Source organism: Paenibacillus sp. p3-SID867, assembly GCF_025142895.1.
GTDB lineage: Bacteria > Bacillota > Bacilli > Paenibacillales > Paenibacillaceae > Paenibacillus_AQ.
This window is the reverse complement of sequence record NZ_JAMBDM010000001.1, coordinates 517,908-575,578: the sequence shown is the minus strand read 5'-3', so window position 1 is coordinate 575,578 and position 57,671 is coordinate 517,908. Positions and strand designations below refer to the sequence as shown.

Annotated in this window: 49 protein-coding genes (1 of these 49 only partly in view); 33 read left to right on the top strand and 16 right to left on the bottom strand. The window is 50.5% G+C overall.

The window, feature by feature from the left end:
• Positions 1 to 390: 390 nt before the first annotated feature.
• The 3 genes from M4D81_RS02695 (at position 391) to M4D81_RS02685 (ending at position 1,673) form a co-directional block, all read left to right on the top strand.
• Positions 391 to 663 carry a hypothetical protein gene (locus tag M4D81_RS02695; RefSeq protein ID WP_260064357.1) on the top strand — a complete coding sequence of 91 codons (273 nt, stop codon included), beginning with the start codon at positions 391 to 393 and terminating at the stop codon, positions 661 to 663.
• Positions 664 to 889: 226 nt separating this feature from the next.
• Positions 890 to 1,063 carry a hypothetical protein gene (locus tag M4D81_RS02690; protein WP_216533722.1) on the top strand — a complete coding sequence of 58 codons (174 nt, stop codon included), beginning with the start codon at positions 890 to 892 and terminating at the stop codon, positions 1,061 to 1,063.
• A 205-nt stretch (positions 1,064 to 1,268) separates the two neighbouring features.
• Positions 1,269 to 1,673, top strand: coding sequence for a DnaB-like helicase C-terminal domain-containing protein (locus tag M4D81_RS02685; protein ID WP_260064448.1), 405 nt, complete (start codon positions 1,269 to 1,271; stop codon positions 1,671 to 1,673).
• Positions 1,674 to 3,093: 1,420 nt separating this feature from the next.
• Here the strand turns inward: M4D81_RS02685 and M4D81_RS02680 are convergent.
• Positions 3,094 to 3,843 (bottom strand): hypothetical protein, encoded by a 750-nt coding sequence (locus M4D81_RS02680; RefSeq protein WP_260064354.1) that lies wholly within the window; start codon positions 3,841 to 3,843, stop codon positions 3,094 to 3,096.
• 496 nt (positions 3,844 to 4,339) lie between these two features.
• Here M4D81_RS02680 and M4D81_RS02675 point away from each other — a divergent pair, with 496 nt between their 5' ends.
• The gene (locus M4D81_RS02675) at positions 4,340 to 4,519 is read left to right on the top strand and encodes a hypothetical protein (RefSeq protein WP_260064352.1); all 180 of its coding nucleotides are present in this window, start codon (positions 4,340 to 4,342) and stop codon (positions 4,517 to 4,519) included.
• An 875-nt stretch (positions 4,520 to 5,394) separates the two neighbouring features.
• On the opposite strand, the gene M4D81_RS02670 is transcribed toward M4D81_RS02675, so the two are convergent.
• Positions 5,395 to 6,159, bottom strand: coding sequence for an aminoglycoside adenylyltransferase domain-containing protein (locus M4D81_RS02670; protein ID WP_260064350.1), 765 nt, complete (start codon positions 6,157 to 6,159; stop codon positions 5,395 to 5,397).
• Positions 6,160 to 6,353: 194 nt separating this feature from the next.
• Between M4D81_RS02670 and M4D81_RS02665 the strand changes: the two genes are divergently transcribed.
• On the top strand, positions 6,354 to 7,055 hold the full coding sequence (locus M4D81_RS02665) for a 4'-phosphopantetheinyl transferase family protein (protein ID WP_260064348.1): 702 nt from the start codon (positions 6,354 to 6,356) through the stop codon (positions 7,053 to 7,055).
• A gap of 94 nt (positions 7,056 to 7,149) precedes the next feature.
• Here the strand turns inward: M4D81_RS02665 and M4D81_RS02660 are convergent, their stop codons facing one another.
• A complete protein-coding gene (locus M4D81_RS02660) occupies positions 7,150 to 8,724 on the bottom strand; it encodes an FAD-dependent oxidoreductase (RefSeq protein ID WP_260064347.1) in 1,575 nt (524 codons plus the stop codon).
• A 150-nt stretch (positions 8,725 to 8,874) separates the two neighbouring features.
• A complete protein-coding gene (locus tag M4D81_RS02655) occupies positions 8,875 to 11,187 on the bottom strand; it encodes an AraC family transcriptional regulator (protein ID WP_260064346.1) in 2,313 nt (770 codons plus the stop codon).
• A gap of 198 nt (positions 11,188 to 11,385) precedes the next feature.
• Between M4D81_RS02655 and M4D81_RS02650 the strand changes: the two genes are divergently transcribed.
• The 8 genes from M4D81_RS02650 to M4D81_RS02615 all read left to right on the top strand — a co-directional run bounded on the left by M4D81_RS02650 (position 11,386) and on the right by M4D81_RS02615 (position 20,590).
• Complete coding sequence (locus M4D81_RS02650) at positions 11,386 to 12,924, top strand: extracellular solute-binding protein (RefSeq protein ID WP_260064345.1); 1,539 nt, start codon at positions 11,386 to 11,388, stop codon at positions 12,922 to 12,924.
• A gap of 208 nt (positions 12,925 to 13,132) precedes the next feature.
• Positions 13,133 to 14,668 carry an extracellular solute-binding protein gene (locus M4D81_RS02645; protein WP_260064344.1) on the top strand — a complete coding sequence of 512 codons (1,536 nt, stop codon included), beginning with the start codon at positions 13,133 to 13,135 and terminating at the stop codon, positions 14,666 to 14,668.
• 150 nt (positions 14,669 to 14,818) lie between these two features.
• Positions 14,819 to 15,712: an ABC transporter permease gene (locus M4D81_RS02640; protein WP_233355169.1), complete on the top strand. Its 894-nt coding sequence runs from the start codon at positions 14,819 to 14,821 to the stop codon at positions 15,710 to 15,712.
• 20 nt (positions 15,713 to 15,732) lie between these two features.
• On the top strand, positions 15,733 to 16,611 hold the full coding sequence (locus tag M4D81_RS02635; RefSeq protein ID WP_071222846.1) for a carbohydrate ABC transporter permease: 879 nt from the start codon (positions 15,733 to 15,735) through the stop codon (positions 16,609 to 16,611).
• 19 nt (positions 16,612 to 16,630) lie between these two features.
• On the top strand, positions 16,631 to 18,070 hold the full coding sequence (locus M4D81_RS02630) for a family 43 glycosylhydrolase (RefSeq protein ID WP_397376653.1): 1,440 nt from the start codon (positions 16,631 to 16,633) through the stop codon (positions 18,068 to 18,070).
• 15 nt (positions 18,071 to 18,085) lie between these two features.
• Entirely contained in the window at positions 18,086 to 19,204 is a 1,119-nt protein-coding gene (locus tag M4D81_RS02625) for a hypothetical protein (protein WP_260064342.1), read from the top strand.
• Between the two features lie 181 nt (positions 19,205 to 19,385).
• Entirely contained in the window at positions 19,386 to 19,703 is a 318-nt protein-coding gene (locus M4D81_RS02620; protein WP_260064341.1) for a cupin domain-containing protein, read from the top strand.
• 77 nt (positions 19,704 to 19,780) lie between these two features.
• A complete protein-coding gene (locus M4D81_RS02615; protein WP_071223060.1) occupies positions 19,781 to 20,590 on the top strand; it encodes an alpha/beta hydrolase in 810 nt (269 codons plus the stop codon).
• A gap of 84 nt (positions 20,591 to 20,674) precedes the next feature.
• On the opposite strand, the gene M4D81_RS02610 is transcribed toward M4D81_RS02615, so the two are convergent.
• From M4D81_RS02610 to M4D81_RS02600, 3 genes are read right to left on the bottom strand one after another with little or no spacing between them, the layout of a single operon-like run.
• Positions 20,675 to 21,778: an ABC transporter permease gene (locus M4D81_RS02610; RefSeq protein ID WP_260064340.1), complete on the bottom strand. Its 1,104-nt coding sequence runs from the start codon at positions 21,776 to 21,778 to the stop codon at positions 20,675 to 20,677.
• Positions 21,744 to 22,766 (bottom strand): ABC transporter ATP-binding protein, encoded by a 1,023-nt coding sequence (locus M4D81_RS02605; RefSeq protein ID WP_260064339.1) that lies wholly within the window; start codon positions 22,764 to 22,766, stop codon positions 21,744 to 21,746. The genes M4D81_RS02610 and M4D81_RS02605 overlap by 35 nt, the downstream gene beginning before the upstream one ends.
• Positions 22,767 to 22,771: 5 nt before the next feature.
• Complete coding sequence (locus tag M4D81_RS02600) at positions 22,772 to 23,935, bottom strand: COG1470 family protein (protein WP_260064338.1); 1,164 nt, start codon at positions 23,933 to 23,935, stop codon at positions 22,772 to 22,774.
• Positions 23,936 to 24,165: 230 nt separating this feature from the next.
• Here M4D81_RS02600 and M4D81_RS02595 point away from each other — a divergent pair, with 230 nt between their 5' ends.
• The 3 genes from M4D81_RS02595 to M4D81_RS02585 all read left to right on the top strand — a co-directional run bounded on the left by M4D81_RS02595 (position 24,166) and on the right by M4D81_RS02585 (position 26,766).
• Positions 24,166 to 24,771, top strand: coding sequence for an RNA polymerase sigma factor (locus tag M4D81_RS02595; protein WP_260064337.1), 606 nt, complete (start codon positions 24,166 to 24,168; stop codon positions 24,769 to 24,771).
• A complete protein-coding gene (locus M4D81_RS02590; protein ID WP_260064336.1) occupies positions 24,746 to 25,642 on the top strand; it encodes an anti-sigma factor in 897 nt (298 codons plus the stop codon). Before M4D81_RS02595 ends, M4D81_RS02590 begins: the two co-directional genes overlap by 26 nt.
• A gap of 89 nt (positions 25,643 to 25,731) precedes the next feature.
• Positions 25,732 to 26,766 (top strand): dienelactone hydrolase family protein, encoded by a 1,035-nt coding sequence (locus tag M4D81_RS02585; protein ID WP_260064335.1) that lies wholly within the window; start codon positions 25,732 to 25,734, stop codon positions 26,764 to 26,766.
• A 171-nt stretch (positions 26,767 to 26,937) separates the two neighbouring features.
• On the opposite strand, the gene M4D81_RS02580 is transcribed toward M4D81_RS02585, so the two are convergent.
• From M4D81_RS02580 to M4D81_RS02560, 5 genes are all read right to left on the bottom strand, one after another.
• Positions 26,938 to 30,192, bottom strand: a complete 3,255-nt coding sequence (locus M4D81_RS02580; RefSeq protein ID WP_260064333.1) for a carbohydrate-binding protein — start codon at positions 30,190 to 30,192, stop codon at positions 26,938 to 26,940.
• 125 nt (positions 30,193 to 30,317) lie between these two features.
• On the bottom strand, positions 30,318 to 31,667 hold the full coding sequence (locus M4D81_RS02575) for an ABC transporter substrate-binding protein (protein ID WP_260064332.1): 1,350 nt from the start codon (positions 31,665 to 31,667) through the stop codon (positions 30,318 to 30,320).
• A 99-nt stretch (positions 31,668 to 31,766) separates the two neighbouring features.
• The gene (locus M4D81_RS02570; protein ID WP_260064331.1) at positions 31,767 to 32,666 is read right to left on the bottom strand and encodes a carbohydrate ABC transporter permease; all 900 of its coding nucleotides are present in this window, start codon (positions 32,664 to 32,666) and stop codon (positions 31,767 to 31,769) included.
• 14 nt (positions 32,667 to 32,680) lie between these two features.
• Entirely contained in the window at positions 32,681 to 33,571 is an 891-nt protein-coding gene (locus M4D81_RS02565) for a carbohydrate ABC transporter permease (RefSeq protein WP_071222856.1), read from the bottom strand.
• Positions 33,558 to 34,889, bottom strand: coding sequence for a glycoside hydrolase family 125 protein (locus M4D81_RS02560; protein WP_260064330.1), 1,332 nt, complete (start codon positions 34,887 to 34,889; stop codon positions 33,558 to 33,560). The genes M4D81_RS02565 and M4D81_RS02560 overlap by 14 nt, the downstream gene beginning before the upstream one ends.
• Before the next feature lie 536 nt (positions 34,890 to 35,425).
• Here M4D81_RS02560 and sigK point away from each other — a divergent pair.
• From sigK to M4D81_RS02515, 9 genes are all read left to right on the top strand, one after another.
• Positions 35,426 to 36,127 carry an RNA polymerase sporulation sigma factor SigK gene (gene sigK / locus M4D81_RS02555; protein ID WP_006208952.1) on the top strand — a complete coding sequence of 234 codons (702 nt, stop codon included), beginning with the start codon at positions 35,426 to 35,428 and terminating at the stop codon, positions 36,125 to 36,127.
• 269 nt (positions 36,128 to 36,396) lie between these two features.
• On the top strand, positions 36,397 to 38,658 hold the full coding sequence (locus tag M4D81_RS02550; RefSeq protein WP_260064329.1) for a helix-turn-helix domain-containing protein: 2,262 nt from the start codon (positions 36,397 to 36,399) through the stop codon (positions 38,656 to 38,658).
• A gap of 169 nt (positions 38,659 to 38,827) precedes the next feature.
• On the top strand, positions 38,828 to 39,733 hold the full coding sequence (locus tag M4D81_RS02545) for an ABC transporter permease (protein ID WP_235613231.1): 906 nt from the start codon (positions 38,828 to 38,830) through the stop codon (positions 39,731 to 39,733).
• 17 nt (positions 39,734 to 39,750) lie between these two features.
• Positions 39,751 to 40,626 carry a carbohydrate ABC transporter permease gene (locus tag M4D81_RS02540; protein WP_071222859.1) on the top strand — a complete coding sequence of 292 codons (876 nt, stop codon included), beginning with the start codon at positions 39,751 to 39,753 and terminating at the stop codon, positions 40,624 to 40,626.
• A gap of 27 nt (positions 40,627 to 40,653) precedes the next feature.
• On the top strand, positions 40,654 to 42,255 hold the full coding sequence (locus tag M4D81_RS02535; RefSeq protein ID WP_260064328.1) for an extracellular solute-binding protein: 1,602 nt from the start codon (positions 40,654 to 40,656) through the stop codon (positions 42,253 to 42,255).
• 69 nt (positions 42,256 to 42,324) lie between these two features.
• Positions 42,325 to 43,599: a sialidase family protein gene (locus tag M4D81_RS02530; protein WP_194541589.1), complete on the top strand. Its 1,275-nt coding sequence runs from the start codon at positions 42,325 to 42,327 to the stop codon at positions 43,597 to 43,599.
• A 13-nt stretch (positions 43,600 to 43,612) separates the two neighbouring features.
• Complete coding sequence (locus M4D81_RS02525) at positions 43,613 to 44,500, top strand: dihydrodipicolinate synthase family protein (protein WP_260064327.1); 888 nt, start codon at positions 43,613 to 43,615, stop codon at positions 44,498 to 44,500.
• Between the two features lie 24 nt (positions 44,501 to 44,524).
• Entirely contained in the window at positions 44,525 to 46,639 is a 2,115-nt protein-coding gene (locus M4D81_RS02520; protein WP_260064326.1) for a glycosyl hydrolase family 28-related protein, read from the top strand.
• A 27-nt stretch (positions 46,640 to 46,666) separates the two neighbouring features.
• Positions 46,667 to 46,897 carry a twin-arginine translocase TatA/TatE family subunit gene (locus M4D81_RS02515; protein WP_071222863.1) on the top strand — a complete coding sequence of 77 codons (231 nt, stop codon included), beginning with the start codon at positions 46,667 to 46,669 and terminating at the stop codon, positions 46,895 to 46,897.
• Positions 46,898 to 46,903: 6 nt separating this feature from the next.
• Here the strand turns inward: M4D81_RS02515 and M4D81_RS02510 are convergent, their stop codons facing one another.
• From M4D81_RS02510 to M4D81_RS02500, 3 genes are all read right to left on the bottom strand, one after another.
• On the bottom strand, positions 46,904 to 47,164 hold the full coding sequence (locus M4D81_RS02510; RefSeq protein WP_235613232.1) for a hypothetical protein: 261 nt from the start codon (positions 47,162 to 47,164) through the stop codon (positions 46,904 to 46,906).
• A gap of 279 nt (positions 47,165 to 47,443) precedes the next feature.
• Positions 47,444 to 47,713 (bottom strand): hypothetical protein, encoded by a 270-nt coding sequence (locus M4D81_RS02505; protein ID WP_260064325.1) that lies wholly within the window; start codon positions 47,711 to 47,713, stop codon positions 47,444 to 47,446.
• Positions 47,714 to 47,803: 90 nt separating this feature from the next.
• The gene (locus M4D81_RS02500; protein WP_260064324.1) at positions 47,804 to 48,640 is read right to left on the bottom strand and encodes a sugar phosphate isomerase/epimerase family protein; all 837 of its coding nucleotides are present in this window, start codon (positions 48,638 to 48,640) and stop codon (positions 47,804 to 47,806) included.
• Positions 48,641 to 48,941: 301 nt separating this feature from the next.
• Between M4D81_RS02500 and M4D81_RS02495 the strand changes: the two genes are divergently transcribed.
• From M4D81_RS02495 to M4D81_RS02465, 7 genes are all read left to right on the top strand, one after another.
• Complete coding sequence (locus M4D81_RS02495) at positions 48,942 to 49,907, top strand: acetylxylan esterase (protein ID WP_260064323.1); 966 nt, start codon at positions 48,942 to 48,944, stop codon at positions 49,905 to 49,907.
• Positions 49,908 to 50,184: 277 nt separating this feature from the next.
• Positions 50,185 to 50,559 (top strand): Na-translocating system protein MpsC family protein, encoded by a 375-nt coding sequence (locus M4D81_RS02490; protein ID WP_071222867.1) that lies wholly within the window; start codon positions 50,185 to 50,187, stop codon positions 50,557 to 50,559.
• Between the two features lie 150 nt (positions 50,560 to 50,709).
• Positions 50,710 to 51,489, top strand: a complete 780-nt coding sequence (locus tag M4D81_RS02485; RefSeq protein WP_260064322.1) for an ABC transporter ATP-binding protein — start codon at positions 50,710 to 50,712, stop codon at positions 51,487 to 51,489.
• 31 nt (positions 51,490 to 51,520) lie between these two features.
• Positions 51,521 to 52,402: an ABC transporter permease gene (locus tag M4D81_RS02480; protein ID WP_071222869.1), complete on the top strand. Its 882-nt coding sequence runs from the start codon at positions 51,521 to 51,523 to the stop codon at positions 52,400 to 52,402.
• A gap of 44 nt (positions 52,403 to 52,446) precedes the next feature.
• Positions 52,447 to 53,490 carry an ABC transporter substrate-binding protein gene (locus tag M4D81_RS02475; protein WP_260064321.1) on the top strand — a complete coding sequence of 348 codons (1,044 nt, stop codon included), beginning with the start codon at positions 52,447 to 52,449 and terminating at the stop codon, positions 53,488 to 53,490.
• Positions 53,491 to 53,542: 52 nt separating this feature from the next.
• A complete protein-coding gene (locus M4D81_RS02470; protein WP_260064320.1) occupies positions 53,543 to 54,205 on the top strand; it encodes a cysteine hydrolase family protein in 663 nt (220 codons plus the stop codon).
• A gap of 100 nt (positions 54,206 to 54,305) precedes the next feature.
• The gene (locus tag M4D81_RS02465) at positions 54,306 to 55,709 is read left to right on the top strand and encodes an MFS transporter (RefSeq protein WP_260064319.1); all 1,404 of its coding nucleotides are present in this window, start codon (positions 54,306 to 54,308) and stop codon (positions 55,707 to 55,709) included.
• A gap of 72 nt (positions 55,710 to 55,781) precedes the next feature.
• Here M4D81_RS02465 and M4D81_RS02460 read toward each other — a convergent pair whose 3' ends face one another.
• The gene (locus M4D81_RS02460; protein ID WP_194541600.1) at positions 55,782 to 56,855 is read right to left on the bottom strand and encodes a M42 family metallopeptidase; all 1,074 of its coding nucleotides are present in this window, start codon (positions 56,853 to 56,855) and stop codon (positions 55,782 to 55,784) included.
• A 558-nt stretch (positions 56,856 to 57,413) separates the two neighbouring features.
• Between M4D81_RS02460 and spoVAC the strand changes: the two genes are divergently transcribed.
• On the top strand, positions 57,414 to 57,671 hold the 5' portion of the coding sequence (gene spoVAC / locus M4D81_RS02455) for a stage V sporulation protein AC (RefSeq protein WP_071222874.1). 231 nt of this gene lie beyond the right edge of the window; only the first 258 of its 489 coding nucleotides appear in the window; its start codon is at positions 57,414 to 57,416; the stop codon falls past the right edge of the window.

The window sequence follows — 57,671 nt, the reverse complement described above, 5'->3', positions numbered from 1 at the left end:
CTTTTGAAGTAACGTAGCAGTGAACTTGAAGTGCTACCTTTTTTGAAGAAGTCGCACTGGTCGCCCTGGGGTAGGGGAAATCCTCATAACAGCTTTATGATCCATCGTGGGATGTAGAGAATAACATCAAATATGAGAGTAGTGGTCATCTCCATTCGCTCCAATTTTGTTCTTCCGGGCCAGTTAATCTTTTTCATATGATGAACCTCATTTCAAGTGGATTTGTTGGACTCGTATCGAATCAAATTCTTAAAGATAAATACGCAGGGATTAAATGGAAGTTCCAGTGAATAAGAGGTAGTATATGTACAAGCCAAGTGTGAATCTTGGAATGCGGAGTTCCCAGCAAAAGCGTGAGTGAAATGAATTAGAAGTTCAGGAGGTAGCGGAATGTGTAGAGATTGGCATGAGGATATGGAGTACTGCAATAGGCTAGATGACACAGGCCAGAGTTTTATTTCGCCGGAGGTTTTAAAATACTGGCTCCAGCAAGCAGCAGAAGAGAAAAAACGTGCAGATGAACTCAGTAAAGCAGTAGAAGAAGCCATAGAAATTTGTGAGCAGGTGGAGGACTCAAATGACCCGTTAGAGCTACTTGAACAAGTGCTGATTCAATTGCAATTGGTGGCGTCCTTCCAAGGGAGGAAAAAGCATAATGCATAATAGTTAGCAATTGATAAAAACATTGACCCTATATCCTTGGTCGTGGTGGCGGTATGTGGTAATATATTCCTATAAACAGTTATATGTAAAAGGGGTTATAAGGTACGGTTTGATGAGCGGTCAGGTTGGTGCTCCTGAATCTGCATATGTAATCATCATTGGTCGGGTACCTGTCCATATCTATTGAGCGGATACATAGCTTGAACATCGGTTAAAGGAGGCTGAAATGGGACAAGAGAATGAAATTCAAGAGCTTAAAGATCGATTGAATGCAGTGGAGCAGCAGTTGGAGAAGAGATCAAAGTGGTTCAAAGCGCTTCGAACCGGCGTCATCATTATACTCGTTATTTATCTGCTTATGACACTCATTGGGATAATCCAATTTGTGAGCAATGGTTAAAGGCTGCCACAGGGTGGTCTTTTTCTTTTTCTGAAAATTAATCAAGCATGCGGATCGGGCAGCTCCTGAGCAGGATTTTTAGCCAATCAAAGACGTGTAGATGCGATTTGTCGAAGACTTTGAAAACAAATCCTACAACGTCAAAAATGGGATCATCAACGGCCTGCAGTTTGGTTTCCCTGACCTTGATGGCATCACGTAAGGACTGCAACGGAGTGATCTGATCATCGTAGCTGCGCGACCATTCGAGGGGAAGACAGCCTTCGCATTGAACGTTACTCAGAAAGTTGCCAAATCTACTGACGAAGCAGTGGCGTTGTCCAGTCTAGAGATATCAGAAGGTCAGTTCGCAAGACGGTTGGTGAGCTCCGAAGGGCAAATTATCGCCAATACAATCAACAATGGTGATATGCACGGCTCTGATTGGATCAAGATGGCTGAAGCGGTAGGAGTTCAAGGAGAAACCAATATCTTCTTGGATAACTCTTCTAGGATCAGCAGTCATGATATCTGCTCCAAATTTCGTAGACTGAAAAAGCAGCAGGGGCTCGAACTGGTTATGATTGCCCCGTTTTTTCAAAGTGGCGACTTTGCAAATCATCTACGATAACGACGGCTGACAGATAGTTAGAGGTTTTCGTGCTCCGTGGCTGGTCGAAGTCCACAAGAAAAAGGAGGGCCGAAAAAACATGGAAGTACGAAACGAAATCAAAAGGGTAATCGGAGACCTTTAAATGAAGGTAGAGTTCGTCGATAACGAAGCAACTGCTGCAGCTTACCGGTATGCCACCGAAGAGTTAAAGACGGTGGAGATATGAATCGATACGTCTGAGTTGACCACTCAACGAAAACGGGGCTAGCTATATTGGACCCGAACGGTAACGTATTTATGAGGATCGAGATACAAGCGGACGGTGCGTTAGATGCTGCATGGATCAACGATGTCGTTGTACGGACACTCCAGTTAATCAAGCTACCCGATAAAGTGGCCATCGAAGGATTCTCTCATGGGTCGACTGGTTCGTTTGTAGGACGATAGTATGCAATAGGTTGTGCAATCCCCGTATCGGACAGCATGACGAAAGCAGAATTAAGTCGAAGTAGCACCTACCCAGCTCAAAAAATTCGCTACTGGGTTGGGGAAGGATCAAAAGAGGATTAGATCTTGACTATATACAAACGTTGGATGGTATGGGAAGGAAATCTCATACATTTAATAAATGACAATGACCCCATATCCTTGGTCGGGCGGGGGTTAATCGGTAATATATTCCTCTCTATAATTATATCGTAAAGGGGATTGAGGGAAATGGCGATGGCATGGGGACAAGGAGAGCTCTTTCCAAAAGCAAATGAAGAGGTGCACAAAACTCCTGCTCGGAAAATATAAAGAGATGACGATGCTCTTAGCAGGATTTTGAAATAATCGAAGAAAATTTAAAACAATTGGCCATCGATGGTGAAGCTGCTCGCTGCAACGATCAGGAAGATCTGAATGCTGATAAGACGGCCAACGCTACGATTCTGATTGAAAAGCAGCGTTGGGTATATCAGAGATATCAGTTTTATACACATCAGCTCCGGAGGGTATTCGACTTGATCCAAGGTGATGATGAAAGGAAGGCTGTCGGCTTTTTTGATTGTGACTACATATTTTAAATTCTATTGAATAAAAAAACTTTAGAATTTTGTAGTTATAAAGTGAAAGCCTCTTCAGAGAACAAACGGCTTTGCTTATTTTTTTCGGTTTTTAAAATAAATCATGAAAGAAATTATAATTAGCAATATTCCTATTCCTATGGTGATATTACTTATATTCCAGATAAAATTAGGAGTGCTCAAAATTAAATATTTTAATTCGTTAGTATTAGTATCTAGTTTTAGGTAAAGTAGTATTTTTTCAAATAAGCCAATAACAACGATGAATATACCTGATAAAAAGATATTTGAGATATCTTTCAATTATAACTGACCTCCTTAGTAATTAAGATAAACCCAACCTAGTAACAGGTTGGGTTATTTATACTATTTTACTTTAAGACTATACCCCATATTCCATCTGCTTCACCAGAAGAAAGTTTAATAGGTGATTGCCCCCATACATCCTTAGTTCCTAATCTTTCATAGACACCATTGAAAATTCCAGCATATGTTATTGTTCCAACAGATACTTTATATCTAGGAGTGAATTGAAGATATCCTATTTCCCCTTTTGGAATGCTCCAACCATATGAATAGGTAACGGTAGCAGATGTAGACCAAGTAAAAGAAGCACCCATCTTAATATAATTCTTGTCTCCACCTGTTACGTTACTACTATAGGATTCAGTAGTTGTTTTACCATCTGCCTTATTTATTGTACAGTGAGTAGCGCTGTATTTACAGTCAATATCTGGAGTCATCTTTAATGGAGTTCCTAAGGAATTATAATTATTGGATTCTGTATAAAAGTCCATATTAATATAAGATAATGGGGTAACAGATTGATCTTGAAATGGTGATGATCCCGCAAGAATATTTTTTTTAGAATAATCGAGTGAATCGTTCAATAAATTTCTGTATTCCTCTAGGCTAACCTCAGATCCATCAAGATTGAATGCTTCGACGATGAAGGTATCATCTGTTTTATTATAAATAGCTGGTTTTCCATCTTTATCGACCAAGATATAATTTTCAGAATTATCATTAACGGCGTCGGCGTATGTGACATTATTAGATGCCACTCCAGAGAACAAGAATGTAAAACAGAGAGTTAGAACTAGTGTGATTTTAGACTTCATTTAGTAGACCTCCGAAATATAGATTTATTATTTGAAAGCTGCGCAGCAATTCAAAATAACCGCCCAAATTATACTAATAATTTGAAATCATTACCATTAATATATTTGAATTAAAGCAATTAAATGTTAAAATATTAAAAAATATTATAAAAAAGTAAAATATATTCTTTTTACTTTATGTTATTTTTTATGAAGTAAATTAAGAAAGGTTATCAGTTAATAAGGCATCGTATTTTTGAAAAGTTATTGGAATTGAGTGGAAAATGAACACAATATAAATAAGTATGACTCTACTATAAACACCGCTACGAATTTCTGTGATGGGATGTAAGCATAGAAAAAGACGAGAATGACACGCACGGCTGCATGAAGGCGGTATTTGACCGTTGCGTCGATTCTCCACAAGTTATTTCTAAGTGTGCAATTAAAAATATAACTCCCCGATTAGCAGAAAACATAGATCTAACACCGAAGAATTGGACCTTTGAAGGTTGGAATGACCAATCAAGCATGGGGCATTCTTGATACTTGGGAAAATGAAAGTAATTGGGTTTCTGGTGAGAAAAGAGAGTATGTTTTTGTTTATACCACTCATTACAAAAAATATCGTATTAATGTGACGGCTAACAACGGTGGTATATATGTAAGCATTGACGAATTAGAAATGATGAGTTAGATCACTGAACAAACTGAACCATCCACAGAGCCTACCGAACCTCTGACAGAGCCAGATAACAATCGCGCACTGCTTGAAACTACATTGCATAACGGGGCTATAAAATTTGATCTTTCAATGAGTGAAGTAAACGCTTTATCAATTGGTATGAAGATAAAGCATCAGGAAGTGGCTCAATATCATTCGCTATTGATAAACATTGGAACAACGAGGGGCAATTTAAGTCCATGACGGCAAGATGGTCGCCATGTCGCTCAGCTACCGGTTAAGGGAATCATTATCGCCCCTTCGGCGGCTTCTTTTATTGCGGCCATCAAGAAGCGTGGTATCCTGCGTGTCATTAAGGCGGCAAATGAGGTTGTGAATGGGATCCGTCACGTAGCTTAAGCATTAGTTGAAGGACTCATGAAATACAATGACTGCTGTAAAGAGACATTCCGGGAGTTTAGCTCCTATGTTTGGGATGAGAAGGCAGTTGCTTGCGGCTAAGATAAGCCGGTCAAAGAGAACGATCACAACAAAATGGACGGTCATCGTTATTTTGTTCATACCATCGTGAAGCGTCGGGGTGGAGTGTTCTTCCCGGGGCAAGCGTGAAAGGAGGAAAACCGTGTCATTACTGTCTCCGACAAATGAATATCAAAAGGAAGTTGAAGACATTATCATCCGGGTGCTCTAACTGCCGCATCACTGGAGGAAATGGAGCCGCTACGAATGAAACATCAGGCTGGCTAAACAGTGTCATAACTCTTATTGTAGACTGGCGGAGCGAAAAGTTATGACCTCAGCCATGTCGCTCCAGATATATGTCTGGAGCTGGAGACAATAAATGCCGAGCAGTGTAGATTGCGATAGACCCGGGATCTCTGCACTTCCTATTCCAGAACCCTTCGGATTTGATCCAGCATATCACCGGCAAACGCGATGAGTTCATCCGGTTCGGAATCCGCAGGATTCTGTGCTCCGCCGCTATATTGATGCAAGGCACGTTCGATAATCCGATGATACTTCGGAGGAAGCGTGCGCAGACCCCATTCACCGCCTTCTTGTTTGGAGGAAACCACGCCTTCCTTCAGATAGTACAGCACTCGGCACAGGTTTAGCGTGTAGTACATAGGAGAGTCAGTGATGTCTTGTACCGCACCCTCCACGTCATGGAGAATGGCTTGTATGTAATGCTGCCGGTCAACGTGGGTAAAGATCTCTTGAACGGGTTTGCCGTATAGGGCAATGCCCCGATGCAAAATCACGGTGTAATGGGCGGCCAGGTCGGCGTCTTGGAATCCGCCGCACAGGTAATCGTCATCGGTCAGGTACTTCTCGCGATGAAAGGCGGAATAGTGGAATTCAAATGGAGGTGGATAGACGAGCTCCTGCAGACTGGATTCCAGGACAAGGCTCAGCTCCAACCCCTGCCGATTGGGCATACCATCGTGGAACTTTATGATTTTTTTGGCCAGCCGTCTCATATGATCCCGGGTCAGTTTGTCCGCTACCACGAGCAGCAGATCGATATCGCTTGTGTCCGGATTGAAGCAGCCCATAGCTAACGAGCCATGTAAGTAAATACCGACCAGATTGTCGCCGAGCTCCTCCTTAAACAAGTCGACCGCTTGATCCAAAACCCATTGCGTGTTCAATCGAACCCCCACCTTTCCCCCTGTAAGATATTCATCCATTATGTTCGGGAATTCTTTCCTTTGTCAATCTATTGATCCGTTCGTCCGTTTACAGTTGGAATTGGGGAGAGGGAGTCTAATAAAGCAAGCAGGGGATCTGAACGTACATATCGAAGTGAACACGTGACTATGTTTTATATTGAAAGGACGGAGTTATGAATATTTTTCATGCTGACCAACCAAGTCATATTGAAGTATATGCAATCAAGAATTCGGACCAAATTCGCGATGAGACGTTCCGTGCCTTGTTCAAGACGTTATCGCCCGATCGACAGGATTATGTATCCAAATTCAGAAGAGCGAGCGATTATCAGCGATCAGTACTTGGTGATGCCATGGTCCATCGAATCCTTCGGGATAAGCTGGGACTTGACCCGATGCATATGGAAATCATAAGAAACACATATGGCAAGCCGTTCTTAAAGGAGCATGACAACCTGCATTTTAATGTCTCCCATTCCGGGCATTGGATTGTATGCGCCGTTAGCAGCACGCCGGTCGGGATTGACGTGGAGAAAATGGAAGCCATCGATATGGATATCGCCAAACGGTATTTCCATATAACCGAGTTTAACGCACTGCTAAGCTGTCATTCTTCCGTCCGACTTTCCCGCTTCTTTGATCTATGGACGTTAAAGGAAAGCTATATCAAGGCTGTTGGCAAAGGCCTGCATTTGCCGTTGGATTCTTTTGCGCTGGAGCTGCAAGGCAGCGAGTGGGCACCTGTGCTTGGCGAGAACGGAGAGACCTACTATTTTAAACAGTATGCGGTGGAAGAAGGTTACAAGCTGTCGGTGTGCGGCATTAGCCGTCATTTCCCTGAGGATGTCCAATTCATAACCGCTGAGGAGTTATGAGTTACGAGATATAAGTTATGAACGGGACCGGGAAAAACCAGCCCAAGGACGGTGCCCTTGAGCTGGTTTCTTGGCGTTCTATAATAGAGGTGGATCAGACAGGGCGCAGTGCCGGCCATGCCAGCTCGATGCCTTCACTGACGAGTTTTTGCTGGAAGCTGGCGAGTCTTTCTTCGTCGTTCCGGACTTCCGTCGGCAGAATATCATGGTCCAGGCAGTAGCTGACGCAATATCCCGCGGCCTCACCGATGTTCCATTCTACGGGATGCAGCCGGTAGCAGCCGTTCGTAATGTGGGTGACCCCGATGTTTTTGCTGGCAGCCAGCACATTCTTCATCCGTTTCGGAATTAAGCTGCCGAGGGGGATTTGGAACGGCAGGGACGAGATATCAATGTATGGGCGCTCGCCCGTGCTCGGATGCAGATCGATCCGGTAACAGCCGATGCCGACGGAATCGTGGAACGTTTCGGTAACGCCGTCTGGTCGCGATTCGGTTGCCACATGCTGCTCCAGCACCGTAAACTCGGCCTGAATTCTTCTCGACTCGCGGATGTAAGGATACATGGCCATCCCGTCTTCCGTTCCGACCACATCGGGACGCAGGCGCAGTCCGGGATAACCCTTCCCGCCATCCGGCCGAGGCACCTCGGTCTGCAGCCAATACAGCAGGGACAAGCTAAGCTGTTTGGCTTGATAGATATGATGGGCAGCGTCTTCCTTCGGCACATCGATAATGGAGCCCAGCCAGTAGTCGTTTTGCGGCCAGTTCACAAGCGATACCGAGCTTTCGAACGTACCTTCCGCGAAATGTTTCGGGTCCAGGATTTGCCGGTATTGATAGAGCGGAAACTTGCCGTGTCCCGGAAAGATCTCATACTCGACCGGCTCATTCGTGGACGGCTTGACGGCGGTCAGGCTTAACAGCTTATCCGGCCAGAAATCGGGTTTATACTCCCGCCAAAAATCGTAAAGGGCAGGCTTCTCGATCGTGTGGTCCTCCCCCTCCAGATAATCCACGGCAAAACAATACGTAAAGCCCTGCATATCCTGCGGCAGCGGATCGCCGTCAACGGCATGCGGTTCCCCTGTTTGGGATTTGGACTCGGCGCCGGTAACATATTCGATGCCCGCCAGCGGAAGCAAATCGCCGAGCTCGGTGGCATCCACGAAGAACGGAGCGTGAAGTGCAATTTGATCCTGCGTCTTAAGATGACGAATGGTTACGCTGTTCACACGATCCCCTGAAACGTCGGCAGACTCTGGCGCATATTGGTAGAGGATCTTAAGCCGACCGCTGTGAATGTACGGGGCCAGCATTTGTTGCAGGACGGCGAGGGCCGTGCGCGGCTCATGGCACAGCCGGCTCACGATACCGCTGCCGGGGTTTAATTGCACATTGGATTTGGCCTTGGGAGTCATAGGGAAAAAATCGCGGTAGTACTGGCGGACGCCTTCGCGGAACTGCCGGTAACTGCGCGTGCAGCCAAAGGATTCAATCCACGGGTGCTCGTCGGGCGGAACCGCCTGGCTGGTTAGCTGTCCCCCGATCCAAGTGGTCTCCTCGGTCATGATGACCGTCTTTCCTGATTTAGCGGCGGCAAGCGCAGCGGCTGTTCCCCCTGTCCCGCCGCCGAGAATGACGATATCGGCCTGCATTTCTCGTATCATTGACAGATTCTCCTTTTGGGATAGTTTCATACATGATCCACAAGATCAGCACAACAAACAAGTGACTATTCTAATTGTAGATTCTCTCCAGCAGGAAAAGTACGGGACACAGGTGACCTTTTTTGGTAATCTGATGCCGTTTTTTAAGGCTTATTGTCCGGTTTTGTATTTGCTGCGATATTGACCGGGCGTCATCCCCTCCAGCTTGCGGAAGGAGCGGATAAAGTTCTGCGAATTATTGTAACTTAGCCTCTCCGCAATATCCTTAATGGGCATGTCGGTTTCGACAAGCCATTTCTTGGACATTTTGAAGCGGTACTGGGACAGGTATTCGCTGAAGGACATATTGGTTTCTTTTTTGAACACGCTGCTAAGATAAAAATTGTTGTAATGGAGGCGGGAAGCACACTCCTCGAGTGTAATATTGCGATCAAACTCATTGCGGATAATCTCGATCATCTGCTCGGAAAGATTCTGGTATTGAGAGTCCTGGCGATCCCGGAATACACTAACCATCGGCCGGATGATGCGGGATTTAAACCAGCTTTCGATATCGTGATTGGTGTAGAGCCGAAGAAGCTCCTCCACGAGAGAGCTGTCCCGGATGTCGAGCTGCTCGAGCATGATCCCGTTCTCCTGCATTACGATCATCAGATCATTTAACAGCCGGATGAGCGAGATTTGATAATCATGCGGGGTCCGATCCTTCCGAAACACTTCGAGCAGCCACTGCTTTAGAAGCTCCACTGCTCGATCTTCATCAGCCAGCTTGATGGCATCAATCAGCTCGTTCTCCACCTGCATCGGGTAGAAATAGACCCGTGTGTGCTTGCCCGAGTTCAGGCTGAAATAAGGGATAATGACACCGGTTCCCAGCTTGATGCGGTGTTTAAGGGCTTCGAGCCCTTCCTGGTAAGCGCGTGCCGTTTTGGATAGGTTCTCGTAAGGCAGGCTGATGCCGATGCTGACCTCCAGATCGAGAACACTGCGCGTCGTCTTCTGGATCTCCTCCGATAATGTATAGATATAGTCATTGAATTCTTCCAGCGTGATGCCGCCTCGTCCGATGAGCGTAACCTGTGTGAGATCGATAATGACAGAGGGGAGGCGATGGGAGGAGGGGATCATCTCCTCGATGATATTGTTGATGGCAAACAGCAGCAGGTCACTATCCTTGCGCTCATACCGGGTTTCGTCCAGCATATCGATCTGGAGGGTAAACACCGCCAGGTGCTCCCAAGCGGATATCTGCTCCTTGAAGCCAAACAGCTCGATCTGCTCCATGACTTCGGGCGGACTGCTCTTGCCCAGAAACAGCTTATGGAGAAAAAAGGTGCGCACCTGCTGGCTGGTCTGCCGAAGCTCGCTGCGGAGCTTTGTGTTTGAATTGAACATATCCCGGATATGCTCATCGATGATTTGCAGCTCGCTCTTTTTGTTGGCTTGGATTTCCGGCAGACGCTCCACGATATTTTCAAAAATGTGCCGGATGGGCGTGTACATCTTCCGCGTTCCAAGCCAAACCAGCAGAATGCTGAAACCGATCATCAGCATGCAGATATACAGCGTAAACCAGCCGATGGAGCGGGACTCCTTGGTAATGGCGGACATTTCGGTAAAGGAGGCATACAACCAGCCGTTAAAATCGGACCGGACGAACGTTACGGACACCGGCTTGTTGTCAATCTTCGTCTCGAACTGCCCCGATTTACTGTCAAAATGGTCCAGCTCCGTCTCTGCATACCCGGTATCGGTCAGATATTGCCCGAGCTTTCCTTGCTCGGGATGTACAACGATCCGGTAATTATGGTCCAGAACCATCACCTCCCGGGTTTCGGAAGGGGTATCCATCATAGCCGCAAGACTGCAGCTGGGAATGGTGGCGAGTGCGACACCCCGGGCGCTGGAGGAGGAGAGCGGCATTTTCTTCACCAGCGCAATCGTGTAGGGGCAGGCATAACTGAGCGTATCGCTGGACCCGAGAGATTCCGTCTCGAGCATCACCCAATTGGAGTTCCCTTGAAGCTCCATGAGTGTCAGCAGCGTATCCTTGGAAGCGTATTCATTAAATTTGTACATGCCCCGGTTATTGATCAGCCAGTTGGTTGTCGTGTTCGCAAGGATGACGTCCGTAACCTTGGTCTCGGGTGATTGCAGCAGACTCATCTCTTCTCTCAGTTTGTTATACAATTGGAAGTCATAATAGGACAGGGGCCGATACAACGCGCTTTGCAGAATATTGGAATTAATGACGTAATTCAGTGTATAATCCACAGTCCGCAGCACCTGTTCGAGATTGCTGTTCGTTTGATTCATAATCTGGATATTGCTGCTGTTGACGTGGTTTTGCACGGAGGTGGATGATTTCATGAACGAGAAGAAGCCGAGGGCCACGAGAGGAATGATGCTGATGAAACAGCCGAACAGGACCATTTTAGAATAAAAGCTACTTTTTGGATGCAATAGGTACACCTTCCTGTTTAACAAAGTGTATAATCATTGTATGGGCAACCCGGGTTACATTCAATAATCATTTCAAAAAGAATAATCACTGTATTTGATCATCATGGTTTGTCATGAAAAAAGATGTACATATGTTAGGATCATCCCAAACACACGGGATCCGCAAGAAACATGGGGGAACGGAGGTAGAACGGATTGATGACCCGTCTGTCAAACTATGTCATTCTTACGCTTGCTATCCTGATGGTGTCGGCCGCGTGCATCAGCATGGCACGATCATCGGGAGCGGATGGCGGAAGTACGTCTTCTGATCGCAAAACCAGCATTTCGATTATGGCCAACCTGCACACCACCGAGGTTCCCTCCGATCGGATCGAGAAATGGATCGAGGAAAAAACGGGCGTTCAGCTTAATATTCAGTGGGTACCCGACGGGAGTTACGATGAGAAGGTGTTTGCTTCGCTTGCAACAGGGACTTTGCCGCAAGCGCTGTATCTGAAGAATGCCGCATCCTTATCCTATTTCAGGGATGAGATTCGGAGCGGGCTATTCTGGGAAATCGGCCCGTATCTTAAGGACTATCCGAATTTGCAGAGATTGAAGCCCGAGGTTTTGAAGAATACGGCCATCGACGGTAAACTCTACAGCCTGTACCAGGAGCGAGCCTTAGCCCGTTCAGGCATCATTTACCGTAAGGACTGGGCAGATCGCCTGGGGCTATCGGCACCGGAAACGCTTGATGATTTATATGAAATGTTGAAAGGGTTTACATATAACGATCCGGACAATAACGGTATCGATGACACCATCGGTTTGACGGATCGCAATGATCTAATCTACGGGGCTTTCAAGACGATCAGCTCCTATTATGGAACACCGAACAATTGGGGATGGTATAACGATTCATTGCAGCCGGAATTCGTCTTTCCGAAATATATGGAAACGATGAAGTTCTTCAAGAAGCTTCATAACGAAGGACTGATCAATGAAGACTTCCCGATTACCAGCAAGACCGACCAGCTGGAGCTGTTCGTAACGGGAAAAGCCGGGGTTTATATCGGCGCGATGGGAGATGTCCTGTCCCTGGAGTCAAGGCTGCTGGCGAATGATCCCAAGGCTTTGCTGGACGTTCACAATCGGGTTCTCGGGCCGGAAGGGTACGGGATATGGGCTTCGCAGGGGTACGGAACGGTGATCCTGTTTCCGAAGTCCGCGATTGCTACGGAAGAGGAGTTGAAAAGCGTGCTCTCCTTCTATGACGCGCTGATGAGTCCCGAGCTTGCAAACCTGATGTATTGGGGAATCGAAGGGATCCATTATACCGTTCAGAATGGCAAAGCGATGGCCGTGGATGCCTTTGAGTTAAGGGAAAAGGATGTAAAGCCCTATCAGGCTTTGATGGTCGGAGGATTCAGCACCATACCGGGCATGCAGCAGCCGGTTAACACGAATCAGGTTAAGGATAAGGCCGAGCGGCTGATTTACGATAATGAGAGTTTCCTCATTTACGATCCCACCGCACCGCTGGAGTCTCCGATGTATAACGAAATCGGCGTCAGATTGAATGAACGCATACGGGATGCCACCTATCAATTTATGTTAGGGATGATCGATGAGCAGGGTTTCGAGGCCGAGATCGACCGTTGGCTGGAAGAAGGGGGCAGGCAGATTATCGAGGAATATAATGCTTCCTACCGAAGCACGGTCGGACCCTATTTACATGATAAATACCGCTAGGGGATTGATATCCCCGGCGGTATTTTTGTTTTGCACTGCGTGAGCGATCTCATTGACAACATAATCATTAGATTTGATTCCGCGGCAATAAATGCCGGGCGTGACCGAACTATCCATATCCAATCTCAGGATTATATACGTACCGGGCTTCCCTCAACTAAGCTGTTTCTTGTCAGTTCCTATTCAAATTTAAAACGGAGGTCAGAAGATGAAGAAGAAAAAAGCCAGTACCATTCTGGCAATTGTAACCGCTTTATCCGTGTTGGCGGGCTGTGGCGGCAACTCCGCCCCTGCAGCAACCAGCAGCTCAAACGGAAGTCCTGCCCAAGGCGAGAACAAGAACGAACCGGTATCCATCTCGATTATGGCCAACCTCCATACCCCTGAAGTTCCCTCCGACATGATTGAGAAGCTGCTGGAAGAGAAAACGGGCACCAAGCTTGACATTCAGTGGGTGCCGGACGGCACTTATGATGAAAAGGTCAATGCCTCCTTTGCAACCGGAACGCTGCCGCAGGTGACGTATCTGAAGAATGCCGCTTCGCTTGTGAATATGCGTGATGCGATCCGTAACGGGCAATTTTGGGAAATCGGGCCATTGCTGGATCAGTATCCGAACCTCAGCAAGCTGAAACCTGAAGTGTTAAAGAACACGGCGGTGGACGGCAAAATCTATGCGCTTTACCGTGAAGTGCCTTTGTCACGCCAGGGCATCATTTACCGCAAGGATTGGGCCGACAAGCTTGGGCTCAGCGCCCCGACCAATGTGGACGAATTCTATAATATGCTGAAGCAGTTCAAGGAGAAGGATCCTGACGGCAACGGCAAAGATGACACCATCCCGCTGACGGATCGAAATGATCTGATTTATGGCGCATTCAAAACGATCAGCTCGTGGCTCGGCACGCCGAATAACTGGGGCGAGAAGGACGGCAAGCTGGCTCCCGAATTTATGTTCCCCGAATATATGGAGACGATGAAATTCTTCAAGAAACTTCACCAGGAAGGCCTGATCAATCAGGATTTCCCGGTTACCAGCAAAACCGATCAACAAAATCTGTTCATTACCGGAAAGTCGGGCGTTTATATCGGAGCGATGGGGGACGTATCCAGCCTTCATCCCAAGGTCGTCGAAGTGAATCCGGATGCGGAGCTCGATGTTCAGAATAAAATCGAAGGTGGCCCGAATGGCTTCGGAATCTGGTCGGTTCCCGGCTATGGCTCGGTGATTCTCTTTCCGAAATCAGCTATCAAATCGGAAGAAGAGCTAAAGGATGTGCTTGCCTTCATGGATCAGTTGATGAGTCCGGAACTTGGCAACCTCATCTATTGGGGGGTTGAAGGACAGCATCACAAGCTGGAGGAAGGCAAGGTCATCCCTTCGGAAGACACGAAGCTGACTGATCGCGAAGTGAAGCCTTATCAAGCCATGCAGGTCGGCGGACCGTTAACGATTGAAGGATTTTATGAGGCGAAGCATATGCTCCCGGTCAAAGCGAAATCCGAGGAAATGATTATGGAGAACAATGAATACCTCATAGAGGATCCTTCGGCTTCACTGGATTCCAAGACATTTAACGAAAAGGGCGTACAGCTGCAGGAGATGATTAAAGACGGCACGTATCGATTTATGCTTGGCGATATCGATGAGGCCGGATTCCAGGCTGTGGTGGATAACTGGCTTAAGAGCGGCGGTCAGCAAATCATCGATGAGTTTAACGTTTCCTACGAATCTTCCAAATAATGAACAAGCCAGCATCCCGAACGGCCGGAGACTGCCATGCTGCAGTCTCCGGCAGGCTTCGGGACAGAAAGGAAGTCTGAGATCATGAGCGAAACCGCAGTGAAGACCGGGTTGAGCAAGAGCGCCCGTAAAATACCGGAGACCGGTCGAATGAGAAGAATAATAAAAAACCGGGCGATCTACCTCATGATTCTGCCGGGATTTTTATACTTCCTGATCTTTAAATATATCCCGATGTCGGGATTGATCATAGCCTTCCAGGATTATCAGGCTTATCTCGGCGTTACGGGAAGCCCCTGGGTGGGGCTCAAGCATTTTGAACGGCTGTTTACCGAGCCGATGTTCTTCACGATTTTGGGCAACACGCTGCTGCTGTTTTTCTTGAACCTGGCATTCTATTTTCCGGTGCCGATCATTCTTGCCTTAATGCTCAACGAGGTCCGGCGCGAAGTGTTTAAACGATTTATCCAGACGCTGGTGTACATTCCCCACTTCATGTCTTGGGTTATCATCGTATCCATCTCGTTTGTCATGCTTTCGATGGATCGCGGCATCATTAATGAATTGCTGGTTATGGCCGGATTCGAAAAAATCAATTTTCTGATGAGCAGCGAATGGTTCCGGCCGATGTATGTCCTGCAGATTATCTGGCGGGAGGCAGGCTGGGGAACAATCATCTATTTGGCTGCCATGGCGGCGATTGATCCCGGTCTATACGAAGCGTCCCGGATTGACGGGGCGAGCCGCTTTCGGCAAATGTGGCATATTACGCTTCCTTCGATTCGAAGCGTGATCGTCGTTTTGTTGATTTTGAAAATCGGCGACGTGCTGGAACTTGGGTTCGAACATATCTATCTCCTCTTAAACTCGATGAACCGGGATGTGGCGGAGATATTCGATACGTATGTTTATACCGCAGGTCTTAAGCAAGGTCAGTTCAGCTTCAGTACGGCGGTCGGGTTCTTTAAATCGCTGATCGGTCTCATTCTGGTAATGCTGGCCAATTGGCTGGCCAAAAAAGCCGGAGAAGAAGGCATCTATTAACTACAGAAAGGTGGACCGCTATGGTACAAGATAAAACGATATCGAGCCGAATCTTCGATATCGTGAATTATACGCTGCTGTTGATCATTGGCCTGGTTACCATCCTGCCTTTCCTTCACGTCATCGCCGGATCCTTCACAACGGTGACGGAGCTGGCGCAGAAGCAGTTTGTCCTGTTTCCGACCGTTTGGTCCCTTGATGCTTACAAATATGTGTTTTCAACCAATACGGTATTTCGCTCGCTTGGCGTTTCCGTTGGAGTCACCTTCTTAGGCACCTTGTTCAGCATGCTGTTAACCTGCTTGATGGCCTACGGGCTGTCGCGCAGGGATCTGGATGGCCGAAATTTCATCATGTTCATGGTCTTGTTCACGATGCTGTTCAGCGGCGGAATGATCCCCACGTTTCTCGTGGTGAAGGAGATGGGGCTGATCGATACGTATGCGGCGCTGATTGTCCCTACAGCGATCAATGCCTTCAATCTTATCATCATGCGAAACTTCTTTCAGAACCTGCCTGAGGGACTGGAGGAATCCGCAAAGATCGACGGGGCCGGTGACTGGGGAATCCTGTTCCGAATCGTGATTCCGCTGTCGATGCCTGCCATTGCGACCATATCGCTCTTTTATGCGGTTACCTACTGGAACACGTATATGTCGGCGATTTTGTACCTGAATGATGCGGCCAAATGGCCCGTTCAGGTCATCCTGCGGCAGATCGTTATACTTGCCAGCGGCTTGGCGGCAGACACCTCCGGCATGGACGAATTTGTCCGGCCGCCGGAGCAGACGGTGAAGATGGCTGTCATCGTCATCGCTACGCTGCCGATTCTGTGCGTGTATCCGTTCCTGCAGAAGCATTTTGCGAAGGGTGCGCTGCTGGGATCCATCAAGGGATAGAGAGGAGCGAAGGTTGGTGTTGGAAAAGAAACGATATGCGCCAATCATTGCCGGCAATTATGCGGACCCGTCGATCATCCGGGTCGGCGAGGATTATTACATGACGCATTCCTCCTACAAGCTGACGCCCGGGCTCGTTATCTGGCATTCGCGCGATTTGCTCAATTGGAGCCGAGTTGGGGCTGCGCTGCCCCACTACGAGGGGAATGTGTGGGCGCCGGATTTCGTAGCGCATAACGGGATGTATTATATTTATTATCCGGCTGGGCGGACGAACTGGGTCGTTACCGCATCCAGTCCGGCGGGACCGTGGAGCAAACCGATCAATCTGGGGATCAAGGGAATTGATCCAGGGCATACGGCAGGACCGGACGGGAAGCGTTATTTGCATATGTCAGGCGGTGATTTTGTAGAGCTTACGGCGGACGGACTCGCGATCGCGGGTGAAGTCAGACATGTGTATAACGGCTGGCGGTATCCGGACGATTGGGTCGTGGAGGCGTACAGCCTGGAGGGGCCGAAAATTACCGTTCATGATGGTTATTACTATCTGACGGCAGCCGTCGGAGGGACGGCCGGTCCGCCTACAAGCCATATGGCCGTATCGTCAAGATCCAGAACGCCATGGGGGCCCTGGGAACACTCTCCGTACAACCCGATTATCCATACGGAATCCAGGGATGAACGCTGGTGGTCCAAAGGACACGCCTCGTTGATCGACTCGCCGGATGGCCAGTGGTGGATGGTCTACCATGCTTATGCCAATGGGTTCCATTCACTGGGCAGACAGACCTTGCTTGAACCGATCGAATGGACTTCCGATGGATGGTTTCGTGCTGCAGGAGGCCGTGAGAGTCTTATTGACCAGTACGATCGGCCGCATGATGAAGGAGAAACCAATGCTGGGAATCAAGGAGCCTCATTCAGGGATCCCTTTGACGGTCCTGAGCTGGGGTTGCACTGGCAGTGCGAAGGCGTGGAGCCTTCTGCACGGTTCCGTTCGGGGAATCATGAATTGGTAGCCGAGGCCGCCTCCGAGGAGGAAAAATCTTCTCCGCTGCTCTATATGGCGGGCCATAAGCGTTATTCAGCAGAGGTTGAGATCATCGTGGAGGGTCCGGCAGAAGGCCGCCTGCTCCTCTATTATAACGATGCGGCATATCTTGGTATGGGAGTCAACGAGCATGGAGTGAGGCATTTCCGGTCATTCAAGGGCTACGGCACGATGCAGAACCATACTCGCAGGGCTTTTTTGCGGTTGGTTAACGATGCGCATATCGTTTCATTCTATTACAGCTTCGATGGGGTGGAATGGATCCGGTATGACAAAGTGGCAGATGTTTCAGGATTCCATCACAACACGTTTGGCGGGTTTCAGAGCCTCCGCATCGGACTGGATGCCGTCGGCAAAGGCACGGTGATTTTTCGGGAGTTTTCATATAACGTCATCATCAGCTGAAAGAAGGGATAGGCCATGACAAAGGGATTAGAGAACATTCTGGAGGGGGGCGACAGGCTGTTTGAAGGTTTCTTCGAATGGCTCGAAGGACAGTATGACGCTGCTTCCGGCGGTTTTTATTACGCCCGCAGTTCCAGGGATGCCGATGCGTTCACGACGGACATCGAATCGACGGCACAAGCGTTGGGCATTATCGAGCGCTGCGGACTTCAGCAAAGGCTGACCGATGACATCAAGGCGGATCTTGTGCGTTTTTTCCAGTCCAAGCAAGACCCTGGGACGGGGTATTTCTATGATGCTGATCCCAAGATGAGAAAAGACGATGTGATGGTGGGCCGTGCACTTGGCTACAGCGTAGGAGCACTCCGAACGTTGGGCGCAGCCCCATTGCATCCGCTGCCGGGTAATCGGAATATGGCTCCGGCATACTGCCGCGCTCCTGAGGCTTATGCGGAGTGGCTGCGTTCCATCAGTCTTGCGAACAGCTGGCGCGGCTGCGACCGGCTGTGTAACTCAGCACCCTATTTATCCCAAATGCCGCAGGATGAGAGGGAGCCGTTTTTACGTGAGGCGCTGTCGTATTTTGAGAGCATACAAGATCCGGAGACGGGGCTGTGGGGCGAAGGCACGCCTTATGTCCGAATATCGGGAACCTTCAAGCTGTTGACGTTCTATAACCGGTTTCAGGCTCCACTGCCGCGGACGCCGGAAATATACCGGTCCCTGCTGCACGCTTTGCGGAGCGAGAAGGCCGTTGACATGTGTTATATTCGGAACCCGATCAGCCTTCTGACCTCGATGAAGCTGCGGATTCCGGAAGAGGACGTTCTGGAGATCGCGGAAATCACCTTGCGGAATATGGCGCGGCTCAAGCGGGCGGACGGCGGCTATTCCAGGGAAATCGATCACTCCCCGCCGGCACCGAATGTGGCTCAAGTGAAGCAAGGTGAGTATTATCCTGACATGCCGGAGGCGGTTCCACTGGGCAAGGGTGAGATTGAAGGGGATATGAATGCGGGAACACAGGCGATTCTTATCCGCTATACGCTGCATGAGCTCGGGGGGCTGCAGGGACGAAAGCTGGATATTGCGGATTCTGTGTTCTCATCTCTACGAGCAGGTACGGGCAGATGATCTATGAGCCAGGACCTCTAGATGTATTGGATCAGTCAGCCGGGATGACGCTCTGAATTTTTATGACTTGGATAATAGGAATACATAGGCCCTTCGGCGAAGAAGTATGAAGGTTTTTTTATTTAATGAATCGATGAACACGTAAATTCGGTACTTGGATTAGCAGAGGAGGAGGAGGAGCATGGCGCAAATCGGCGTTTGGGAACAAGCGGAGCCTGGGGTGACAAGGAAGGTGTTTCAACCCGGAACGGGGCTGATGATGATGGAGGTGCTTTTTGAAGAAGGGGCGGAAGGTGCACTGCATAGTCATCCCCATGAGCAGATGAGCTACTGCCTGAAGGGTGCCATCGAATTTTATATCAACGGTGAGACGACCCTGGTGCGGCAGGGAGATACCATCGTCATTCCCGGCGGGGCGGAGCATGGGGTAAAAGCTCTGGAACCTTCCGCTCTTTTGGATACGTTTACACCGCTGAGACTGGATTTGCTTGGTCTCTGAGTGCCTAAAGCTGAAAGAAATGTTGAAGAAATGAATGGATAGACGACTGGATATGAAGACAGAAAGGAATGGATATGATGAAACTTTGGGAACAGGATATTCCAGGACATGAATCGGTGGAAGAGAAGTTCATACCCTACATGACACCTTATCTATTACAAAATGAAACCCCTCACGGAGCCGTGCTTGTGCTTCCGGGGGGCGGGTACGAGCGGCGCGCGGATCATGAGGGTGATCCGATTGCCATGTGGCTGAATTCAATTGGGCTATCCGCCTTTGTCGTTCATTACCGTGTGGCCCCTTATCGCCATCCCTATCCGCTGGGCGATGCCCAGCGTGCAGTCCGGCTTGTAAGGCATCACGCCAAGGAGTGGAACGTCGATCCGGATCGTATCGGAATCCTTGGGTTCTCAGCAGGCGGACATCTCGCGGCGAGCGCCAGCACTCATTTCGACGAAGGAAACCCGGAGGCCGTGGATGCTGTGGACCGGCAGAGCTCCCGCCCGAACGCTTCCATCCTGTGTTACCCGGTCATTTCTTTTAAGGATTATTACCATGAGGGCTCCATGACCAGGCTGTTGGGAGAGAACCCGCCGGAAGAGTTGAGAAATGCGTTGTCGCTTGAGCTTGCGGTGAAACCGGAGACCCCTCCTTCCTTTCTATGGCATACCGCTGACGACGGCGCGGTTCCCGTTGAGAACAGCCTTATGTATGCCAAAGCGTTAAGCAAGCAGCGCATCCCGTTTGAGCTTCATGTTTTTCCGGAGGGCCGGCATGGTCTTGGTCTTGCGGAAGAAGATGCCAGTGTTTCGCAATGGACGGGCCTGTGCGCGGGCTGGCTGCAGAAGATCGGATTCCTGTCGCAAGCGGTCGTGCAGGGAAGGTAGGACTGAGCAGCATAACTTGAGAACTCATGCAAAAAACAAGCTCATCTGAAAAATTCAGATGAGCTTGTTCGCATAACCTAAAGATCAGGACCGGCCTCTAATCTCCTGTCGGAGGAACAGGACGTAAGAGATGGCGAAGCAGATCAGCGTGGCTGCGGTCAGTCCGGTAATTTGCGGCCAGACGAGCAGCAGGCTTTGACCAAACGGCAGCGGACTAGCAATGGCACCGTACACCTGCTCCTGCGTGAGCGGTCCGAGATTGCGGATGGACGGCATCAGCAGAGTGCTCGTTGCCTCATTAAACAGGGTATATGGCGACAGCCGGCCAAGCCAGAGCATCAGATTCTGATAGTTCATGACATCATGGGCCGTGGCTGAGGCGGAGTCCGGAGCCAATCCCCGTGCCAGCAATTGCAGGATCATATCAAAAAAGAAGCTGAAGAACAGCCAGACCGCAATGCTTGACAGGGCGGAAGTCGCCGGCTGGCGGAATCTTACGGAGAACATAATGGACAGATTCAGCCAGAAGCCAACGTAAAAAATGGTCACGACCAGAAAGCTGATGGTTCTCAAAAATTCCTCGAAGGTTGGCGGTATGCCGATAATCAGGGTGCCCAGCGCCATGGTCAGCAGCCCGAGCGTGATAAACATGATGCTGATCACGATCAGGGAAGCGGCGAACTTCGCATTGAGCAGGTCGTCGCGGTGAATCGGCTGGGCCATGATTCGGCTGAGCGTCCCTTTGTTCCGTTCACTGTTGATGGCATCAAAGCCCATGCCGATTCCGAGCAATGGACCTAAGAAACCAACAAATCCGATGAAGGTCGGAAGGGTTCCGTCCGAGAGGGTGAACAGCTTCAGGATGACAAAATCATCAACCCCGTTCTCCGAGCCGAGAGCTTCCCGGATGCTGTTCATAGCCGTATAAAGCGAAGCCACGCAGGTTAAGGCAATGATGCCCAGCAGTAATATGAAGCGCCAGCTCCGGATATGGTCCGCGATCTCTTTGCGGACCAGCACGCCGAAAGCTGAAGGCGTGGTCGATTTGACTGATTCTCCTGTCGCTGATTGACCGGGCGTGTTGGTTCGGTTGGAAAATGTTTTTTTGATGTTTTCAGAGTAGGACTGCAGCCGGCGGCCAATGTCAGCCAGCTTATCCTGTACGCTCGGCGCTCTTCGCTCTGCCATGCTCATCACCTCCTGCAAAATAACGGTGGTAGATTTCATCCAAACCGTACTGCTGGCGGTTCAGCGAGAACAGCTGGACACCTGCATTCACAACCGCTCGGGCAATTTCAGGGCTGCAATCCCTATCGGCCCGGATCAGAACCTTAGCTGGAAGGTCTCTGATCCGGGTGACCGCATGCTCAGCCGGATCGCTTTCGACAGCCGGAACCTCGATCAGGTGAACCCCTTCGATGGCGCTGATCTCATCACGCAATTCGGGCCGCAGCTCATCCAGCTCCACCGTGATCATAATCGGATCATCGGCGAACAGGGTCCGGGACAGCCCCTCGACATCCCCTTCGGCGAGAAGCCGTCCCCGCACAAACAGGCCGACGCGGTCGCAAATCTGCTGAACCTGGTGCAGCTGGTGGGACGATAGCAGTACGGTAAGGCCCTGCTCACGGCTTAGCTTCCGTATCAAACGCAGCAGCTCCTCCATTCCTGTTGGATCGATGCCCAAGGTCGGTTCATCGAGGATGATAATCTCCGGGGATTTCATCAAGACGTCCGCGAGTCCGAGCCGCTGTCGCATCCCGCGGGAATAGGCTCCTGTCTTCTTATGGGCTGCCTGCGTGAGCCCGACTTGCTCCAACAGCTCCAGTGCCCTTTCCCGGGCTTGGGAATCGGGGATTCGATTCAGCCGGGCCGTTAGCATCAGGTTCTCCAATCCGGTTCGGTCCTCGTAAAAGCCGACGTCATCAGGCAGGTATCCGACCCGCCGCTTGACCGGGATCGGTTCTCTTGTCGGATTGAGGCCGAGCACGTTAATGGTTCCTGAATCCGGTTCGCTGAGTCCGAGCAGCATCAGGATCGTGGTGGACTTGCCCGCACCGTTCGGGCCGAGCAGACCGAAGATCTCGCCGCGTTTAATTTGGAGGGATAAACGGTCTACCGCCTTCGTTTCGCTGTAACTCTTCGTTAATTCGTGAATGTCAATGACCGTATCCATCAAGGTTATCTCCTTCCGTATTTACGAATGAGAACATAGATGCCTCCCAGAATAGCAACAATGACAAGCACGCCGATCCAGCCCCACAGCATGGAGCCTTTGACGGCAACGCGGAATTGGGCGTCGGAACTTGCTTCAGCCGCGGCGGCCTTCAGGTTGGTGACATAATCACCCGCAATGGCTTTGTCGCTTGACGTCAGTTTGGCCTCAACCGTTGTGGATTTGCCTGCGGGCAGATTTTCGATCGTTTTCGGGTTGAAGCTTACTTCCCAGTCCACCGGCGTATCGGAGCTAAGATTAATATCCGAGAGAGGTGCGGTCCCCGTATTCTTGACCAGCAGCTCAATGGTTTTGCTGCCGCCCGCATTGACGTTTGTACTGAGCAATCCGCTTGGTGTTGTAAGCTCCAGCCCATAAGATCCCGTAATGACGGCTTCCAGCGCAAGCTCGGAGGATGTCGATGAATTGGAGGCGCGGATCGGAATAGAGAAGGAGCCTTCCGTCACTTCGGCAGGCGGTTTGATATCGACGGTGATAGATTGGCTTGCACCCGCTTCGATTTCGACGGAGGATACCTGCTTGCCGCCTGAGGTGAATGTAACGTTCCAACCCGCCTGGGCATCGGCCTGGAGGGCATAGTTTTGCTTATTGGCGGTTCGGTTTTGCAGATTCACCGTGTAGGTAAACGTGGAGTCGGCATGCCCCTCCAGGTTGGCCTGATCGGTTGTGAGCTCGGTTTGATAGGTTCCTTTTTCCGTGATATCCACGGTTAATGGCAGACTGGCCATGGATCCCGCCGTTACTTGAAACCGGTAGGAGCCTTTATCTACTTTGAGCGGTACGGTAACCTCCAAGGACACCGATTCCGATTCGCCCGGCTTCACGGACACTTCTTTCAGCTGCCAGCCTCCGCCGTTAAGCTTGGTGCTCCAGCCGCTCGGCAGGCTGTTGATTTGGAGCGGGACCGTAATGACGCCGCTCGTATTGTTTTTGACTTCAAGGGGATAATTGATGACTTCCCCCGGTGGAACGGAAATCGAGGTGTAAGGTGTATACAAGGTGATTTCCCCGGCGGCGAACGCGGTATTTCCTCCACTTAACAAGTAAGTACCCAGGATGAACAAGAGCAGCAGGTTCAGCTGCTTGGCTCTCTTTCTAAGCATTTTCATGACACTACCCCTCCTAATTTTATGGATTCATAATGAGTACGTTGGAAGCACCGGGTTTGGATTTATCGGAAAGATTAAAATTACCTAAAAAATTCATTAAAGGAAGCTGAAAAGTGCCTCGGTTTATTCAAAAGACAAGGAGCGTTTGCTAAAATATTGATCGAAAATGGCCGTGCGCAGGCAGGCCATCATGATGTATGAGAGGAGAACAGGTTAGGGGGAGTTCGGGGATGAACGATCATTCTGCGATGTGGCTGGAGGAGATTGCAGAAGGTTCGGCCACAGCGTTCCGGCGCTTCTATGATACCCATGCCCGCCTGGTTTACCGGCTGGCTTTGCAGATGACCAAGGATCCGGCCGAGGCGGAGGAACTATGCCAGGATATCTTTATGGAAGTGCTGCATAAGGCGGATCAGTATGATCCTGCACGCGGAAGCGTTGAGGCTTGGCTGGCCGTGAGAACACGGTGCAGGGCGATGGATCGGCTGCGCAAACGGCAGCGTATGGCTGAAGCCGAATGGATGGAAGAGGCTCTGCCGGAAACGACATGGGGCGAAGGTCAGGAATCGGTAGAGCTGGCCGCCTTGCGCCGGGTGGAGCTGGAGCAGGTAAAGGAGGCGCTTCAGGGGATTCCGCCCCTTCAGAGGATGGCGGTTTACGGGAGTTATGTCGAGCAGCGCTCCCACCGGGAAATGGCGGAATTGTTAAACCGGCCTGTCGGAACCGTTAAATCTTTAATCCGGTACGGCATTCACAATGTCAGGCGGCGGCTGGATGCGATGAGCGGGAAGGAAGGGGGGAGCTCGCAGCATGAAACATTCAAAGCAAGACCATGAGTTTCTCGCGCAAGACAACGTTGACTGCTCGTTATACCCCGAGGAAAAGCTTGTTGATTACGTTATGAAGCGATTGCCGTACGCGGAGAGCATGAATATCGAGCGACATCTTAAAGAATGTGAGATATGTTCCGGGACAGCGGCGGAATGGGCGAAGCTAATGGGGGCTGTAGAGCTATTCATGCCTTCTTATCCTGTCGATGAACATGGGTCACAGCTGGATCGAGGTTGTGATCATGGAGAACCGCTCGTCAGATCGACACAGCCGGCAGGCGCGGGAATGGCCATTGGTGAGTCAACGAATAAGAATAAATTCTCTGATGAACCTATGCCTCAAAGCCGGGTGCGCAGCAGGCTCATGCGTGCGGCTTATATACGGTCAATCCAAGGCCGACTCCGAATCAAAAAGCACGTTGTCCTGCAGGCGTTGTCGGGAGCGCTGCTCATTCTGTTGATTGCGGGTTTATTCATCATGAAGGGAAACGAGGGGCAGACTCATGCGGCCTTCGAACATGCGGTAAGCCAGCGCATTGCCGATATGCAAAGCGAGGATACCGAGCGGTATGTCATACAGCCGATTGAACCTTTCTACGGCAGCGGCTCAGTATGGTTGAAACGCGGCTCGGGAGAAATGCTGATCGTTGTCAATGGCCTGCATTCCTTGGAGGAGAAAGACTATCAGGTGTGGCTTCAGGATGAGGATCGGCTGTCGAGTGCGGGTTTTATGCTAGTACAGGGCCCGCAGGGAAAGAGCTATTATTACGGTTACGGAGCAGAGAAAGCGAAGCGGATTGTCGTCAGCATGGAGCCCAAAGGGGGTAGCCGGAGACCGACCGGGCCCGAAGCCGTTCTGGTGAATATGGGGCCTTGATGCCCAGATATACAGGTGAAATGCATGATCTGATCCAGGGGAACACCTTGTCTAAAAACAGGGAGTAAATGGAAGGCGGTGAATATGGGATGTGGCGCGCAGATGCTTTGCTGGAATCCATGTATAACGAAACAATGGGACGAACGAAAGACAGCCAGGTTTCCATGAGTGCTGAAGAGCGCAAAGGGCATTTGAAGCAGACGCTTCGGCAATTGATCGGCGAATTCGAAGCCAATGAAGGGCACAAACCTGTACTGCTTGAGCAGGAGCGATGTGACGGATATATTCGGGAGAGGGTAGAGCTATCCGCCATACCTGGCCTGTCCTTTGCGGCATATGTATTAATTCCGGAAGGGAATCAGATGAAGCCGATGCCGGCAGCCGTCGCTGTTCATGGTCATGGCTATGGAAGCAGGGAGATTGTTGGGCTGAGGCAGGACGGATCAAGCGATCCTGATACATCTGGTATACATCGGCATTTTGCTGTCCAGTTGGTACGACGAGGCATGGTGGTGATCGCTCCGGATGTTGCCGGTTTCGGTGAGCGGCGCCTTGATGCGGATCTCGCGCGGAATCCGGATGCCCCGAACTCCTGCCACCGACTGTCCACCGGGCTCATGATGCATGGCAAGACACTCGCCGGTCTCCGCGTAGCCGAGACGCTAAAGGCATTGGAGTACGTGGCCGAGCGTCCTGAGGTTCAGGCTGACCAAATCGGCATCATGGGCTTTTCGGGAGGCGGGCTAATCTCGTTCTTGAGCGCGGCGCTGGATGAACGAATACGGGCTGCCGTGCTTGCCGGGTACCCTAATACTTTCAAGGACAGCATTATGGCGATGCAGCACTGTGTATGCAATTACATCCCCGGCATCCTGAACCATGCCGAGCTGCCGGAATGGTTGGGACTGATCTGTCCCAGGCCCTTGTTTCTGGAGTCTGGAACCCATGATCGGATATTTCCTGCTGCCGGCTTTGAAGCAGCAGCTCATGAGCTCAGGGAAATATATCGGCGCACCGGTGCCGAGGAGAGGCTGCGAACTGATCTGTTCCCCGGAGCACACGAAATTAGCGGCCGGTATTCGTACGACTGGTTGTTTGAACGGCTAAGCAGCCCGGACTTGTGAAGGCTATCTAGTTTACCTAGCCTCTGCTTATCAGTACTACGTGTGACAGGCCTTGCGCGTATGGACCGCAAGATTCATTAGTACAGGTAAATAAAAGAAAAAAGTGACTCCCAAATCATCAGGAGTCACTTTTTTATATGTTAGCATGGTTGCCGCTTTATCGTATTTTGTTTACTTCAAGCCAGCCTGCCAATCTTGGATCAGGGAGTCAGCATCGGTATTCAATGCCGTTTTGGCTTGGTCACTGACGTTACGCCCCATCGCCTCCTTGTTCAGGTGCTTGGTGAAATTCAGCATATGCTTGACGGTCTGATCCTGTCTTCCCCTATCCAGATGATGTTGTACCTGGTTAAGTGCGTTGGTCAGCTGAGGAATGATCGCCCCGCGAACATCTCCTGAATCCACGAATCGGGCGATTAATTGTTTCATAGAATGCACGCTCGTGATGACTTGGAACTGGATTGTTTTCTGAAGCTTGTTACCGGAGCGGTCTTCAGTCGTAACGGTTGCCGTTATGTCGCCCAAATTCCCGGCCAGATCGATGTCGATGGCATCCTTGGTCAATGGATCCAGCGTATAAGCTTTGCCGTTGATGGTTATTTCGGCAAATCGAATGGCGGAAGTGTCCATGATTTTGAAGCTGAGGACCATGTAATCCTCCAAAGAATCGCCATCTTCCAAGCTCTTTCCATTGGCGGTCAGAGAGAAGGAGGGAGAATCGGTAACCTCGATGGTGACTCCCTGCGAAACATTCCCGGACCGATCAACGGACCTGATGAAGAGCGAGTAATCCTTGCCCGCCTCGATTCCCCGTATCACTGCTGTTTGAATTCCCCGATTCACCTCGATGACGTCGCCGACCTGCTGTCCATCGCTCCGCAGCGTAATTTGCACTTTTTGAGCATCGATATCATAGGGACCATCCCAAGACAGTGTAATGCTGCCCTCGCCGCGCTTCGCCTGAACATTCTCTACCTCCCCGGGAGCAATATGGTCCTCTTCAGGTATAGGAGGAGGAGGAGTCTCTGTAAATACGGCCGGATCGCCAAATGTGAATTTATCAAAGTTATATAACCAGTCTCCGCCTTTAAAAGACAGGAATACAATATGTTTTCCCGTTACAGGGGCAGTTACATCCGTCGAGAAAACTTTGAAATTCTGCCAACCTCCGGTCCCTGAGACGGTGGCTGTTGCAATGACCGGACCGCCCAGACTGTCCAGTCTGACCTCGACCGTCCCGCCAGCAGTGGCGCTGGCTGCGTTGACATGGAATTGCGTAGGGCTTTCGCTGCCAAAATCGATATAGTTGTACATGGCATAAGGGTTATTCGGACCAAACATCCCGGCCAGGTAAGTTTCCCCGCCGCCGGTTTCTCTGCCGAAGCCTACCCCGTTCGTATAGTTTTCAGCTTCCAGCTTGTCGGAAGCATCCCTTGTTTTTCCTTTCATGGTGGTAAAGGTGAACCACTCCAGATTGAGAGGATAGTCGCTGCCGTTTGCTCCCTTGAAAACCAGGTATACGTCATGAACGCCTACAGCCAAGCTGTCATCGATATTCGCCATGATATCGACCCAGTTATCCCAGCTTCCCAGCGCCGGAATTGGAACGACACCTGCGGTAGGTCCATCCAGACTGTCCAATTTAACCTCGATCGTGCCGCCTTGATTTCCGCTCGCCACATGAACAGTGATACCAGCCGCGCCGGATCCAAAATCAATTCCTTCATAAGAGGCATAGGCATTGTGATGGATTCCGTCCAAATATCCGAACTCGGCATGTTTGCTAAGTCCTTCGCTGCTGTCATAATTTCCGGCCTTCAGTTTGGCATAGGCGTCAGTTTCCGTCGGATCCGTGGTCGTAAATTGAATCCAGTTTAAATTGAATAGATAATCGTCATTCGTCTTGGTGAAGACAAGATACAGATCATGGACGCCAGTAATGGTGCTTGGCGCTCCTTGGTCATCCTTAAGGAGGGTGACGGCATCGATATAATGATTCCAGTCGCCCGTTCCCTCTACGTTCAACGTCCCGACTTTGGGGCCGTCCTTGGAATCAAGCCGGATCTCGATGTTACCTCCGCCCGTTCCGCTGGACGCTCTGGCAATGAAGCCGATCGCGCCTTCTGATCCGAAATCCACATTTTTGTAAGCGGCATAAGAGCCATGCTGGATCCCGCCTAATTGCAGCGAGCCTTCGAATGCCCCTTCCAGAACGAATCCGGTCCCGATATTGTAGCGTTCCGCTTCGATTTTCTCGAAGGGGTTTTTAACGGCATAACGAAGCTCCGCTTCCATCGGCTTGATCACGTTTAAAGCTTGAACGGCAGCGGCTGAAGACCAGGATTCATAAGTTCCGGACAGCAGCTGTCCCGCCCAGTTTCCATCCACGATATGATCCGCATTGCGGTGGCTCCAGGCCATCTCGACATTGAATGCAAGCCATTCGTCGAATTCAGCGCTGAATTCCGGGTATTGGCCGGTTTCATCCAGCGTCTTTTGCAGATGGGCCAGATTTCGCATCAGGATCGTTTTGCCGCCTTTCAGATCTCCGTTAGGTCCTTCGTAATTCAACACCCCGTTTGAATCCACCAGATGGTTTTTGGTGAATTTAGCGGCCTTGACCGCGTCATCGAGGTAAACGGCATTTCCGGTCGCTTTATACAATCCAACGGCCGACCCGATGTATGTACCCTGGTTGTAGTGGGTAGCATCCGGAACCGCGCCATGCTCAATTTCGATCCGGTCGAACACTTTTCCATTTCCGTCCGTCAGCATCGTTTTGCCCCATCTGAATATTTTGGTTGCCGCGTTCAGATAATGTTCATCTTTCGTAATATCATAAAGATAAAGTGCAGCTTGCGCCGCCGGGAAATTAATGCATGCATTTTTGGTATTATGCTCGCTGTTCAGCCACCAAATGCCGCCGCTTGCGAACTCTTCATCCCACTGCGTATCGTACACGAAATCAAAATGATCTCTTGCGGCCTCCAAATATCTTGGATTCCCGGTGATTTGATAGGCTCTGGCGCTTCCCATCGCCCACCACATAATATCGTCATTGAACGGGTTATTCGTCCAATCTTGGCCGTACTTCGCAACGGTACCGTCATACACATCGTCGATCTGCGTTTTAAGCTCGGCTTTCAAGGCGGGATCGGATGTATGCTGATACGCATCCATGACCAATTCCCACAGCTCTGCTTCCACCCAGAAGTCCTGATGTTTTTCGCGCTTGGAGTCCTTCCAGAACATCTTGGCGTTTGAATCCCAGAATGTATCGTTAAATGCTCTCATCGCTGTATCCCCATCCGATGCGGTATAGGCGTAGGCCTTGGACGACCCGATGCCGGGCATGGAGCCGAGCATGAGCGCGATAGCCAGAGGCACCGCCAGAAACTTGAATAGTTGACCTGATCTGAGTGACATGAATGTTCCTCCTTTATTTTCAAATCGAAGCCGATCCATTCCATTCATGATCGGCTTCATGAGTTTAGAGCCGATCCATTCCATTCATGATCGGCTTCATGAGTTTAGCGATACCCGGTTACTATCTACTTGCCGGTCGTAATCACTTTATTGATTTTTTCGGCCATCACATCCAGTTCGGTGATCGGGGCTTTGCCCATCAGAATGTTTTTCCATGATGCTTCGATGAACGGGTACGCTTTGCCTGCCCATGTTGACAGGAAGCGAACCGGCTGCGTATTCTGGGATTTCAGGATATGATCAAGGCCTTCGCCCACTTCAGGATGTCCGGCCGTTTTCAGCGCTTCGTAATAAGCAGCGGAAGAGGCTTGATAGGCTGCAGGAGCCACCGGAGTTGAAGGGAGGACTTCCTCGTACATTTTGGAATCCAGGTACTTGAGCACTTTCCAGACCGCTTCCGGATTTTTGAGCGTTGCCGGACTGGACCAGCCTACGGCGTCATAAATCTCGGTCTGGCTGTTTACGACCGGCATCGGGACGTAGCCCCATTCCAATTCTTTCGGAGCCGTACGGATCAAATCATCCGCTACCCACTGCCCCTGCAGGGTCATCGGGACTTTACCTTGTTTGAATGAACTCATAGCATTGGTTAAGTCAAAGGTCGGGGGATTCATATAACCATTTGCAATGGCTGACTTATATTTCTCGACGCCTTCCGTGAACGGGTCGCTGATTTCCACCTTCGTTGGATTGATGATGGCATCAGCGAAGGGAGCGCCGCCGGCGGAAACCGAATAGAGAGAGACGTGGAAAGGGTCAAGGGGGGCGTAATAACCGAATTGCTGCACACCGCCCTGATTGCTCGAAAGTTTCTCCATCGCCGTGAAGAATTCATCGTAGGTCCAGCCGATTTTCGGTTCCGGGAGGCCTGCATCCTGGAATGATTTTTTATTGTAAAAAATGCCGTAGGTGTTCAAGAGTCCAGGCAATCCGACCAACTTGCCTTCATAGTACCAGCTGTCTACCACGCCGTCGTAAAAGCCCTCCATGAACGCTTTGTCCTGTGTTGCAAGCTCCGTCCAGTCATAGAGAAGTCCTTTGCCGGCATTATCGAGCAGCATGTCGTTTCCGGTCATGAAGATGTCAGGCGCTTTCTTCGCCGTGATCATTCCGTTAATCTTGACACCGTAATTGTCCAATGGAGTAGGGATGAGTTTCACTTTGATGTCGGGGTTTTCCTCTTCGAATTTTTTCATGGAGGCCATGATTTTTTCGTTCATGGCCGCCGACTCCCAGGTAATCATCGTGACTTCGACGGGTTTCTTGGACCCGGCGTTATCTTCCCCGGATGGCGTGTTCCCGGGGCTCGCCGTACCGGAACCTCCGCCGCTGTTGCCGCCGCAAGCGGCCAGCAGACTTGAAAATAGCAGTAAAGCGATGATTCCGCTGGCCCACCTTCTAACACCCTGTCTCATTGAAAGACCTCCCCAATGGTAATTTAATGAACTGAACATCCCATGTTTTTTACTTCAGTCAAGCAAGAATCGGCATCACCTCCCATACGGTCGGAAGTTTTACTTTAAACCCGCGGAATTCATGGAGCCCAGCCCCTGCATAAAAAACTTCTGGCCAAAGAAGAAGAGCAGCAGCATCGGCAGAATATAAATTAAATCCGCGGCCATAAACAGATTCCAGGCTGTCGCATAGGTGCCCGTATAGGTAGCCATCGCCAGTGACAACGTCCATTTGCTTGGATCGATAATATAGAGCAGGGGCTCCAAATATTGATTCCACGCCCCTTGGAATGCAAAGATCACCATGGTCATGATGACCGGCATGGACATAGGCACCAGCACCTTGAGCAGCACATAAAGGTCAGATGCCCCGTCGATTTTGGCAGCCTCGTCAAATGAAACGGAGATCGTTCTGATATACTGCACAAACAGGAACGAGAACGTGGCGTTTCCAAAAAAGGCGGGCACGATGATCGGCAGCCAGGAATCGTACCATCCGATGCTGGTGTACAGGTTAAACATCGGGATCATGCCAACGAATCCGGGAAGCATGAGGCTCCCTACAAAAAGCGAGAACCACAGTTTACGTCCCGGGAACTTCAGCCGTGCGAGACCGTAGCCCACCAGCACCGAGCTTATAATCTGCCCGATCGTGCAGGTAATCGCGATAAACAGGGAGTTGCCAAACGTTTGCCAAAAGTTGATTTCCTTCGTACCGGTTACAAAATTGGACCAATGAAATTCCCGAGGAAACCATTCGGGCGGAATCTTGAACACATCATTGTTACTCTTCAGCGCAATCGTAACCATCCAGAAGAGGGGAAACAGCATCGCAATGGCGCCGATAGCCAATAAGACAAAACGAAAGGCGTCTGTCCAGTTCAACCGTACTCTTCGCTTAACGCGTATGTCCGCTGCATTCAGATTTCCTCGTTGTTTGGGCCGTACTTCCGCTTGCATCACTTCTTACCCCCTTATTTATCGCTTTCGTAATAAACGAACCGGTTGGAGTACCGGTAGGATATAACGGTAAAAATCATGATGATGACGAACAGCACCCACACCTCCGCAATGGCATAGCCAAACATTCTTCCATTGAAGGCGTCGGTATAGATTTTGTAATTCAGCAGGGAGGTGGAAAAGTTCGGGCCGCCCCCGGTCAGCACCTGAACCTGGTTAAACGCCTGGAATGCGCCGATGATGCCGAGGATAAGCTGCAGGAACAGGATCGGAGTGATCATGGGCAGCGTAATGTTTAGCGACATCCGCCACCGGGAGGCTCCGTCGACTTCCGCCGCTTCATACATTTCCTGGGGCACCGACTGCAGACCGCTCAGAAAAATGATGACACTGGATCCGACCTGCCATAAACCGATTAACACGATGGATGGAAGCGCTGTCGTTTCGCTGGTTAACCAAGTGCCAGGCGGCAGACCGAACTCTCTTAGCAGTGAATTTGCCAGACCGTATTGCGGCTCATAAATAAATTGCCACAACGTAAGCGTGGCGATGGAGGGAACGACGACGGGCAGATAAAAGATCGTCCGGAACCATTTGATGCCAGTTAAGTTTTTGTTCAGCATCATGGCCAACAACAAGCCTAGGATCAGCGATAAAGGAACACTCAGGATTACGAAGTAAAACGTCGCCCGGATCGAAGGCCAAAAAGCAGGATCCTCGGTGAACAGGTATCTAAAGTTCTCAAAGCCGACAAAACGGGGAGAATCGTACCCGCTCCATTCTGTTAAGGCGTAATACATGGACGACAACAGGGGGTAGGCGACAAAAACGCTGAAGCCGATAATGGATGGTAAAATGAACAAATATCCGATGACCCAGCCGCGAAGCTTCCTATTGGTTCCCATGGTGATCCCGACGACCTCCTCCGATACCATTTGCTTTGACCCGAATGCCGCAGTAATCCATCATCAGCTCGCAAAACATCATGTTAGCCCAGGAAAACCATGGGCGGGTATAACGGGTTGGGTCATCGACCAGAAATCCTTCATGCATCATGCCGGTGCCTGCATCGGTCTCCGCCATCAGCCGTAACAGTCGAAGTTTCTCTTCCCGATCGGTAGTCGTCAAGCCTTGAATCGCCAGCGCAATCGGCCAGATATAACGATCAGGCGTATGGGGGCTTCCAACACCCGCAGCAGCAGTGCCCTGATAATAGTACGGATTGGCGTGGCTCAGCACGAATCTGCGGGTATTCTGATAGACCGGGTCATCAGCGCTTGTATAGCCCAAATACGGAATGGACAAAAGGCTGGGAACATTGGCATCATCCATCAGCAGATGGTTTCCCTTCCCGTCCGTTTCATAGGCATAAATGTTGCCGTATTCGGGATGATGGACCACGCCGTACGACTCGATGCCATGACGGATCTCATCGGCTAGTTTCTCCGCCTCCGCTTCCAATTCGGAATCGCGCAGGACATCACGGCAAATCTCCGCCAGATAACCAAGCACAACGACAGCGAACATATTGGACGGTATGAGGTATCCGTAGGCGCAGGCGTCGTCGCTCGGGCGGAAGCCGGACCAAGTCATTCCCGTGTAAGCCACCTCCGCACCTTTGCCGCCGCGCGGCAGCGTGTCGCTTGGAGGACAATCGAAGCGTTCGAAGAAATAAGGCGAGTCGGTTTCATGATGCTGCTCGGTTCGCCAGATGTCCAGAATGACCCTGGCGGCTGAATGGAACGTTTGATCCAGATGCGAGGTCCTGCCGGTTTCTTTCCATAACAGGTAAGCTAGCTGGAGGGGATAACATAACGAATCGATCTCATATTTGCGCTCCCATAGCCATGGATTCATGGCGGTACGGTCGTTCTGATGGCCTTGACCGGAAGGCGAATCATTGAATGCATTGGCGTATGGATCAAGCAGGATGAATGCCGTTTGCCTGCGAACGAGCCCCTCGATCAAATCGGCCAGCTTGTCGTCTTCACCCGCCGGAACGAGGAAGGGGCGGATTTGGGCAGCCGAATCCCTCAGCCACATGGCCGGAATATCGCCGGTGATGACAAAGGTGGTACCGTCGGGCTGTCGTTGAATGGTCGAACTCAGCGTATTGTCCAGCATGTTTCTAAACATATGTCCGAGCTTCGGGTAAGCTGAGGTGCCTTCGATGATCGTGCGGTTCAAATCATGCAATACAGAAAAATAGTCCAACGTGTACATGGTAAGCTCTGCTCCCTTCATTCTTCAGGGTTGGGAATAACTTTGTAAGGTTATTATATAAAACGCTTACATTCAATATAATTACATACCAATTTAATGTCAATATATTATATTGATAAAAATTATGGCTGTTATATTATACGGGTGCAATGAATATCTTGTCGGTCATTCTGCCGGTTCTTAATTGTATATTTGCCAGAAGTCAACTTTCCTCGTTTTGATGTGGACATGCCGGATATTGAATGATTGATTTGAGATAAAAGCATGAATTTAAATTAGAAACATCCCGTGGCGGCAAAAGCAATTCATGGGTCGTTATGGACTATTTTTATAACATGATATATTGGTATGTATTGAAAGAGATGACTCTTTTCCGCTGTTGTTTGCTGCTTGTTTGAGGAATCGGCAAACGTTTTTACGAATCACTTTCCCGCGTACAGGCACTTCTGGGCCGTTGCCTACATACAATGAGAAGACCGAGAGACCGAGCGCGATAAGGGCCGGTTGCATTGTAACTTCGCAGGAGGTGTCCCAAAGTGCCTGGATTGTTTACCGCAATTGCTTTGTTCATAAAAGAGTTGACCCTGCTCGTTTCGTACGTGAAAAACAACGCGTTTCCCCAGCCTCTGACCGAGGAAGAGGAAGCTAAACATCTGCAGCGAATGGCCGAAGGCGATCCTCAGTCGCGGAATAAACTGATTGAGCATAATCTTCGGCTGGTCGCACACATCGTAAAAAAGTTTGATAACACCGGCGAGGATTTGGAAGATTTGATTTCCATCGGGACGATAGGACTCATCAAGGCGATTGAAAGCTTTCGGCCGAACAAAGGTACGAAGCTGGCGACATTTGCTGCCCGTTGTATAGAAAATGAAATACTGATGCATTTGCGTTCACTCAAGAAAACCCGCAAGGACGTATCCCTCCATGATCCGATAGGAACGGACAAAGAAGGAAATGAAATTACATTAATTGACATTTTAGGGACGGAAGCGGATGATATAGTGGATGCCGTGCAGTTAAAGATTGAGAAGAGTAAGATCTATCGGAACCTCGATATATTGGACGACCGGGAGAAGGAAGTCGTTATTGGTCGTTTTGGGCTGGAAGCGGGCGGAGAAGAACGGACGCAGCGTGAGATCGCCAAGGAACTCGGCATATCGCGCAGCTATGTGTCACGGATCGAGAAGCGGGCATTGATGAAGCTGTATCATGAGTTTTACAAGCAGAAACGGTAGGAAGAAGCGGTGTTGAAATATTTTCAAGAACGGATAAGCCATGATGGCTCGTTGCATCTATCTAAAGCTTGGCTCTTCACGAGTTGTGCAGAGGATAGGTGCATTTTGTTAAGGCGTAATGGACAAGCGGTTTTCTTCCGCGGAGAGCATCATTTCAAACCTGCCCCAATCATTATCGCCGTTTTATGGACAGCGCCGGAGCATTTACATATGCGATAATTCACTTACAATGAAAATAAATCCTATAGATGAAAAAAGGGGGAATGCAAATGGGCTTAAGCCGGTTCAATTCCAAACTGTTGTACAAATACGTCGTTACGTATGTGGTCATCTTACTGCTTCCGGTCATGATGGTCGGTTTTTTTGTATACCAGTACTTCATTCAGCTGCTGGAAGACGAAGTAACCCGGAGCAATTTGAATCTGCTCTCCCAGGTGAAAGAGAATGTGGATGTCAAGATGACCGAGCTTCACAACATCGCCTTCCATATTTCGGGCAACACCCGCCTCACCCCCTACCAGGTGACAAAAAATCCGTTTACCGAGCTTGACACCATCTCCCAGCTGCGAAATTATGTCAGCGCCAACACCTTCATCTCCAATTTCCTGTTATATTTCCATGGACATCATAAAGTATATTCACCTTACAGCACGTACGACGCAGCCGAATTCACAGACAAAATCTACACCTTCGAAAACTGGGAGCCGGAGCAATTCTATCGGGACATTAACGAAGCGACCATTCCCTACGTACGGAAATCCGAAGATGTACGAACAGCGGTTGGTGGCCGCGAACGCTATATTACCTACGTGATGCCGATCGGCCCGAATCCATCCGATTCGTTCGGTACGGTCATATATTTGATCAACGAAAACCGTTTTAAGGAATTAATTAAAAAGAAGTTTGAGGATGCATGGAGCAACACGCTCATTTTGGACGAGAAGGGGGAGCTGATCACCTCTTCCCAGAGCATGGATCCGGGCAAAACCGAAATCCTGCTAGAACGTTTGCAAGCAAACAGCGAGGGTCAAGGCACGCTGAATGTTGAAGAGCGTGAATATTTCGTGTTTCAGGATGAATCTGCCAAGTTCGGCTGGACCTATATCACGCTGGTGGACAAGGATACGGTCATGCTAAAGGTGGAGCAGGCCAAAAGCAGGACATTTTACGGGTTGCTGCTGCTTGTGCTGGTGGGAAGCATTTTTATTTTCTTTGCCACCCATATGAATTATAAGCCGATCCGGATGCTAAAGCGGCTTGCCGACAGTAAAGTGAACATTCCCCCGGGGAGTAGGCTTGGCGAGATTGAATCGATTCGATCAGCGCTGGATGTGATGTCCGAGAACAACGATGAATTGAACCGGAAGATTGAAAGAAGCCGTCCAGCGCTCAAGTATTACCTGATCCTGAACCTGCTTAAAGGCGAATACAAAAGCAAAGATGATCTGCGCGGAAAAGGAGAGCTGGCAGGGCTCCGATTAGAGAGCGTGTTTTATACCGTCATGGTGCTTCTTTTTCCGAAAAATCACGGACACCTGTCGGTTGCGGGACTGCCGGACGGATGGTGTGAAGCCCTCCCTCAGGGCACGGAGGTTTTCGGTATCGAGGGGCTCGAGGCCGAGCAGCTCGTATTGGTAATGGGAACAGACGAAGCTGTTGAAACGATGGAGATGCTGCTGAAGATGACCCATGAGACCCTTAGCCGTTCACTCGGCATGGACGTTACCATCGGGGTCGGTAACTCTTACGTAAAGCTGGAGGAGCTGGGCAAATCTTATATCGAAGCCTGCGGAGCGCTTAATTACAGACTGATTAAGGGGAAGGGAAGCCTGATTTTTTTCCGCGAAGCCGTTTCTGAAGCCGAGACGAACCGGAACGGTTATTCGAAAAGCCAATGGAACCGGCTGAAGCAGTTCATCTACCAAAGCGACACCAGCGGCATAGAAGCGTTTCTCCGTCAGCTGATCGACCGGATTCGTAAAGAGCAGCTTCCGTTATTTATGGTCAAGTGCATTTGTTTTGATCTGATCAACGTGATCCTGGCTATTCTGGAGGAGATGGAACTTGATGAAGAGGCGCTGGCTGAGAGATATCCGGATGTGGTGAAATTGACGGAATTTGAAACCGTGGATGACCTGATCGAACTGGTAAAGGATATCTCCGCGGATATCCGCCGAATTTTAAGCGAACGCAAGGAGAGCGGAAACAGAGAGCCGGTGGAGAAAATGAAGTTGTATATCGGGGAGCATTTCGGATCCACGCAGTTCTCGGTGCAAAATCTGGCGGGTGAGCTGGGGATGTCCGCCTCGTATCTGAGCCGTTATTTCAAGGAGCAGACAGGCTTCACCATTTCTCATTACGTGAACCGGCTGCGCATGGAAAAGGCGAAGGAGCTGTTAAAGCATGGGGAAGGGAACCTGCAGGAAGTGGTGGACCGAATCGGATACGGAAGCGTCTCCGGATTTATTAGAAAGTTCAAGGAGCAGGAAGGCATGACGCCCGGCGATTACCGTACCATGAAGCACAAGTGATTGTAAACGCTTGCATATCCAGGTCATATTTGATCAATGCCGTTCGTCAATCGGCGGCAGAAGCCGTCAACTCCGTTGTCACATCCCGTTTATCCTGTACATAAACGGTAAATTTACACCTCCCGCCGTTCCCTTTATGTTGGTGTACAGAGAGGGGGTGATACGACGGATGAAGCTGTTTCTGCGAAAAATCAGAGTGCATTACCAGCTGTACCTATTGTTTTTACCTACGCTTGCGTACTTCGTGATTTTTCAATATATACCGATGTACGGCGTGCAGATCGCGTTTAAAGACTTTTTGGCGACAAGGGGAATTATCGGAAGTCCTTGGGTCGGTTTGGAACACTTCGAGCGTTTTTTTAATTCCTTCCAGTTCTGGACTTTAATCAAAAATACACTGGGCTTGAGTTTATACGGGTTGGCTCTAGGATTTCCGATACCAATCCTGCTTGCGCTTCTGCTCAACCAACTGTCCAGTCACCGTTTTAAACGGTTTGTCCAGACCGTAACCTATGCGCCTCACTTTGTATCGACGGTTGTCATTGTGGGGATGCTGACGATTTTCCTGTCCCCGGGCAGCGGATTGATCAATCATCTTATCGTTGGTTTGGGAGGGGATCCTGTCTTTTTTCTCGGCTCGCCGGAATGGTTCAAGACACTGCATGTTCTTTCTGGCGTATGGCAGGGGGCAGGCTGGGGGGCGATCATCTATTTGGCTGCATTGGCAGGGGTGGATCCGGGGCTTCATGAAGCCGCCATCATCGATGGGGCGACTAAACTGCAGCGAATACGCTACATCGACATCCCCTCGATCCTGCCGACAATCATCATTGTACTCATCCTGCAGCTGGGTTCGATCATGACGGTCGGTTTCGAGAAGACCTTCTTGATGCAGAACTCCTTGAATCTGGACTCGTCGGAAGTGATATCGACCTATGTGTATAAGACAGGGCTGCTGGGTACCCAATACAGCTTCTCGGCGGCGGTAGGCTTGTTCGATTCCATCGTGAATTTTATCCTGCTCGTCACCGTCAACCGGATCGCCAAAAAACAGACCGAAACGAGTCTTTGGTAGAAAGGAGGAGCTCCGACATGCATTCCAGATCAAGGGCGGATAGAGTGTTCGATTTATTCAACTATGCGTTTCTTACGCTGCTGCTCATTGTGATCCTATATCCATTGTATTTTATTATCATCGCATCTGTAAGTGATCCGATTAGCGTAAGCGGGGGCAAGGTATGGCTGTTTCCTGTCGATTTTACCCTTGAGGGGTATCAGAGGATAATGGAGAACCAGACGATATGGGTCGGATACAAAAATACGCTCGTTTACATGACGGTCGGGACTGCGGTCAATGTAGCCATAACCGTTACGGGGGCTTATCCCCTGTCCCGCAAAGACATGTACGGCCGGAATCTGTTCATGTTTCTCATTACGTTCACCATGTTTTTCAGCGGAGGGCTTATTCCGACCTACCTGCTGGTTAAATCTTTGGGCTTGATGAATTCCATGTGGGCTTTGATATTACCAGGGGCCGTCAGTGTCTGGAATCTGATTATTACCCGTACCTTCTTCCAACACAACATTCCGGATGAACTCCGGGAGGCGGCAGCCATGGACGGCTGCTCGGATTTCAAGTTTTTTCTGCAAGTGGCGCTTCCATTATCAAAATCCATTCTGGCCGTTCTAGTCCTGTTTTACGGGGTAAGCCATTGGAATTCGTTCTTCAGCGCGCTGATCTATTTAAGGGATGAAGCTCAGTACCCGCTTCAGCTGGTCCTGCGGAACATACTCATCCAGAACGAGGTGCAGGAACTAATGAACCTGGATCTCGGTGCCAGCAACAGCCTGTCGGAATCCATCAAATACGGGGTCATCATCGTAGCCAGCATTCCTGTGCTCATCCTGTATCCGATGGTTCAGAAGTATTTTGTGAAAGGTGTCATGATTGGTTCTTTGAAAGGCTAATCCAAAGATCACGAAAGGGTGGTTATCTTGAAACGATGGATGGCGAGGTCTACGGCATACGCGGTGGGGGCGGCTCTTCTTCTGGCGGGCTGCAGCAGCGGAAATGAAGCAAAGGAAGGTGCACAGGCGCCAAGCACCGAAGCGAATTTCAACGAAACGGGACTTCCGGTCGTAAATGAAGAGATCCGCATCCGGATTCCGGTTGTCAAACAGCATTATCACAAGGATTATAACGAAATGGTGCTGGTGCAGGACCTGGAGGAAAAAACGAATATCGATGTCGAGTGGGAACAGATCCCGTCTGAGAGCTGGACCGAGAAGAAAAATTTAATTCTGGCCAGCGGAGAATTCCCGGACGCATTTTTCAACGGGCTGACGACACAGGATGTGGTGGATTACGGAACGGAGGGCGTTCTGATTCCGCTGGAGGATTTGATCGACAAATACGCGCCGAACATCAAGAAAATTTTGGATGAGAATCCGCAAGTACGGCGGATGGCTACGGCGCCGGACGGACACATATATTCCATCCCGTGGTTTGAAGATCAGGCCCATTTTCAATATCGGAACACATTTCTGTTGAATAAAACGTGGCTGGATAAACTCGGCCTTGAAGTGCCGACAACGCCGGATGAATTGATTGCAGTGCTAAAGGCGTTCAAAGAGCAAGATCCGAACGGGAACGGCGAAGCGGATGAAATCCCGTCAACCTTCCGCCACAACACGACGACGAATGGGTACTATGAGCTGTTTGGGGCGTTTGGGCTTGCCGATGCGCTTACCGGCTTCTCCGTCAAGGATAAGAAGGTGGTGTTCGAGCCGGCCATTCCCGAGTACAAGATGGCAATCGCGTTCCTGAACCGCTTATACGAGGAAGGGCTGTTGGATCAGGAATCCTTTACCCAGGATGCCAAACAGATGCTATCCAAGACGAAGGACGAGACGCCGAAGGTCGGGTTGATCGCCTCTTTTAACGGAACGTATGAGCTGGGGGACAGAGTTCATGAATACGTGGCGATGCCTCCGCTGAAAGGACCGGAGGGTCACCAACTGTGGAGAAGGCAGGACAACCGGATCATTCTCAACTTCTTCTCGATTACGAAGAACAACCCGTACCCCGAAGCGACGATGCGTTTGGTGGACACATTGAACGATCCAAAATCGGCGATGCAGTTTAAATATGGTCCCTTCGGCAGCCATCTGAAGGAGAAGTCGGACGGCAAGATTGAAATCGTGCCGCCTCAGGACGGAATGGATATCTCCACTTGGATCGGCAGCACGACGCCTTCGACGGCCTTCCCGCTTCTGGTCTCCAGCGAATGGCTGCAAAAGCTGGAGAAGAGCGAAAGCGATAAACTGCGCAACGGATTTTATGAAATTTATAAGCCTTATATCGTTCCGGAGGATCGGACATACCCTAATTTGTATATGACGGCGGAAGAGAACAAACGTCTTGGCGTACTGGCAACCGACATCATGACGTATGTCCGCAAGATGGAAGCCAAATGGATCGTGGAAGGCGGCATTGAAGCTGAATGGGACAAATACGTAGAAGATTTAAAGCGAATGGGATTGGATGAAATGATCGAAATCAAGCAGCAGGCTTATGACCGTTATATCCGTAGTTGACATCAGAGGGGGCGGCAGCGTGCGTTAGGCTACTGCCCCATATAACAACCGAATCGGGAGGGTAACCGCATGAACATGGAAGAAACCGCGCACAGGATTAGGCCGTGTGCCGATGATTATGTCACCGTATTCGAGTCGCCGGATCCACAGTCCGTTTATTGTTACTCGCCTGCCATTATTAATCTGCCAGGCGGGCGACTCGTATTAACAATGGATCTCGGAGGAAAGGGAGTCCCCGATCTTCCGGGGCCGAAAGGTTCACGCAAAGGGTTTATTACACAAGGGAAAGTGTTTGTGTCGGACGACAAAGGCCGTACTTGGCAGCATACGCATGACTTCCCCTTTATGCATGCACGCCCCTTTCTGGCCGGAGGAGCACTTTACATTCTAGGGCACTGCGTCAATCTGATGATCATCCGATCCGATAACGGGGGGCTTACCTGGTCCGAGCCGGTCCAGCTGACCGATGAAGGGGATTGGCACCAGGCTCCTTGCAATGTCCATTATGCCAAGGGGAATGTATACCTGGTTATGGAGGATATTCGGCAGCATGACATGACGGTGTGGCCGGTTAGCGAAATCCAGCCGGTCCTCATGCGGGCACGGGAAGACGCTGACCTGCTGGAGCCGGTCAGCTGGACTTACGCTTCCCGCTTAACAGCCGTCGATGCCTTTCCGTCGGATCGTCTCGATTATTTTGGCGTCCCCTTTTTCACCGAAAATTCGGATTACCTCAAGGGTCAGTTGAATTGCCCGCCCGTCGGCTGGCTGGAAACGAACGTCGTTCAATTCACCGATCCTGACCATTACTGGTATGATCCCGAGGGCAGGACGTTTCATCTGTGGGCGAGAGCTCATACGGGAGGTACCGGTTTTGCCGCCATCGCCAAAGTAGTGGAGAACGACGACGGCACAATGACAACGATGCTGGAGACGACGCCTTCCGGCAAACGAGCAGTGTTTGTCCCGTGCCCGGGAGGGCAAATGAAGTTTCATCTGTTATTTGACGAGGTGAGCAGGTTGTATTGGCTGCTCAGCTCGCAGTCCACAGACAGCATGACGCGCAAGGAGCGCCTGCCGGCGGAGCGCTTCGATCTGCCGAACAACGAGCGGCACCGTCTTCAGCTCCATTACTCAACGAATTGCATCGACTGGTGTTTTGCGGCTATCGTGTCGATCGGAGCCTCGCCGAAGCAGTCGCGGCATTATGCCAGCATGGCCATCGACGGGGAAGATCTGCTCATTGCCAGCCGATCGGGCGATGCCAGAGCCAAGGATGCGCATAATGGGAACTTGATTACGTTCCACAACATTCGGAATTTTCGATCTCTCGTATATGGATAGGAGGGTATGGGCTTTGACCAAAAAAGCGGAGTTAACCAAGAAGTTCGAGGGCGTCTTTTCCCTACTGCTAACCCCGTTTCACGAGGACGGAAGCATCGATTGGGAGGCTTATGAACGCTACGTGGAGTGGCAGCTGTCCTTCCGGCCCCAAGGCTTGTTTGCCGTATGCGGCAGCAGCGAAATGAAATGGCTGACTTTAACGGAACGGTTGGAGCTGATGAGAAGGGCTGTGAAGCTGGCGGGGAACACACCGGTTGTGGCTACGGGCAATCTTGAGGCTCCGAAGCTGCAGCAGGAAGAGCTGAAGCAAGTGATGGATACGGGGCTTGCGGGCGTCGTTCTTGTCCCCTCGGCCGGCATGGGGGTCGACCAAGGCAAGCTCGCGGATCACTTCGCGGGGCTGGCCGATATAGCGGAATGTCCGGTCATACTCTATGAGTGGCCCTTGGTGGAGCCCTATGCAATAGAACCCTGGGTCTATTCCAGGTTAACGGATACTGGCAGCGTGATCGGGATCAAGGACACAACCTGTACGATGGAAGGCATAATGGGTAAGATCGAGGCGGCTCAAGGTACGATTGTTTACCAGGCGAACACCCCGTTCATGCTGGAAGCCATTCGTCAAGGAGCTAAGGGAATCATGGCCATCGTTTCGGCTGCCGGAGCAGGCTCTGTTTTAGACTTCTGGAGGGCGGCTTCGCAAGGATCGGCCCATGCGGAGAAGCTTCACCGGGAGCTTGTATATCTCGACGCGCTGCTCCGATTCGGTTACCCCTCCTCGGCGAAAATGCTGGCCGCTCTTCAAGGCGTGCCCATGGGATCGACAGTGAGATCCGGCGGCGTTACCACACTCGAGGCTAAAAAGGCGATGGAGGTTTGGCTGCAAACCGTCAAGGTTTAAGAAGATGAATGATGGGGGGGATCGATGATGAGCAGTCGACATGAAAGTGATGACGTCCAAGGTGAACGTACGCAGCAGCCGCTGATGGAGCGTCCAATGAGCAGGCGCAGTATGCTGTCCGCCCTCGGATTTGCGGGGGCGGCATTGGCAGCTGAGCATTTTCTGAAAGGTCCATTGGCGAGAACGGCTTTTGGTCAAGGCGCTCCGGCTGTAACCGATGCCGTTTATGGAGACGATGACAAAATCAAACCACCATTGTTAATGAACATGAGTTATATCATTGCCGTTACCTTGGCTGAACTCCGGGGTATGGAGGAGCCGAGAGAGGATTTGATTTATTTCGTTACGGACCCGGGACAGGAGGGGCATTTCATATATGATCCTGCAGATAACACTTCTCCCGATAATACCGGAACGATTGTTGCATCCGCTGCCGGAGCCCGCTTTAAGCGACTGCATGACGGAAGCGTTAACGCTGCATGGTTTGGTGCAGTAGGCGACGGAATGTCCGACGATACGGAAGCGGTTCGTTCGGCTCTGGAAGCAGCCAGAGGAAAGAGTTTGTTTTTCCCGCCGGGGGTTTTTCGATTGACCGATACGCTGATCATCCCCCGTAATACGTTTGTCCGCGGAAGCGGTGCTTCCTCGTGGTATGCTTTTGGCCAAAGGCGCAATGAGGTCCCGGATAGCATCCTGGATATGGAGAACGGCACCGTCCTTATGTTTACGGGAAACGGTTCCCGGACGTATTCCAGCAACCGGAACGATTTTCGGGACTTTACCTGCGCCGTGAAGCTGGATGCCGATGCAGACGGTACCCAGCTGTCCGACCTCAAGATCCTGTCCCACTTCAAGATTCGCGACGCGCTAGGGAATATTACGACCCAGCATACGGATGAACATGCCATGTTCGATGTTGGGCTGTGGATTGATAATGCTACTCATGTGAAGCTGGATCGCGTCTCTGTTGTCGGCTACTGGCAGAAAGCGGGGGTGTTTCTGGATGCATCGGGGCGGTTATCGGCAACCGCCGAATACGGCTCCATTGAATATGCCACCATTAAAGATTGCCTGTTTCAGGGCAAAATCGGGCTCGCCGTTCTGGGCGGTGACGAAGGGAATCCGCCGGATGCCGCAGGCTTTACCCCTCCCGTTGACGATGCCCGGACCGAGGGACAGTTCGGATTATCGCATTTGCTTGTGTCCGACTCCTTTTTTTCCGGTACGGATCATCATTCCAACGGGTTCGCCCCAGGCTGGGAGAGCCGGATCGAACCGGACAGCACACCGATTAAAATTGACGGCTTCATCGGAAGCGGTGTTCCTTACCGGATCAACCATCCGAGATTCGTGAACTGCTCCATCCAGACGCGGGAAAGTGCTTCCATCGTGCTGGATCGGGTCATCAGGCCGACTTTCATCAATTGCCGGGCGGAAAGCGGACCGGTAAGGGCAAGCCCATACACGGTTCTCCCCCGGCTCATTAACTGTGAATTTCCATACAATCGCTCAAAAACGGAGTTTCAGGAAATGGAGCACTGCCAGGGTGCATGGATCGTTCCGGGAATGCGGAGGCTCGGGCATATCCATCTTAGGGAATACCATTTTCAGGTGGAGCTCCGAAATAATAACGGAGTCATTGAACATCGGCTGACGAAGACGGGTGCGATGCAGCCTTCGACGGCACGCTCCTTCGATGTAGAGGCGCTCTTCCGCTACGCTGTTCAGGAGGCTTCATGGGATTACCGGTCCTGGACGCCCCTTCCGCTTCCCGGCGGAACGGGAAGCGATGATTTCTCCAAAGGGATGTTCCTGGGGGAGAAAGCATTCCAGAGCAAATATGCCTTGTTTACGGCTGCGGCCATCGACAATCACCCGGATTATCAGGAGGCGGAAGCCGCAGTGACCTTGAACAGGACCTCGGATACCGCGCTTTGGATTCGGCCAGCCGCCTACGCGTCCCAGAATGTTCCTTACCGGATGAAAAACTATTCCAATGTCCTCAAGCTGGAGCTTCGGAGCGGGGACGGGCCAGCCGCGAGTTTGCTTACCGCGCTTCCCAAGGAAAGCGGCGGATCGGCAAGCCTTGTCATTTCCGTCAGGGGCAAATTTTATGAACAGGCCTATGGGCTAGTGTGAAAAAAGAGGCGAAAGGAGACTGGATTCATGCCGTTGAATATCGGATTTACAGGTCTAGCTGTATTGGTACTGATCGGTCTGTTGTTGTTCGGCCCGTCCAAGCTGCCCCGATTGGCAAGGGCGCTCGGAACAACGATCAAGGAGTTCCGGAGAGGCAGCAAAGAAATGCTGGAAGAAGAGACGGCTGGTTCCGATGCTGATCCCAAGGCAGGCGCTGATGCCGTAGGGGGAGATGGCAAGCTGCAGCAGAACTTGTAAAGCGTGTTAATGTAGAAGGAACAAAAGTGCGAGCCTCTTCCGGGAAGAGGCTCGCTTCGGTTTAGGTGCCTGCCATTGGAGCACGGCCCGGATAGCCATGGGTGCCGCCATGCTGCCGAGCATACCGAAGATGTCGGAATGCAGTCCCCTTTGACCGATGATGTACCCGCATGTCCCCCCAATGAATTCAATCGAGATGTACCGTTTCATATTGGACAATGTTACCACATAAACGACAAAGTCATCTTTACGCTTCAGGCTAGGCATTCAGATCCCCTCCTACAAGGTGTCCACCTCGCCTTCCTTATTTGGTAATTAGGCAAACGGCCAAGTGTGAACGATATGTTGAGTGCAAACCTGATGCTGATGTGAACCCGCCGTCATGACGGAACCTCTTCCATCAAGGCGCGTCGAATCAGGTTTTCTCATGCCATTTTATGTATGCTGAAGAGGCGGTATGCTTTCTTGCAGCGGCTGTTTTTAGCAAAAAATCCCCCTCCTTGTCCTATTAAAGGATAAAGAGGGGGATTTAGCGACATGAGCGGGTCAGTCCTCGTCCAACTCGGTTTGCAAGATCTGGTCTTCCGAAGGATAATCTCGCCTCATCTCTTTGTGGAGACCTCTGTTTTCGTAATCGAAGGAGTTCGGTGGTCTTTGATCCGCTCTCCATGGACTGCTTTTACCAAGCGTTTCGGTCCGCAGGCTGGATCCGTAAGGACCCTCCGGGAATTCCTCCGCGGTTAAATCGTTCCGCTGTGACTCCACGGTGGATAGATCCGTAAATTTATCCCGTTCTTCTTTCTCAAATCCGTTCATACCTGAAACCTCCCGAAAAGGTACTTAATCTACCGTTTCAGTGTGCCCTGAACAAGAGGAATCATTCCGTTATATGGCCTGGATCCTCTACTACAGTCCAGCAGCACCGAATACGCTGTCAAAGGCTCGCCGTGATTTAGCAACCAATTCTTCAGGGGTCCCGGTCGGCGTGGAAGGCGTCAATATTTCTTGTGTCACCGGGCCTGCATAGCCGATATAATTCAGAGCCTGAAGGAACCCAGGCAGATTAATTACGCCTTCACCCGGATAAAGCCGATCGTTATCAAGCACATCTCCCACGGGTATGTTCTTGGCATCGTTGATATGGACATGAACGATTTGTTCGGGGCGCAGCTGCCGGATATCCGCAACCGTCATCTCATTGGTGTACCAGTGATATGCATCATACAGCAGCCCGACATTCGGCTCCCCGATGGCATCAATCCAATCCAAAGTTTCTTGTACCGTCCAGATGAACGGGTTCTTCCATTGGGTGCGCAGATGATGCGGTCCTACGAACTCCAAGGCCAATCGAATTCCGTATGCCCCCAAAATGTTGGCACATGCCCGCAGTCTGGTGGTGCCCAGCGCCATGAAATGAGCAGCGGGTGCATCGGTGGAAGGAAGAATGTATGTACAGCACCGTGTGCAGCCGAGAGCCTTGGCGGCTGCCGCAGCTGCCGGGAGTTTCTCGAGGCCGCTTAGAAACTGCTCGTCCGTTCCTCTCCATTCTACGGGAAGGCCGATGGCCCCGATCTCCAGTTGGCGGGACTTCAGCATATCGGCTGCCGCCTCCACGCCAAGGCGGTCTACAAGACCTTTGGCATCGATATCGATGCATTGGAATTCGTATTTGGCCGCGAGTTCGATAAACTGTAAATCGCTTTCAAGTTTTCCGAGTCCTGCGCTTGTTAAACCTTGCAGCATATTCATCGTCTCCATTCGCTATTAGATGTCGTTTTGCTAGAGGCGGGCCTTCGTTTATATCAACCCATTGGTTTCATAGTTTCTATTATGATATGTTCCACTCTATAAATCTATGATCGCTTTTTATTTTTTTTTGAGAAAGATAGCGATTGGAGCCACTGCCGATTTGTTATTGTGAGAAGGATTCGTAATAAACCGGCATGAATTCCTAGCGTTTCGAAGGGGATTGCATATGTTTTGCCGAAATAACCATGTCATATGAACTTCCACTTTACTCGCGAAAAGGAGATTAAAACTCAGAATGAATACCATTGAACAGCGGAAGAAAGAGCTTGGTAACTTGTATCCGGAGCCCACGATCGACGAGCAGGTTTTGAATCGATTTTGGGAGGAAGCATTGAAGTCGTACGGTAATAAGCCGCTCCACATGGTTAGTCAACCGGAAACGACGCCATATCCCTACATGGAAGTATCCAAGGTCACTTATCATGGTTATGATGATACGCCCATCCATGCTTGGTATATAACTCCCGCTAAATCTTCTACGGACGAGAAGCCTCGGGCGTGTATCGTAACCTTCCCGGGTTATTCCGGAGACCGTGGATTTCCGGAACGGTATGCCCATTGGCTGATGCTCGGTTATGCGGTGTTTGCCGTGGACGTAAGGGGACAGGCCGGAGAGACGGGGAATCTGCTTCCATTGGACAGCGGCGTGGTTAAGGGCTGGGTGACGCAGGGGATTACGGATATTCGTCGCTCCTATTACATGGCAGTTGTAATGGATGCTGTGAGGGCAGTGGATGCGGCATCGGAGCAGCCTGGAGTGGATCCGAACAAAATTGCCGTGGTAGGCGGCAGTCAGGGCGGCGGACTGGCTTTGCTTGCAGGGGCTCTGAATCCGAAGGTTGCGGCCATTGTGGCCGACATTCCCAACATGTGCAGGATGGACTACGGGATTCTTCATTCGGCTAGCTCGCTGAACGAAATCGCCCAATACATAAAGCGCTACCCGGAGCAATTGAATCAAATCCTGGAGCATCTCTCGTATTTCGACATGCTGAATCTTGCGCCGCGAATCCAGGTGCCGGTCATGGTATCCGTTGGTTGGAAGGATACGGTCTGCATGCCCGAAACGATATATGCTGCATACAACCGAATGAAAGCGGCAAAAGAAATAAGAGACTATCCGTTCTCTGGCCATGAAGTCAATGAGTACCAGAAGAGGGAGGGCGTCTTGTTCCTGGAACGGATTTTTAACGGGAGATAGAACACGGAGACAGAAAGGGGCAGGCACGACGATTGCTCAGGACTGCTCTTTATATAGCATCATTGGACAGAAGCAAACGAATCACATTTAAATTTGTGTTATATCTATGTTATATAAAATAACATAAATTATATATTTGTTATATTTTTTAACGTATATGTATTGACAAATACCCGAATTCGCCTATAATTATACCCAAGGACAGAAAAAACTCGATAAACACCCTATACCTACCCCGGTCAATGTAATATTAATTTACACAAAGGGATGTTGAACCATGATGACAGCAGGCGAACTCAAACAGGATCTTTTGAGGGTTTACAACGCGATAAATAAGAAAATATTTAACGTGGGTGTAAAGCAGCAAAAAGTCGATTTCGTTGGCAATAAAATCATCATTGTATCGAGAAATAGTAGAGTCCCCGTCCTCAAACTGCTGGATGAGAATTACCCCCTCTCTACCCGGCAGTTGGACCACCTTTTATTCCAGGTGTTCAAGCAGGAGATTAAAGCTTCCCTGGAACAGCAGTTTCAATTTAAAATCATCTCCATTCTTAAAGACTATGATGCAGAGACCGAGTTTTCCGGTACCATCGTATTCTTGGAGAAGGAGGTCGAAGCATATCTGAACGACATGCCGGAACTCTTGTAGAGAGCGGGCCGATCGTCAGTTTGGTACCAAGGCACATACATGTGTGCGTCTTGGGGCTGGACTGGCGATTTTTTGTTACATCCGCTTTTGAAAATAAATGTCTGTTGTTTCTGAAAAAACATGAAACTCAAAGGAGAGGGAGGAAGGGGCATGACTCACAAAATTGAAATTTCGGGTGTCAGCAAATGGTTTCGCCGAAACGGGGAAGAAATTGCAGCTATGCGGGAGACGAGTCTGGCGATTGAGGAGGGACGTTTTGTCAGCATTATCGGTCCCAGCGGCTGCGGCAAGTCAACGTTGTTTAACATTATTGCCGGTTTGATGCCGCCCTCCACGGGCAAAGTGACGGCTGACGGAAAGGATATCGTCGGCACAACCGGTTATGTTGGCTATATGCTGCAAAAGGACATGCTTCTGCCTTGGCGCACCATCCTCGACAACATCATTCTGGGTATGGAGGTCCGTGGCGTACCCTACAACGAAGCCGTGGGGAGGGCGCTGCCCCTGATGGAAAAATACGGTCTGAAGGGCTTTGACAAGCATTATCCGAAGGAGCTTTCAGGAGGGATGAAACAGCGTGCCGCGCTGCTGCGGACGCTGCTCTACGACAGGGACATCATTTTGCTGGACGAGCCCTTCGGCGCATTGGATGCCCAGACTCGGCTGACCATGCAGAATTGGCTGCTGCAGATCTGGGAGGATTTTGGCAAGACGGTGCTGTTTGTCACCCACGACATTGACGAAGCGATTTATTTATCGGATGACATCTATGTATTCTCGTCCAGACCCGGGCGGATCAAGTCCAAAATTACCGTAACGATGGAGCGTCCGCGGAAAACGGAAGACATGACGTCTCCGGCCTTCATGGACCTGAAGCATCATCTCATGGATTTGCTGTCCGCTGGACAAGATGAAGAACAAATCTCTTAGGGGATAAGAACAAAATGAGGAGGGAACTGGAATGGAAAGTGCACGCAAAGAGGCTTTTATCGTACATGCCGTGACGTCTGCGGAGCCTGCAGCGGGTTCGTCCAAAAGGCCGGAGGTTATGCCGTACATCTTGGATGAAGAGGCGCTGGAGCGACGCAGAAGCCGGCGAATCGTTTGGGGGCGGGCCGCTGTGGCTGTACTTGTTTTTCTGGTATGGGAGGTGTTCACCCGGATCGGCCTGCTGGATTCTTACTATTGGAGCAGCCCCAGTGCGATTCTTCGCACGACTTGGACCCAGATGACCGAGGGAACCCTTCTCCGGGACATTACGTATACATCCGGCTCGACGATTCTCGGTTTTGTGTTCGGAACCTTTCTCGGCGCACTGCTCGGACTGTCGTTCTGGTGGTCAAGATCGTATGCCGGCATCAGCGAGCCGTATCTGATCATTTTAAATGCGATGCCCAAGCTCGCACTAGCACCTGTACTCGTCATACTGCTGGGAATCGGATTTTTTTCCAAGGTGGCGCTGGCTTTCTCTATGACGGTTGTCGTTTCGGCGCTTTCCGCATACAGCGGCGTGAAGAGTGTGGATCCGGATATGGAGAAGCTGATGTATTCCTTGGGTGCCAAGCGGCATCAGGTTTTTACCAAGGTTGTCATACCATGGTCCATGCCCTGGATCATCAGCAGCTTGCGGATTAATATTGCCCTTGCGCTGGCAGGTGCCATCGTGGGCGAGTTCATCGCTTCAAGCCAGGGCGTCGGCCGGATGATTATGTATGCAGGAACGATACTGGATATCAACCTCGTGTGGGTAGGTGTCGTCGTCCTGTCGCTGCTGTCCATGGTGATGTACTGGGGCGTGGTGGTGCTGGAGAAGTGGTTATCCAAGGGATTGACCAAACAATAGACAGAATAACCGAACTCATTATTTCTATTAAAAGGGGAATTCATATGAACCAAAACATGAAGAAACGTTCACTGCTGTTCGCACTGCTCATGGTCACCGGTCTGCTTGGAGCCTGCGGCAATGAAAAAAACGATAACAGCACCGCGTCCGCTTCCGGTGACGGGAAGTTGAAGAAAATCGTGATCGCCGAGCCGCTTCACTCCACGGGATATCTGCCGCTGTACGTCGCGCAGCGGGAAGGCTTCTTTGAGAAAAGAGGGCTCGACGTTGAGGTCATCCAAGCGGCCGGAGGAGCGCACGTAACCGCCGTGGTCAGCGGGGATGCCTGGGGCGTCATCGGCGGGACGGAGTCCAATGCCTTGGCTAACAACAACAATTCCGATCCGATCATTTCGGTCGTGAATGTTGTCAACCGGGCGAACGTGTATTTAATGGCCAAGAAAGGCGCCGCACCTGCGAGCAGTTCCCCCGAAGACCTGAAGGCATTTTTACAAGGGAAAAAGATTAACGCCGGTCGCCACGGCGGTACGCCCAACCTTCTAACCCGCTATCTCCTGATTCAGCTCGGACTCGATCCGGAGAAGGATGTGCAGCTGCTGGAACCGGCAGACGGCTCCACGGTGGTGACGATGGTCCAACAGGGCGCGGCCGACATTGCGAACGGAGCCGAGCCGCAGATCAGTGACGGGATATCGAAGAATGTATGGGAAGAGCCGTTTTACAAGTTTCATGACCTGGGGGATTTCTCGTACTCGGTTCTCAGCGTGAAGAAGTCAACCATCGAGAAGGACCCGGAAGCTGTTCAAAGTTTCACGGACGCCATGATCGAAGCGCTTGCAGTTGTGCAAACGGATAAGGAACTAGCCAAGAAAAATCTGATAGCCGAATTCCCGACGTTGTCCGATGATGCGATCCAAGCTGCCTTGGACCGGGCCTATGCCGACAATCTCTGGAGCTTGGACGGGATGATTTCGGAAGAGGCGTTGAAGCACGATATGGATGTCATGATCGAGACGGGGATATTTAAAGGGGACTATACCTATGATGCGCTGGTAGATATGCAGTTTGTAAACAATTCCAAGAAGTGATCGGCAGGTGCATGATGTCTTAAATCCACGACCTGAAAGGGAGAGAGTCACGATGAAATCTTTAAATCAGCTGATGCTTGGCAGCAAAACGGCGATTATTGTGGTCGATGTGCAAAATGATTATTGTCATCCAGCGGGAGCACTGTCTCAAGCGGGCTGCGATGTTAGCGGGGTAGCGGAGATGGTGCCGCAGCTCCATAAGCTGCTTCAGAGGGCCAGGGAGCTGAAGGTGCCCATCATTTTCATTCAGACGCTTCATGAGAAAGCGACGGACTCCGACGCTTGGACCACCAGGTCCTCGGGACGATCGGCGAACGTATGCCGAAGGGGGAGCTGGGGCGCGGAATTTTACGAGGTATTGCCGGAGGAGAATGATATCATTGTCAATAAACACCGATACAGCGCTTTTGTAAATACTAGGCTGGATTCGGTATTAAAGACGCTGAAGATCGAGACCCTCATCATGACGGGAGTCAGCACTAATGTGTGCGTGGAATCGACGGCAAGGGACGGTTTTATGCTAGATTATCATATCGTGCTTGCAGCGGACGCTTGCGCATCGTATTCTTCAGCGGCGCATGACATGACCCTTCAGAATATTGAAGGCTATTTCGGGAAAGTTAGTGAAGTGGCGGAGCTTATCGATATTTGGATGGATCAAATGCCTGAGGAACCGCTGCGATCGATATCGACCGCCCAGCCGGCTATCGGCTAGCTTGTCAGAACGTGGTTCAACCCATTGGGAAGCTCTCCGCATGCGGGAGCTTTTTCTATGAGCGGCACAGAAATTCATGAATAAAGCTGGTGAGTCCTGCATGAATAACAGATCAAGGATGATCGTCCAATATACCATTTGTTTAGGGGCATTTCTGTCCAACTTGTCAGCCGGCATGTTCAACATTGCGCTTGTTGATATCGCCAGAACGTTCGATTCCACCATCCCTACGGCCCAGTGGATCGTCACCGCTTATTTGCTTGTCATCTCCATATTGCTTCCGGTCATGGGAAAGCTGGGGGATATGCTGGGCCGGCGGAAAGTCCACAATATCGGCTATTTTGTGTTTATGGCCGGGGCGCTCTGCTGCGCCTTGTCACCTTCATTAAACGGACTGATCTCTTCTCGGATTCTGCAAGGCATAGGAGCGGCCATGTATCAAGCTACCAATATGGCGCTGATCGTCTCCGTATTTCCGAAGGAGCAGCGCGGAAAAGCGCTTGGGCTCATCAGCACGTTTGTTGCCGCAGGCTCGATGGTCGGACCGAGCCTTGGCGGAATACTGATTCAGTGGTTTTCGTGGCGGAGCAATTTCTGGCTGCTGACGGCCATATCCTTGATTGCATGGTTGTTCGCCCAGCGCTTTATTCCCAAGGACGAACCGGAAAAAGTCGTAAGCCGGTTGGATGTGCCGGGGGCTGCCTTTTTTGCGATATCTCTAACCGGACTGGTTACGGCCGTGAATTTGGGGGCTCAGTGGGGCTGGAGTTCATGGCAGGTTTTGGTGCTGTTCATTGTGTTCGGTGCGGGAGCTGTCGCGTTCATCGGGTGGTGCCTATCGTCGCGGTGGAAACGAGCAGGGGAAGGGAAACTCCCGTTTATGAAGCTGGATCTGTTCCGGGATGCAGGCGTTAGCGTGGGAATCATCGTCACCATCATAACCTACATGGCGGCTTTCTCGGCTCAGCTTGTGCTGCCTGTATTTCTGCTGAGCGAGCTGGGCGTTGAACCTGCCACGGCAGGCCTGATCATGATGGGATATCCGTTGTCACTGATCATATTCTCGCCTCTGAGCGGGAGCCTGTCGGACAAGCTGGGGACATTCCCGTTATTGTCAGCCGGGCTGCTGCTCATGACAGCAGCGTTAATCGTGCTCGGTTTTGTATCGCCGGCATATCCGATCTTTTTTCTGATTCTGCTTATCGTCCTGCTCGGAGGTTCCATGGGCATCATTACGCCTCCAAACAATTCTCTGGTGATGGGCAGGACATCCAACACGGACCTCGGCCTGATCAGCAGCATTTTGGCACTGTCGCGAAATCTGGGGATGATGTTTGGCACGGCGGCGGGAGGTGCCATGCTGGCGCTTCCAGCCCAAGGGGCAGGGGGGCTTACCGGATTTCGGATGATATTCGTATTGAATACGGCGCTGGTTGTCATCGTTTATGTAACGATGCTCATATCGTTTCGCTTTGGCAGGCATAAGGAGACGCTATCTTCTTAGAGGAAGGGAAAATGAGAAAAAGGGTATCCCGTGGTCTATTCAAGACCTGCAGGATGCCCTTTTTCATTTAGCTTACGCGCGGTCCAGAATCGTCTGTAGTGTCGTACGATCCAAACCTTTCACAAGCTTAATCAGAAGTTCTTTAGCTGCTTCGTAGTCGTCCGTGTGGATGATGGACGAAGATGTATGAATATAGCGGGAGCATATGCCGATGATGGTGGACGGAACGCCGATGCCGCTAAGATGCACTTGGCCTGCGTCCGTGCCGCCCGGCGAGACGAAGTATTGGTATTTGATTTTGTTGGTCTCCGCCGTATCCTGAACGTACTCTACCATGCCGCGGTGAGTCAGCATTGTCGGATCGAAGATGCGAAGCAGTGCGCCTTGACCCAATTGGCCGAACTGGCTCTTGTCACCCATCATGTCGTTCGCCGCGCTGGCATCCAGTCCGAAGAAAATATCCGGCTGAATCAGATTGGCTGAAGTCCGTGCTCCGCGCAGTCCGAGCTCTTCTTGGACGGTTGCGCCGGCGTAAACGGTGTTAGGCAGCTTCTCGCCATGGAGCGCCTGGACAAGCTCGATCGCGAGACCAACGCCATAACGGTTATCCCACGCTTTAGCCATGATTTTTTTTGGATTAGCGAGCGGCGTGAATTCACAGATCGGAACTACTTGCAATCCGGGACGAATGCCGAACGACTCCGCTTCCGCCTTGTTATCGGCGCCGATATCGATATACATGGTCTTGATGTCGACCGGCTTGCTGCGCTGCGCTTCATCCAGCAGGTGCGTCGGGATGGAGCCTACAACTCCAACGACAGGACCGTTGTCGGTGATGATTTGCAGGCGCTGAGCAAGCACGGCTTGGCTCCACCAACCGCCAAGCGGCTGGAAACGGACCATCCCCGCTTCGGTTATGCCGGTTACCATGAACCCGACTTCATCCATGTGACCGGCCACCATGACTTTTGGACCTTCATCGTTACCGCGAAGAACGGCGAACAGACTGCCCAGCCGATCCTGCACGAACTCATCTGTATATGGCGAAAGGGCATTCTTCAACCAGGAACGAAGCTCCCTCTCAAAGCCCGGTGCAGCCGGGAATTCAGTCAAAGTACGAAATAATTCCAGTGTTGATTCATTCATTACGAATTCGCTCCTTTAGAAAAGGTATGTAAGAGTGTTTTCTTTTCTAGTATGCCCCTATACATCTGAAAAGTCTACAAAACCCGTGCCGCTTAGGAGCACGTCATTTTAAAATAAATGAAACAAGCACCCTGCATCCGGGATAGGAATACGATATAGAAACGAAGTGGAATTTTTGTCGTCCGAGGGAAGGGGCAGAGTATGAAGCACCATGGGATTGAGCTAAACGTCTATCATGCCGAAGTCAGAGAACTTCTGCTCATTATGGTCCTGTTCATCCTCCTCGTCATTTTGCTGAAATACATTCTTATATAATGACCGGCTCCAGCAACGATGGCAGGCGAGTCTTACTTCAGCTTTCAGGGATTCCTGGAGGCTGATTTTCGTGTTGGGGCCACTTAATATGTTAGGACAAGCCGTGGTTGCCAAGTGAGAAGGATGATTTTCCAAACATAAAGGGAGTTCATTCAAAGCATAATGATATCGAGTGATATCCATAATGGCTCTTTAGCGTTTTTAAAGGATTCCATACTTAAATGAAAGCGGAGGTGTATTGAAATGTCAGGCTCTAACCAAAAGCCTAAGTCTGATATCACCACAATGAGCTCGGCAGAATATCAGGCGATTGCCAAAAAGCATGAACCTCCTCGCGCCGTACTTAAAAATTGTCTGCGCGCTTTTTTGATTGGAGGTCTCATCTGTGTGATCGGCCAATGCATTCAGCAGTTTTTTATGACCGTATTCGATATGAGCACCACCGAAGCGAGCAACCCGACAGTCGCCGTGCTGATTATACTCTCCGTCATTCTGACCTCC

Bases quoted from the DNA above. Each gene is read 5' to 3' on its own strand.
- M4D81_RS02645 (WP_260064344.1), top strand. From the start codon at position 13,133: ATGAAGAAGAAAAAAGCCAGTACCATTCTGGCAATTGTAACCGCTTTA.
- M4D81_RS02465 (WP_260064319.1), top strand. From the start codon at position 54,306: ATGAATAACAGATCAAGGATGATCGTCCAATATACCATTTGTTTAGGG.
- M4D81_RS02635 (WP_071222846.1), top strand. From the start codon at position 15,733: ATGGTACAAGATAAAACGATATCGAGCCGAATCTTCGATATCGTGAAT.
- M4D81_RS02560 (WP_260064330.1), bottom strand. From the start codon at position 34,889: ATGTACACGTTGGACTATTTTTCTGTATTGCATGATTTGAACCGCACG.
- M4D81_RS02695 (WP_260064357.1), top strand. From the start codon at position 391: ATGTGTAGAGATTGGCATGAGGATATGGAGTACTGCAATAGGCTAGAT.
- M4D81_RS02570 (WP_260064331.1), bottom strand. From the start codon at position 32,666: ATGCAAGCGGAAGTACGGCCCAAACAACGAGGAAATCTGAATGCAGCG.
- M4D81_RS02595 (WP_260064337.1), top strand. From the start codon at position 24,166: ATGAACGATCATTCTGCGATGTGGCTGGAGGAGATTGCAGAAGGTTCG.
- M4D81_RS02505 (WP_260064325.1), bottom strand. From the start codon at position 47,713: ATGAACGGATTTGAGAAAGAAGAACGGGATAAATTTACGGATCTATCC.
- M4D81_RS02650 (WP_260064345.1), top strand. From the start codon at position 11,386: ATGACCCGTCTGTCAAACTATGTCATTCTTACGCTTGCTATCCTGATG.
- M4D81_RS02575 (WP_260064332.1), bottom strand. From the start codon at position 31,667: ATGAGACAGGGTGTTAGAAGGTGGGCCAGCGGAATCATCGCTTTACTG.
- M4D81_RS02530 (WP_194541589.1), top strand. From the start codon at position 42,325: ATGAACATGGAAGAAACCGCGCACAGGATTAGGCCGTGTGCCGATGAT.
- M4D81_RS02495 (WP_260064323.1), top strand. From the start codon at position 48,942: ATGAATACCATTGAACAGCGGAAGAAAGAGCTTGGTAACTTGTATCCG.
- M4D81_RS02675 (WP_260064352.1), top strand. From the start codon at position 4,340: ATGACCAATCAAGCATGGGGCATTCTTGATACTTGGGAAAATGAAAGT.
- M4D81_RS02640 (WP_233355169.1), top strand. From the start codon at position 14,819: ATGAGAAGAATAATAAAAAACCGGGCGATCTACCTCATGATTCTGCCG.
- M4D81_RS02540 (WP_071222859.1), top strand. From the start codon at position 39,751: ATGCATTCCAGATCAAGGGCGGATAGAGTGTTCGATTTATTCAACTAT.
- M4D81_RS02665 (WP_260064348.1), top strand. From the start codon at position 6,354: ATGAATATTTTTCATGCTGACCAACCAAGTCATATTGAAGTATATGCA.
- M4D81_RS02600 (WP_260064338.1), bottom strand. From the start codon at position 23,935: ATGAAAATGCTTAGAAAGAGAGCCAAGCAGCTGAACCTGCTGCTCTTG.
- M4D81_RS02565 (WP_071222856.1), bottom strand. From the start codon at position 33,571: ATGGGAACCAATAGGAAGCTTCGCGGCTGGGTCATCGGATATTTGTTC.
- M4D81_RS02510 (WP_235613232.1), bottom strand. From the start codon at position 47,164: ATGCCTAGCCTGAAGCGTAAAGATGACTTTGTCGTTTATGTGGTAACA.
- M4D81_RS02605 (WP_260064339.1), bottom strand. From the start codon at position 22,766: ATGGATACGGTCATTGACATTCACGAATTAACGAAGAGTTACAGCGAA.
- M4D81_RS02515 (WP_071222863.1), top strand. From the start codon at position 46,667: ATGCCGTTGAATATCGGATTTACAGGTCTAGCTGTATTGGTACTGATC.
- M4D81_RS02585 (WP_260064335.1), top strand. From the start codon at position 25,732: ATGTGGCGCGCAGATGCTTTGCTGGAATCCATGTATAACGAAACAATG.
- M4D81_RS02620 (WP_260064341.1), top strand. From the start codon at position 19,386: ATGGCGCAAATCGGCGTTTGGGAACAAGCGGAGCCTGGGGTGACAAGG.
- M4D81_RS02485 (WP_260064322.1), top strand. From the start codon at position 50,710: ATGACTCACAAAATTGAAATTTCGGGTGTCAGCAAATGGTTTCGCCGA.
- M4D81_RS02545 (WP_235613231.1), top strand. From the start codon at position 38,828: ATGAAGCTGTTTCTGCGAAAAATCAGAGTGCATTACCAGCTGTACCTA.
- M4D81_RS02500 (WP_260064324.1), bottom strand. From the start codon at position 48,640: ATGCTGCAAGGTTTAACAAGCGCAGGACTCGGAAAACTTGAAAGCGAT.
- M4D81_RS02460 (WP_194541600.1), bottom strand. From the start codon at position 56,855: ATGAATGAATCAACACTGGAATTATTTCGTACTTTGACTGAATTCCCG.
- M4D81_RS02520 (WP_260064326.1), top strand. From the start codon at position 44,525: ATGATGAGCAGTCGACATGAAAGTGATGACGTCCAAGGTGAACGTACG.
- M4D81_RS02690 (WP_216533722.1), top strand. From the start codon at position 890: ATGGGACAAGAGAATGAAATTCAAGAGCTTAAAGATCGATTGAATGCA.
- M4D81_RS02470 (WP_260064320.1), top strand. From the start codon at position 53,543: ATGAAATCTTTAAATCAGCTGATGCTTGGCAGCAAAACGGCGATTATT.
- M4D81_RS02490 (WP_071222867.1), top strand. From the start codon at position 50,185: ATGATGACAGCAGGCGAACTCAAACAGGATCTTTTGAGGGTTTACAAC.
- M4D81_RS02625 (WP_260064342.1), top strand. From the start codon at position 18,086: ATGACAAAGGGATTAGAGAACATTCTGGAGGGGGGCGACAGGCTGTTT.
- M4D81_RS02480 (WP_071222869.1), top strand. From the start codon at position 51,521: ATGGAAAGTGCACGCAAAGAGGCTTTTATCGTACATGCCGTGACGTCT.
- M4D81_RS02550 (WP_260064329.1), top strand. From the start codon at position 36,397: ATGGGCTTAAGCCGGTTCAATTCCAAACTGTTGTACAAATACGTCGTT.
- M4D81_RS02590 (WP_260064336.1), top strand. From the start codon at position 24,746: ATGAAACATTCAAAGCAAGACCATGAGTTTCTCGCGCAAGACAACGTT.
- M4D81_RS02615 (WP_071223060.1), top strand. From the start codon at position 19,781: ATGAAACTTTGGGAACAGGATATTCCAGGACATGAATCGGTGGAAGAG.
- M4D81_RS02580 (WP_260064333.1), bottom strand. From the start codon at position 30,192: ATGTCACTCAGATCAGGTCAACTATTCAAGTTTCTGGCGGTGCCTCTG.
- M4D81_RS02475 (WP_260064321.1), top strand. From the start codon at position 52,447: ATGAACCAAAACATGAAGAAACGTTCACTGCTGTTCGCACTGCTCATG.
- M4D81_RS02660 (WP_260064347.1), bottom strand. From the start codon at position 8,724: ATGATACGAGAAATGCAGGCCGATATCGTCATTCTCGGCGGCGGGACA.
- M4D81_RS02680 (WP_260064354.1), bottom strand. From the start codon at position 3,843: ATGAAGTCTAAAATCACACTAGTTCTAACTCTCTGTTTTACATTCTTG.
- M4D81_RS02610 (WP_260064340.1), bottom strand. From the start codon at position 21,778: ATGGCAGAGCGAAGAGCGCCGAGCGTACAGGATAAGCTGGCTGACATT.